This window comes from Pseudomonas citronellolis (assembly GCF_900112375.1).
Taxonomy (GTDB): domain Bacteria; phylum Pseudomonadota; class Gammaproteobacteria; order Pseudomonadales; family Pseudomonadaceae; genus Pseudomonas; species Pseudomonas citronellolis.
This window is the reverse complement of record NZ_FOLS01000028.1, coordinates 1-53,887: the sequence shown is the minus strand read 5'-3', so window position 1 is coordinate 53,887 and position 53,887 is coordinate 1. Positions and strand designations below refer to the sequence as shown.

Below are 53,887 nucleotides of genomic sequence, written 5' to 3'. Positions count from 1 at the left end.
GAGACCAGCGAGATGTCGGTGCCCGGCACGCGCTCGGCGATGTTCAGCGGCTCCAGGGTGCTGGAGACCACCGGCAGGTCGAACACCCGCCGCGACCAGAAGCTCACCGCGTCGGTGTTGGCCGCCAGCTCCGCGTAGAGCACCACCGAGGCGCACTCGATGATGCGCTGCGGCGGCTCCACCCGATGCTCGCGGAACATCTCCCCGGCCAGGGAAACGTCGAGGGAATCGGGGATCAGCCACTCCTGGTCGAGCAGCTCGTGCAGCGACCCGGCCGCGCGCAGCGGATGGCCCTTGCGCACCGCCAGGGTGGTGGGCTGGGCGTAGAGTTCCTGCCAGAGGAAGCCGTCGATGTTGCGCGAGGCCGGCTGCGAGGTCAGCGCCAGGTCCAGCTGGCCTTCGCGCAGGCCCTCCAGCAGCTTGGCCGGGCGCAGTTCGTTGATCTGCAATTGCACCTTGGGGAAACGCTTGCGGTAGCGCAGCAGGCAGTTGGCGAACTGCTGGCTGGGCGTGACCGGCGACACGCCGATGGCCACGCGGCCGTCCATGGCGCCCTTGAGCGTCTCGATCTCGTCGCGCGCGCGGCGCACCTCCTCCACCACCAGCCGCGCCCGGCGCACCAGGCGCTCGCCATATTCGGTGGCGGTGATGCCACGGTTGGAGCGCAGCAGCAGGGGCACGCCCAGCTCGGCTTCGAGTTCCTTGATGCTCTTGGACAGCGCCGGCTGCGAGATATGCAGCAGGCGCGAGGCTTCCTGGATGCTGCCACTCTCGCAGATGGCGACCATGGCGCGCAGTTGATGCAACTTCATGATGGGGCTACGACCGCTCTATTCGACTTGTACCGCGCAAGGTAAAGCAAAAATCGCGTGGGCAGGCAGCGGCCAATTGTAAAAAACGCCGGATTCCCGGGTGAGTGGTTGGTCATGGCTGGTGGGGTATTGGGTTGGGCGTGGGGGTCTGCCGGTGGGAAAAGTGTAAGGGTCTAGTCCGCTCCCTCTCCCTAACCCTCTCCCTGAAGGGAGAGGGGACCGTTCGGAGTGTTCGGGAGTTTCGGCATTAGCCGGCAAGCTCAGCGACATCCGGCTGAAACCATTTCCTATCTCGGCACGGACAAGCCCCCTCTCCCTTCAGGGAGAGGGCTGGGGAGAGGGTGCTCCCCCCCAACGTCCCCAATTCACCAGCAAACTCCCCCCCATAAATGCCCCCGAAAAAAAGGCGGCCATCCAGCCGCCCACAAAGAGAGCATCGATGGAGTTGCTCTGTCGACTCAACGAATCCCGGTAGCACGCAAGGCGCTGGGAGTGAAGTCATTGCTGGTGGACTCGAGGTCGAAGCGGTACGCGCCCTTCTCCTCGTTGCGCAGGCCCGACACCGTGTAGCGCCCGGACAGCACGTCGTAGTGGGTCTCGGCGGTCAGCCAGGTGAACTGCTGGTCGTAGAACGGCCGCGCGTGGCCCTCGGAAACGCGCCAGAGGTTGCCGCGGCCGTCGTAGGCGTCGGCCTCGGCGATCTGCCAGCTGTCTTCGTCGATGTACAGGTCGCGCTTGCTGTAGACATGGCGCTGGCCCGGCTTCAGGGTCGCCTCCACGTGCCACACGCGGTGCAGTTCGTAGCGGGTGTAGTCGGGGTTCAGGTGGCCCGGCTTGACGATATCGGCGTACTTCGCCTTGGGCGAGTCCAGGGCGAAGCTGTTGTAGGGGATGTACAGCTCCTGCTTGCCCAGCAGCTTCCAGTCGTAGCGGTCGGGCGAGCCGTTGAACATGTCGAAATCGTCGTAGGTGCGCATGCCTTCGGCGCCGGGGCTGTCGTAGGCCACCTGCGGGGCGCGGCGCACGCGGCGCTGGCCGGCGTTGTACATCCAGGCCATGCGCGGTTCCTTGACCTGGTTGATGGTCTCCAGCACCAGCATCACGCTGCCGGCGCGGCGCGGCGGCGAGAGGATCTCCTGGCGGAAGTAGTAGAGGATGTTGTCCATCTTCGCCGGGTCGTAGTCCTTCAGCCCGAAGGGGAAGGCGAACTGCTCCTTCATGTAGCTGATGGTGTAGTCGCCGTTGCTCTGCGGGTTCATCTGCGCGGTGGTGCGCAGCATGGTCTTGCCGCGGTAGCGGGTGACGTGGTTCCAGATCGCCTCCAGGCCGTTCTGCGGGATCGGGAAGGGAATCGAGACCTTGAAGTTCTCCAGGCCGTTGCCGCCCTCGGCGAGGTGGGTGGCGCCGGCGTTGGCCTTCACCGCGGCGAGCACCTCGGCCGGGTAGGCGGCGCTGCGGTGGCTGGGGTAGACCGGGATGCGGTAGCTGTCCGGGAAGCGCTTGAACATCGCCAGCTGGCCGGGGGTCAGCTTCGCCTTGTACTGCTCGGCGTTCTGCGCGGTGATGGTGAACAGCGGCTTCTCGCCGGCGTAGGGGTCGGCGAGGAAGCCCGCGGCGTCCAGGGCGCCGGCGTTGGTGGCGAGGCCGCCGGTCCAGGCCGGGATGCTGCCGTCGGCGTTGCCGGCCTTCTCGGCGCCCATCGGCGTCAGGTCGGCGCCCAGGCGCGCGACCTGGTCGGCGGAAACGGCGGCCATCGCCTGGCCGGCGAGCAGGCCGAGGCTGAGGCAGCCGGCCTTGAGCAGGAGCTTGTGCTGCATGGTGGGTCCTCCGGGGGGCGTCAGAAGCTGACGCCCAGGCTGACGGCGAGGAAGTCGCGGTCGGTGTTGGTGTTGTAGTCGCCGCCGAAGTAGTCGGTGTAGCTGATGCTGGCGGTGTATTTGCTCAGGTATTCGCCGTCCAGGCCGATGCTCAGGGCCTTCTCGCCTTCGCTGAAGGTCGGGCCGTAGCCCTGCACGTCGTGGGCGAACGACAGGTTCGGCTTGAGGGTCACGCCGCCGATCATGTCGTTGTATTCGAGCTGGCCGCGCAGGCGGTAGCCCCAGGAGTTGCCGGTGTAGAAGCCGTGGCTGTTGCACTCGCCGGGGTTGGCGGTGTTGACCACCCCGGTGCACAGCGCGTTGCCCGCAAGGCCCAGCAGCGAGGAACTGCCCGCCGCGCCCAGCTCGCCATTGCCATAGACGCTGCTGCGGCCGAAACGCAGGGCGCTGCCGTCGGTGGGGCCGAGGTCGCTGACGTGGGTGAAGCCGACCTCGCCGACCAGGGTCAGGCGGTCGGCGCGCACCAGCGGCAGGTTGTCGAAGGTGTTGGTCAGGGTGACCTGCGCCTGGGTCACCGGCTTGCGCTGGTAGCCCTGGATCAGCGAACCGTAGGCCGAGTCGGCCCAGCCGCTGGCGAAGATCGGCAGGCCGGCGTTGACCGCCGGGTTGGTCGATGCCGCGCCGAGGGTGGCGGCGGCGGAAATGTCGGTGCCGTTGAGCCCCAGCGGCATGTTCGGCCGGTAGCTGATTTCGCCGGAGAGCGCCGCGGTGCCCACCGTGGTGTTGAAGCTCAGGCCGTACAGGCGGATGTCTTCGGGGTAGGTCAGGAAGTAGCGCGCGGTGCTGCGCCCGCCCTGGCCGAACAGCCCGCCGACCGGGTCGGCCAGCGCGCCCTGGCCGACGATCCAGCTGCTGTAGGGCGTACGGCTGTGGTAGTTCATGGCGTAGAGGCCGAACTCGGTGTCGTTCAGCGACTCGGCCATCCAGTGCAGGGCCACGCCGAACTGGCCGCCGTCGCGGGCATCCTTGTCGCCCAGGCGCGGCACGTAGCCATAGCCGCCCCGCACGCCGGTGCCGTCGATGTCGCGGTCGAAGTCGCTGCCGTTGATCGCCATGCCCGTGTCGCAGCCCTGGGCGACGATATCGCTGCCGAAGAAGGTGCCGCAGTTGTCCACCACGGTCTTTTCCCATTTCAGCTGGTAGAAGGCTTCCAGCGACAGGTTCTCGACGATGCCCTGGTTGAAGTAGAACATCGGCACCGGGATCAGCGCTTCCTTGACCTCCGAGCCGGGCCGGCGCAGCGCCGAGACGTCCACCGGGTTGATGCTGTTGATGCCGTTCTGGATGAAGGTGCTCTCGCCCCAGCTCACCACCTGCTTGCCCAGGCGCACGCTGCCAGGCAGGTCGCGAAGGGTGTAGTTGTGATAGACGAAGGCGTCGAGCAGCTGGGCGCCGGAGGAGCGCGCGGCCTGGTCGCGGCCGCTGTCGTCGATGTCGTAGAGGTGCTGGTGGCCATCCTTGAGCTCGAAGTCGTACCAGTACTTGCCGCGCAGGAACACGCCGGTGTCCTGGTACTTCAGCTCGAGGTCGTGCACGCCCTTGAACAGCTTGGAGAAGGCCTCGCCCTTCTTGAAGTTCAGCCGGTTGTCGTCGGAGGTGGCGCTGGAGGCGCTGCCGCCATTGCGGCTGCCGATGAATTTCTTGTCCGGGTTGTCCATGGCCCAGCTGGCGCCGATGGACAGGCTGGAGTCGAAACGCCCCTCGATCTCCCCGATGTTGAAGGTTGCCGCGTGGGCCGGCAGCGCGCCGCCCAGGGCCATGCCGACCGCCAATGCCAGTTTCCGCGGCCGCAGGGACGCACCTTCGGTTCTTGTTCTTTTCATGCTGTTCTCCGCCAGGAACGTGCTTCAAGGGGGGAGCCCGGGGGCTTCCCGCACAGCCCGGCGCCATGAAGAACACGGCGACCCGGGAGGCGGTCGCATAGTAAGAGCCGCGTTGCACGGCTGGCCTCTGAAAAAAACTTATGCCCATAGCCAAAAGCGCCCCCACGGCGCCGATAACCAGCGGCTATCGGGATAAGCAGGATTCAGCCGGCACGCGGCGCGCCTTGCCCTATAGTCCGCGCCATCCAACCTGGCAGCCCATGGGGACGAGCATGAAGATTGCGTTGACCGGCGACAGCATCCTGCAGCGCCGCCTGAACAGCCTCGAGGACACGACATTGCGCCCGCTGTTCGACCTGATCCGCACGGCGGACGTCAGCTTCACCAACCTGGAAGTGCTGCCCAACGACTTCGCCGGCGACCCGGCCCTGGAAAGCGGCGGCTCGCACTTCGGCGCCCCGGCCTGGATTCTCGACGAGCTGGTGGCGGGCGGCTTCGACCTGTTCTCCACCGCCAACAACCACGCGCTGGACTACAGCATCGCCGGCCTGCACGCCATGCATCGGCAGCTGCGCCAGCGCGAACTGCTCTACGCCGGCACCGGGCGCAACCTGGAAGAGGCGCGGCGCCCGGTCTATTGCACGCGCCCGGAGGGCACAGTCGCCCTGCTCGCCTGCAGCGCCACCTTCGGCAAGGGCCAGGAAGCCAGCGACCAGGGCCGCGACATGCCCGGCCGCCCGGGCCTGAACCCACTGCGCTTCGACACCGTGCACGAAGTGAGCCCGGCGCAGATGGCCCAGGTGCGCGAGCTGATCGCCGGCCTCGGCCTGGACCGCCTGTACCAGGGCGCGGTGGACCTGGGTTTCGCCCACCCGCTGCCACACCCGTCGCTGGCGGTGTTCGGCCCCTTCACCCCGGTGCTGTTCCGCGAGGGCCAGCAGACGCGCCTGCGCACCGCGCCGCGGAAGAAGGACGTCGACGACATCCTGCGCTGGGTCGAGGAGGCGCGGCTGATGGCCGACGTGGTGGTGCTGAGCATCCACGCCCACGAGCTGGGCTACAACGCCGAGGGCGAATGGGACCTGGAAACCCCGGCGGAATTCCTCCAGCCGGTGGCGCGGCGGATGATCGACGCCGGCGTCGACATCGTGGTCGGCCATGGCCCGCACCTGCTGCGCGGCATGGAGATCTACAACGGCAAGCCGATCTTCTACAGCCTGGGCAACTTCATCGGCCAGAACGAGCTGGTGGAGCGCCTGCCGGTGGATAGCTACGAGCAGTTCCGCGTCGATCGCGAGCAGACGCCCTCCAAGGTCTTCCAGCAGCGCACCCGCAACGACACCCGCAGCTTCCCCGCGGACGCGCGCTTCTGGGAAACCCTGGTGCCGGTCTGCCGCTTCGACGGCGGCCGCCTGCAGGCCATCGAGCTGCACCCGGTCAGCCTGGGCCTGGGCGAGGCCATTCATCGCCGCGGGCGCCCGCGCCTGGCCGAAGGCGAGCATGGCCGCGCCATCCTCGAACGCTTCGCGCGGCTGTCGCAGCCCTACGGCACGCGGCTCAGCATCGAGGGCGGTATCGGCCTGCTCAGCCTGTAGGGCCGCAGTAGAACGACGACGCCGGACGGGTAGCCGGTGTCGGCGCGCCGGCCCGGACGCCGGCCGCCTGCCGGCGATCGACGGCCAGGGATTCCTGATAGAATTGCCGGCCGTCGCCCATGATCCTGATCCGTACCGCATGAGCGACGGTTCCATCCTTGCGTTTTCGCTTGCCAACGATCAGCCAGGCTGATCGGGTACCCGGTACCAGCGAAGCGTCAGGCACAAGCGAAAACGCCCCGAAACGCAGCGGAACACGATCCACCGAGATGCCTCCAGAATCGCCCACCAAACCAGCAATCGCGCGCCCCGAGCCCTCCCGCCGCTTCTCCGTGGCGCCCATGATGGACTGGACACACTTTTAGTTTTCAATGACTTAAAGTGACGTTAAATCGCCCTAGAAGCCAGTATTTATAAGGCTTCCACACGATTAGACATTTTCCCACTGTTACCACAGACTGTTACCAATGTTCGAGAGACACAGGGGTGGCAGATCTCATGGGAACGATCGTCAAGCGCGGGGAGAAGTGGCGTGCCGTCGTCAGAATGAAGGGGCATCCAACCTCGACGAAAACCTTCGCGAAGAGGGCCGAGGCTAAGGTGTGGATCGCCGAGATCGAGAACGCGATGCACAAGCGGGAGCTGGCGCACACGAAGGACGAGATCAGCGACCTCGTGCAGAAGTACGTCGACGAGATCCTCCCACTGCGGAAGAACCTCAAGCAGAGCCGGAACAACTACCTCACTCTGAAGAGGCTTACGAAGGGGCTTACCCTAGGAGACCTGAACGCTACCGATCTTCTGAAGTGGGTTCAGGAAAAGCGCTCTGCCGCGTCCAAAGCTACTCGCCTGATGGACCTTACGATGATCAATACGGTGCTCAAAGCTGCCGAAGCATTCTGGTCACTCGTGATCCCGTGGAAGGAATTCAAAAAGGCCCGTGTTGCGCTACGGAGCCTCGGGTTGGTCGGTAAGAGCAGAGAGCGAGACCGCCGGCCAGAGGGCGACGAGCTAGACCGAATAAAAGCCGAACTGAGCACCGTTCTCCCCCTGGATGACCTGATCGATTTCGCCATCGCCACAACCATGCGCTCTAGCGAAGTTACTCGACTGCGATGGGCGGACCTCAATGAGAAGAACCGCACCATCATCATTCGAGATCGAAAACACCCGAATGAAAAAGTGGGTAACGACCAGGTCGTGCCTCTGCTGAATGGGGCGTTCGAAATTGTAATGCGCCAGCCGCGGGCCGAGGGCCAAGAGTTGATCTTCCCCTATAAATCGAAATCCGTGGAAGCAGCCTTCCAACGGGCCCGGGGTCGAGCCGGCGTGATCGATCTTCGCTATCACGATCTTCGCCATCACGGCATCAGTCTGCTCTTCGAGATGGGCTTTGCAATCCAGGAGGTGGCGATTGTGTCCGGCCACAAGGACTGGAATCAGCTCCGCCGCTATACGAACTTGAAGCCGGAAAGCCTGCACGAAGGGCCGATTGCTTTCCGCATCTTGCGGGAGCGCGAGAAAGCGCTGGAGCAAGCTGAGGCAGCGAGGGCCGAAGCGGTAGCGGCGTGACGACTGACGACTTGCTATGCTGGCACTCCGCCGACACTGCTCAAGGAGCCGATGCATGAACGCCACAAGGACTTTCGCGGTACTCACCCTCACGGCCGCCCTCGCCGCCTGCGCAGCGCCCAAACCGCGAACCCTCGTCGACCTACCGCCCTTCCCCGCTGCGGAGTACGCATCGCTGCAGCAGAACGGTAGCGCCAGCGTCACCGGCCAGGTGTTCATGAAGACGGCCGGCGGGACCGTGCAACTGGGCGCCGGCAACGCCGTGATCCTGGAGCCCGCCACCAGCTACTCCAGCGCCTACTACGCAGCCTATGGGAACCGAGATCCTGAGCCGCCGCGCGACTTCTACGGACAGATCGAGCCGTTGCAGCCCTCCTTCGATCCGCGGCGTAACCAGTACGTGCGGCAGACGACGGCAGATGCCCAGGGCAACTTCGCGTTCAGCGGGCTGCCGGCGGGCCGCTATTTCGTGTCGTCGAAAGTCGTTTGGCTGGCCCCCGTCGGTGGGGGCGCCTGGCAGCAGGGAGGGACGGTGACGCAGGAGATCAGCGTGGCGGACGGCCAGGCTGTACGGGTGATGCTGACGCGCTGAGCCTACTTGCCGGTGCGCTTCCAGCCGCAGCGCTGCGCGCCAGTCTCGTTGTGCTCCTGGATCTGGCGGGCGGTGCCATCGGTGAACTGGTCTAGGCGGCTGACGTAGATCGGCTTGGCCCATGTGCAGCCGAGGTCAGTCCCTTGACCACTCGTTACGCAGCCGCTCAGCAGCAGCACCGTCAGGCTGGCGATCGACACGCATTTCAACATCGGAACGCTCCCGGGCGGCCTCGATCGTCCGCCGCTGAGTTTTCTGCTCGGTTGCCTTGCGCGCTGCACGGCCGCCCAAGGCGTAGGCGCCGAACAGCACCAGCACGACGGCCATGAGGGTTAACAGCGCCGCCTGGATACGGCCCCACAGCGTGGCGATCATTCCAGCCCCGCTTGGTGCTTCCGCACCTGGCTCCAGGCGATGAACACCGCCACGGCGATAGTCGCCACACCGAAGGCGATGCGGATCCATGAGCCAGAACTGATGTTGGCGTCCTGCTGGCTCATCGCATCGGCGACCTTCGGCATGACGTCACCCAGTTGTGCCAGGCCCAGGGCGCCGACGGAGGTTGCACCGACGGTCTCCTTGGTCACCGGGATCTTAGCCACCTGGGCGGCCGGTTGAATCACGCCCGCGCGGCGCAACCCCTCGTCGATCTGCGCCGGATCCCAGCGGTACGCCTTGCCGGTACGAGGATCGATGCCGGTCTCGTGGTTGGCTACGGCCTCGACCAGCGGGCGGGCATAGACGTACTGGTGGGTGTCGATCGGATCGTCGGCCCGCACACCTACCGCCTTGGCCACGGCCCGCACGTAGGCATCGGTGTTGTTCTCGTTGGACGGTGCCCAGCGGTTGATGATCTTGCGGATGGTGTCGGCGCCGTAGCGGTCGTGGTAGGTCTGCAGGAGCAGCTCCAGCGCCCGGAAGCCGTAGACCGGGGACTCGAACACCTCGAAGCGCGGCTCAGCGAGCTGGTCGGCATTGCGCTGGTCCATGGGGAGGATCCCGAGCCACTTGTTCGCCGGCACGTGGTCGATGTTCCCCGGGTTGTTGTTGCGCACGGAGCGCGGGGCCTTGGCGGTCATTTAGTCCACCCTCGCAGGGTTGCCGGGCTCGATGGTGACAGCCGGCGGTTGATGTCTTCGAGGGTGCTCCTCACCTCGCGAAAGTCCTCGCGGTTCTCCTTGCGGAGAGTCTCGGTCGCGACTCGAACCTCTTTTGCGGTATCAGCCTGGGCGGCGCTCACGCGGTCCACGTCAACGCGGAGCATCGAGATGTCGCGCTGCTGATTCGCGTCAGCGGCAGCCAGGTCGTTGTAGGTCTTCACCCCGAAGGTGACGACGCCAGCCATCATGGTGACCAGGGTAATGATGGTGGGAATGTTGATCGTCAGGTCCATCTGAACCCTGTGGCGCCCCTCCGGGGGGCGGGGGTGCTGCGGCGGCGTATCCAGGGCTCGAAGGTTGTCGGTCATTGGGCACCTTGCAGCGGATAATCAACATTTAGTTGAGAATAATAGCGGCGAGCCACCCCGAGAGCAATCTCTACGCCCATACCCTCCAGGGCGTTTCCGGCTCCGGCAGCTCCACGCCGGCCGGCCAGGTGATAGGCGCCTCCGATCTGACGTTGGCGTAGAAGCCGTCACGCGGCACCGGCTCCGCGCCCTCCTCTGCCGGTACGTCGTACCATGTGCCGATGATGTCGAGCGCGACGCCGGGCGCGGCCACCAGTTGGCCGTCCTCGATGGAGGCCGCGCCGGTATCCAGCAGGGCCTGCTCCAGCGCCTGGGCAGAGGCCACACGCAGGTAGTAGTCGATCATGCGGTGATCCTCTGCAGTTCGTTGTCGAACAGCCGGCGTGGCCAGTAGCGAACCCGACGAATGTGCCCGTTGAAGAACTGCGCACCGACCAGCGCGCCCAACTCCAGCTTGGTGATAGCTGGAACAGCACCACCAGGCGCCGTCCCGGTGCCAAGCACTCCCTTGGCGGCCATGCGGTAATCGGTAGCGCCGTACACCCCGGCCATCCTGATAGTGCCGGCCGTACCTATTGCAGCGGATGTGATCGACGCCATTGATACCCCGCTGGCAGTGACCAGGTACTCAGTGATACCAGTATTTGCCGCAAGGTCGAGCACGATCCGGTTCTGCTGGGTACCGTTGGTGAAAGCCGCAGCACGCTTTACCGGCCCAGCAACAGACAGCGGGGCTCCCTCAACGAACAGCGTCCCCTCGTCCGGATTGAACCAAGGGCTCAGTGTATTCACGCTCGCCACATCCGCAGCGCGGGTTACCTGGGCGCTGGTTGTAGGAGTGGTGCTGGTGGGGAAAGCGCCTGGCTCGAATTGCTGTCTCCACAAATAAGCGCCAGAAGCACCATCGCCAGCATAGGTAGGTATGGCCGATGCAACGGCACCGTCGCTTACCAACCAAATCGCCGGATTGCCTGATGTCGCACCTGCCGGGGAAGTCGCACTAACCCACAGGCGGTAAACGCCATTGCCGACATTGATCACGCCGGCAGCGATACCTGCCCAAGTATTCCCATTGTTGTAGGTTCTCAACAAAGTTCCGGTCTGGAGGTCGAAGGCCGCAACGGCGCACTGGCTACGAGATGAACCGATATTCAGGAAAACGTAGCGGCGTTCGCCCTGCTTCGCGTGCACCGAATAGCAATATGCTGTACCGCCCGTGATGGAGCATATCTGGTAGAGCGAGTGCAGATCGTTGGTGGTGCTGTCCACCAGCTTCTGCATAACTCCGCCAGCGGGGGAGACCACCGAGGATGACTCGACAGTGGCCAGTGACTTTGTCCATGATGAGACGCTGTAATCGTCCGACTGGATCAGTAGGTTTGTCCTCTGCTCCTCGATTAATAATCCGCCAGGCTGCAGCGCCACCGGATCGTAGTCGAAACGCGGCTGGTTGGAGGTCACCTGCTCCAGCACGCCGGAGGCGTTAAAGCGCCAGGCAGCGCTCGACCGGGTAAACGTGATCAGGTCGGCGAAGGCGACGCTGCTCATGCCGCCGGCGCCGTCGGACACCTTGTAGAGCTGGGCCAGGAAGTCCAGGTCCAGTGTGGGCAGCGCAGCCGGACTGCCCACGGCCAGGCGCTTGAGCAGGGGCTTCAGTGCGGCGCCCATGTCACACCGCCCCGGATGCGATGGCGTTGATGCCGGCAGCAGAGGCCTGCAGTTGCAGCGTCTCGCCACTGCCGATGTTCAGGCTGCGCAGGTCCAGGGTGTAGCTGCTCGATGCGGGGACCGAACTGGCGGGCAGGATCACCGCGCCGCCGGACAGCCGCAGTTGAACGTTGATGGCGTTGGCCGGATCGGTGTTCGCGACCAGGATCGAAGCCAGGATGGCGGCCTCACCGACGACGTCGGTCCAGGTGTTGTTCGTGTAGGCTGTCAACTTCCAGTTCTTCGGCGTCATGGTCAGAGCCCCATCCAGATCATCGTTTCCAGCGGCTGCAGCGCCGTCGCGACAGCCGCATTGGTTGGCAGTTCGGTAGGTCCCTCTCCCACGTTCGCCAGTGCCGCACTGCCGAGTTCATCCAGCGACAGCGTGGCTTGCTGCCAGTTCGCAGCACCGGTACTCGCATTGAGGCAAAGCCACATCTCGCCGGTCGTTGTGTTCACCCATCGGCTCAGCACGCTATAGCCCTGCACCTGGTCATCCGCCGCAGACGGGTTGGTTGTAGCGGTGAGGTTGTCCTTCCGCTTGGGCTCGTAGCGCACATCGGCGTCCGCCTGTGAAATACCCCCAGCAGACTTCTCGCTCCATGCTGTGCCGCTGTACTCGTACGTTTTCACCTGCCCGTAGGCATCCAACTCGCCAGAAATCTGTACGCGCCAGCCGGATTTAGGTACTAGGTATTCCCACTGGGCCGTGGTGGCCCCCGTCGCCCACCAGCGAGCGATCTTGTTGGCGTTGGTCCCAGTCCCGATGAAGAGATAGGCGTCCCCCTCCACCTGCCCGGTGGTTGGGAGAGCCGTCACGCGGCTTTTCACAACAGGCTGAAGCAGGAAGTCTTCCCAGCGCCACTTGGCCACCAGTTGCGCGTAATGCGCCTCGCCGGGAGCGCCGTTAATCAGGAGGCCTGTGTTAGGCCCAGTGGCCAGTGTCATGCTGCGACTCCTCCGAGATCCTCGCCTAGGTGGAAGCCCAGGCCGTGGCGATCAATTGTGATGTCGTGCCGCTGCCAGGACGCGAGGCCGTCACGCGAGCTGGCGAGCACTAGGCGTGGCGTCTGCAGCACACCGTCTGCGACCACGTCGGCCAGGGCATACGACCAAGAGGTACTGGTGATTCCCGTGTAGGTGCGCTTCAACGTGGTGCCGTCGAACACCTGCACGGTATAGGTCGTACCAACTTCCGGGCCGATGTTACCACTCGTGAACGGCATCAAATCAACCGTTTGTTGATTCCTATCGCGATGAGACCACGTCACGGCCAGGTCGCCGTACACCTTGGTTGGGAAGTAGGTGCTGTTCACCTTGACGTTGCCGGGCGGGTACGGACGGGACGCCCGGTTCGCCATCGTCACGCTGTAGGCGGGCGACGAGGCAAGAGGCAAGGTGCCTCGACCGGTACGCGTGAGCGGCTTGTAGTAGGCCACCTCGGCGCTGGTGCGCTGCGTTGGATCGTACACGTCAGCCTGGTCCATGAACCACGCCCTGGCGCCCTCGACGTGGAGCGCTGGCACGGTGTCGAGCACGGCACGCGTTGCAATGACGACACCGGTCGACGGGTTGATCGCTGTGACGCCGAAAGCCTCGTTGTCGATGTAGAAGTAGGTGCCGAGGTCGACCTCGTCGACATCGATCATGTTGCGCAGCGTGAACGTCACGGGGCCCGCGCTTATCGGCATATCGGCTGCGAGCGTGCCGCTGGCAACGAAGTCCCCCGCCGCCATGAACGAATAGGGGCCCGCGTTGGCAGGGGCCTCCCACAGATCGAAGCCATAGCTGTCTGCGGTCGGCTTCACCGCGAGTACCCCGCCGAATCCGAAGCCTGGTTCGAGATATGCGATATCCGCCGCGCTCATCTGGTGTACCAAGTCCCAATACGGAGCCTCGATTGCGCGAGCAGCAATGGCCGGTGCAGGCGGGTTCAACGGCTCAACCCATCCGGATGGCTGCTGGCCGGTGTAGGCGTTGCTGGGCAACCCGAAGATGTCTTCAAGAGCCTCGATCTCAATGCTATCCGGCAACGAGCCAGGACGAATCGCCGTGACGCGGAATGGCGCTCCATTGATACCCAGACGCGGCCAGGTCAGCTTGAACACCTTGCCAAGCATCCAGCGGCTGGCCACGCGGTTCACAGCCAGCGTGACCTTGGCTAAAGGGGAGGAGGCGATATTCAGGTCTCGCATGGCCGCACGCACAGCCAGATCGAACTCCCGAATGGCTGGGTAACTACGAGTCGTCGACACCACTGCCCCCTGCGCGGCGATGCTCGCTGGATCCTGAACGGCGACAGTCGCGTCGTTCTGATCACGATCGGTGTAGGTGACAACGATCTCGTTGGCGGTATCGCCCCAAGCGACGCGCTGGAACGAGTCCAGCGAAAGGATGTTAGAGGGGTTCAGCTCAGGGAGTGACGCCACATCGTAGTCGTCCCGAATAAGCACCAGGACGAATCGGCCGGTCTCCATATCCAATCCCTGGGCCGCGTTGATGTGGTTGACGAACAGTTGGACAACGTCCTCGATCGAGGACTGGTCCTCCCACACCCAGGAGAGCCCGAAGCCCTCGCTGTACAGCTTATCGGCTGCCGCTCGGAAGCTGGTGTCATCAATGTCGTCCGGCGAGTACCCCATCCCCCACTCCGTGTCGGTGAGGCACTGGTAGATGATGTGCGCCGGGTTCATGTCGCGCCCGATCTGCGCCTTCTCCGGATACCACGCCGAGCCACGGCTCCATCCTTTCAAGATCCTGCGAACACGCCACCAGGGCGCCTTGAAGTACGGGTTCATTGCCGACCAGTAGAACTGGCGGAACACCGTTGTGAGCAGCCCCACGTAACCCGGGACGATGCCATCGGTTTTGCTGACCAGATAGGGATTCGGCTCCTGGGTGTCTTCCCCCATGCAGATGTCGATAGTCCCGGCCCAACCGCCTTCTCTCGACGTACCGCCGAACAGCTCCTCTTGGTTGATGGTGATGCTGCCCGACGACGTCACGTTGCCCGTCCAGGCCGTGCGGTCACCTCCGATGAGTTCCAGCACTGCGTCTACAGGGCCGTGACATACGGCCAGCTGAACGCCCATGAAATACTTGTAGCCGACCGTCTGCGACTTGCTTCCGGAACTCATGCTTCACCTGCCTGGCGACGGCGCGCCTGCTCGACGACAGCGCGAGCCATCTCATCGTCGATGCGTTCGATCTGCTCGATGGGCAGTCCTTCCTCCTTGAAGGTCCACCAGTCCAGCCCATGCCGGCGGAAAAACTTCGCCGCACCGGGGCGGCAGTAGCCGAGCACCACAGCATCTTCGAGTAGGACCTTCACTTCTTGCCCCCCTTCGACTTGATTTTCGTGATCTTCGGATCGCCGTACCAAATGACGTTGGTGTTCTTCAGCAGGTTCTCCCCGAACACGACGGGCACGTTGCCCCCCTCCTCAGCCGTCGGGATATCCAGACTACCGGCCTCGGGCTTCATGCCCTGATTCATTGAAGAGGTCATGGCGTAGGAGATGACCATCATTGCCACGGCAATCGCCAGTTGAACCCACATGTCGATGGCTCCTCAGTAGATCGGCGTGCCGCCGAACGGGCTCTTTTTCGGGATATAGGGGCAGCCGCCGTAACGTCGCTCATTTGCGAACTTGGGGCAGCCCCCAGGGCCCAGCGTGTGATCGCAACCTGGGTACAGCGTCACCGACTGAAGGCCCGCCAGGGCAACCGGCAGCGATGCCAGCGTCAGCACGCCAGTTGCCCCCACGGAGGACCGCACCATCCGCTTCTCGACGTTGCCATTGAGATTGTTCTCCCAAGTGATGTAGCCGCCCGCATAGAAGTTGTCGGGCTTGCCAACAGCACTGAACACAGAGATCGAGAGCCCCGACATGCCGCTGACGGTGCTCACCTCCTTGAAGGCGTCGCGAGATACGCCGCAGCCGGCGCCGTAGAGAGCGTGCGGGCAGTTGCTCGAATAACGACGCCGCAGCCCCATCCGCTTCATCGACGTGAAGATGGTGTCGCTGGTCAGCTCGACGTAGGCGCCCTTCCACTCGGCGTTGACGATGCGGCCCTTCCACGCAACCACGAAACCGTCGTCCAGGTAGTGCTGACTCCAGACGGTCACGATTACCGGCTCGGACGGCGGCTGGATGCGAAATATCTCAGCGACTTCCACGTCACGTGCGAACGTGAAGGTGCCGGACGACTTGTTCGAATCGGAACTCGATTCGCGGTCAGGCACCTTCATCGGTACGGGCTTGAACGTGCGCCCGTCGAACACGATCTCCCGGTCTGCGCTGGTGTAGAACCAGAGGTTGCCGGTGTAGGAGACCTGGCACAGTTCGATAGGCCGACCGCTGTCGACGCTCTGCTCAATGCTGTCGAAGCTCATTCTTTCACCGTGATGAAAGGCGCGTTGACGACGGCGACCTTGCCCGACCGCCATGAGAGGGTGATCGAGTCAGCCGCGAGTCGGCTACGCATGAGGAGATGCACCGTCTTCACCTGGTTGACCTGGATCTCCCGGTTCAGCGGCGCGTCGATGGTCAGGATGGTGTAGGTGCCGTCAGTCGAGATGCCGACGATCTTGCGATAGAAGTTCGTGCCGTCCTTCAAGCGGATCATCACCCGATCGCGAGCGAGATCCGCGCCGACCATCTGGCGGAACTCGTTGTCCAGCACCGAGATCCCAACGTCTGCGGCGCCGATTGTCCGCATGACCACGAAATCGTCATGCCATGTCGGCACGTAGAGGGTTTTCGACTGTCCGCGCAGGCGGCCCAGCATCTGGCGGAATGCGAGGATCTGCTGACGGCCATTGAGCAGCCAGGGGTAAGTCCGCTGGATGCGCGGGAACTCCTCGGTTTGATCCCAACCGATGGCGCCAGTTAGCTGGTCAACCGTGTCGAACTGGTACTGGAAGTCGTTGCTCAATGTCTCGCCCCAGTTCGGTTGCCGCTGCAGCACCTCCAGCCCGTTGTACGTGACTGGCGCAGCGGCATCTGGAGTGAACGGATCCACCGACACCGGATCGCAGGTGAAGGTCAGCACACCTGTCACGGCCTGGCTGGAACGCCGAGCCAACGGGACGCTGGTTGGGAGGTGGCCGAGTACCACGGGCATGACGACAGTGCCTTTCGGCCAGTTGCCCTCCAGGGGGCGCTTCAGCACGAGATTGCCCGGGTTGACGGTGTCGATCTCCACTACCTCGATGCTGCTCGTGTCGGCGTAGAACGCGGCCAAGCCGCCGGCCGTGAAGCAGTAGGTGTCAGTGGGCAGGCTGATCACCGTGTCGCCCTGCGCCTGGTTGGAGTCCAGCTTCGACTTGTCGGTCCACACCGGCAGCGCGTAGACGCGGTTCTGCCAACCCCACAACAGGTTCTCGGCGCGGGCCGACTCATGCCTGGCGGTTTGGAACGTGTAGCTGAAACTCCGCCGTGCCTTGGTGCGAATCGAACGGCGCTGTTCGCTGCCGTCGAACGACCGCAAGATGTTGGTCAGCCACTCCAGGACCTCGGTGACCTCCGTGTTCCAGTTCGGGCCGAACGGCCACACGACAACACGGCGGCCCGTGACAGCAGCCGAATAGTCGATGGCATCTACGGTCCATACGTACTGCGCGTCGATGACAGCGGGGCCGTCCGTGGTGACGCTTAGGACATAGTTCAACTGCTCCAGCGGCCGCATCTGGTAGGGCGGCGTCACCGGCTCCGTCACGCTGACTCCAGCGTCATTGAGGCGCTGGAACCCTTGCAGCTCCTTCTGGACGAGGAAGCCGTTCCACACCGTGATGACACGCGTCTGGTTGCTGAGCAGATTGCCCATGTCCAGCTGCGACGGATCGATGAGGATTCGGTTGTAGAACGCGTCGTTGACCGCCGGCCAAATGCCTCCAGAGACCACGCGAGGTAGCTCCCCGACGAGACCATCGCCGTCTGCAGATACGCCGATGTGGCCGTCAGAGAGATGCGCAGTTCCCCCATTCGACGGAAGCGCAGTGTTGTAGGCATCCGGCGAGTGCGGGCCAGGCGTGTCGCTGATCAGTACCGACGGCCATATGGTGCTCATTTTCGGTAGGCAATCCCATAATTGGCGCTATTGATATAGGTCGTAGCGGGGCCGTTCTTTTGCGACACGGGAAACACCATCCAGTCGGTGTTGACCACTTCCTTTGGCTGCAGATTGGCGATATTGAGGAGACGGGCATTACCGACGTATCCCAACTGGTAGAACGGGCCCGTCATTCCGCTGGATGCCTGCACCAGGGCTATTGGAACGAGCGCGGCACGCCCATTCGCCGCATTGGGTGACGCGCTGATCAGGGGGCGTCCAACAGCGGATGCCATGCCCGTGTTGTAGGTGACAGTGCCCGTATTTCGCTCTATGGCGGACGTCGGTCCACTAACCGGCGTTCGCACGTGCCCACGGACTGAACCATAAACCGGAGACTCGCTGCCCACATTCACGGCGCCAAATGGAATGTAGTTGAAAAAGCTTGTCATATCGTTCAGGGACGAACCGCTAATCCCGTAAACACACAGGCCCGTGACGTACTGACCGCCTTCGTAATCGCCGTTCTTCTGAAGCTCGCCGAAATTAAAATGGGCGAAGACATTGGTGACGATCTCTACGGCCACGTTCACGCCACTGCCGTCGCTGAACATGTGGTAGCCGACATGGGGGCCAGCGAGATTATCGACGCGGCACCAACTGGCATGCACGTTGGCCCAGGACGCCGTGGAGCCTCCAGCGTAGGACGATGCCGTATTCATCCAGAGGTAGGTCGTCCCCGTGGTGGGTTGGGCGAATAGGTAATAGATGCCGTTTTTAACCAGCGACACGATATTGAAAGTACCGCTAGAACCGCTAACTCCCGTACCGGTGTACGTGCCAGTCGGGCCAAGGTCGAAACCGTTTGCATCTGCAAAAGTCAGCAGTGTCGTGATCAAGTCAGCGAGAGAACTGGTCACACCTGTTTGATAGGCCATAGAACTACTCCAAGAGGATCGCCGCGTAATCACTGGCCGTAGTGCGATAGCCACTCTGGACGACCAAGTAGGTCTTCCCTTCGATGAGCAGCGTGTTTTCGGATGCGTTGTTGTGGCCAGATATGTGGAACACGCCGTCAAGCTCCCCCCATACGTTGCCGCCCCCCGCAGTCGAATAGAGGACCACCGGTTGCAAGGCATAATCATTACTGGGAGACGTGCGGAACGCGATGAGTCCGCTATATGGGTAGGTCTTTCCAGGAGCCGCATTCGAATAGTAAATATTCTTGAAAACGTCTGCGGCCCCGTCTGTCCTGCGCAAATACAGGCCTCCAACTGAGGCGCTGTCGTACCCACCAGGATTCCAGAACGAACTATGGTTCTCAGTTTGGATTGACCAACGGGCATTGATCGCGCAGCTGGCTCCAGCGGCAATCGGGTATGGGATTTCAGACGGTAAGCCGTAGGGCAGGATGAAACCGCCATACAGACTGGCATAGGTCGTCGAGACCTTCGCGATGACGATGAAACGGCGTCCGTTGGCAATGAACCAGTACTTGATCTCTTGGTTCCACATTAGTGAAAAAGTGTTTGGGCCCGCTCCGGGTTGTTGACTCGACAACGCGTTTTCATTGTAGCCGGTCGTGTACCTCGACAGAACGTTATAAAAGTCACCTTGTGCGGAACTCGCAGTACGCATCGCCATATATATTTCATCAGAACCCGATAACCCAGGCCCCTTGATGTCGTACGTTTTATCCGCAACAACGGCCTGCATATCGGCGGCTGACGGATTCGCATAATCGGCGTACCCAAACGAACCTGTCATGTCGCTGTAATTTGCTGCGGGGATAATCGAAAAAGATGCGTCCCCGGGCTTCTTCCACCCCAACGACATACCGATCCCTGCGGTGCTGCCCGTGACGAACGTTACCTCGATGTCATGAAGTCCCGCCGTTAGAGTTACGGCGTTTCCAGTCTGAGCGAAACTGTTTGCCGCATTACTCGTATAAACCCCCGCAATTAGAACTCCATCAATCCGCAACTCCATCTGGTCCTTCGCGAGTAACGCGAATGCATAACTCCCGCTGGATGGTAGACTGATCTTCCCCACGAACCTGATCTTGATATTGCCGCTTGAATTTAACCCTGTAGGCACAGCATCCGGCATAGTCGTCGGGAATGAGTTTACTCCAGAGCCATTGTTGTAAAATGCAATACGGCCAGGCCAGGCCAAGGGCATCGGCATGTTGGAGTTGCGGAGAATTTCCCACTGCTGACCGGCAGCAACAAGATCCGCATTGGTCGACAAAAAGACCATCAGCTTATTCATCAGGTCGATATGACCTGTGGCGGTGCCGATCTCGACGGCCATGCTTATCTGCTCCCCATCAGGGCTTTGAGCTGCGACGAGTTCGCTCGCAGCACGTTCATGATCATTCGCTGGCCCGCCGGCTTCGCCAGGGCGGCGCCCATGAAGCTTTCGGCGTCGACGTAGTTGTTGACGGTCAGCGCCTGCATCGGATCGGCGCCACCCTGCCCCGCGCCCAGGCCGCCGTTCATGACGTTGCGCGGATCGTCACCGGTCAGTACCTCCTCGCCCTTCTGCAGGATTGCGGGATACTCGTCAGGAGCCAGACCGGATACCCCGCCGCTGTGGTAGCGAGGAGCTGCCGCGAACCAAGCAGGAGATACGGCGCGGGTGCGGTTCGGGGTGTCCACACCAACTACCCCGCCGGAGTGCCTAACCTGTCCTCCGGCCGCCTGAGCGGCGCCAGCGATGCCGCTGTAACCGTTCGCCCCGGCCCAGGCGAGCAGCGCATTAAGGATCATCTGCTTGATGATCGCGCGAGCGATGTCAAGGAGCAGTTGGGCGAAGAAGTTGACCGCAGCGCGGCCGGCATCACGGAGGGCGTCTCCCCAGGACTCCGTACCAGCGGCTGCCTGGCCGATGGCCTTGGCGGTATCCTCAATCGCCGTGACGCCATTGTTGGCAATCGAGTCGACGATCACCTTGTCCAGCTGGGTGAATGCGCCGGCAGTCTTCTGCGCGGCTGCCTGGATCGCCTGCATCTTCGCGAGGAAGGTTTCCAGCGCCCCAGGGTTGTTGAAGATTTCCTTGTGCGCGTTAGCCCAATCAATAGCCGCCTGGGCGGACGCCTGGATGTTGGGAACGATGCGTGCGTTGATAGCATCGATCTGCTTGACCGACTCCTCTTCGCTGATCAGGCCAGCCTGGCGCTGTGCCTCGACAGTAGCGATCAGCTGCTGCCGGAGTTCAATCTGGTCGTTGACCGCCTTCTCGTTCCGCGCCTGCTGCTCGGTGTTGAATTTGAGCGTCTCCTGGACCTTCAGCTGCTTCACGTAGCCGTCGAGCGTGGAGCGCATCTGCTTGGCCAAGTCGGCACCACCGGGCAGCTTGGACAGCTTGTCGATCTTCGTGTAGACCTTCTGGTACTCGGTGTCGATCGCCGCGAGGCGGCTCTCCAGGCTGAGCTTCTCGTTCTTCTGGATCTTCGCCTCGGCCGCGGCCAGGGCGTTCACCAGTTCGTTCGCCAAGGCCTCACGCTGCTTCACGAGCTTCTTGTAGGCCTTGTCGTCGCCTCCACCAGTGGCGCCTCCACCAGTGATCCCGGGGCTAGCCGTAGGCGACGCGGAAGCTGCTTGGGCCGCGGCAGCCTTGCTGTCCTTCGCAGCGTCCTGGAACATCTGGAACCCGATCTCGTCGATTTCCTTCAGGTCGGATGCCAGCTTGTCTTTCAGCTTGTCGATCTCGCCACGAACATCGGTGAGGCCACGTCGACTGCCATCGCTGATGAAGCCACTGATCTTGTCCGCCAGGCCCTCTTGTCCGAGTTGCCGAGCCAGGTCCGCGAACAGCTTGAGCGCGTCGTCCTTGAAGTCGGCGATGGTGTTCAATGCCTTGTTGAAGTTGTTCGTCGCGCTCTCGCTGACAGCCACCCACACGACTTCGGCGGCGAACTTCATCTGCGCAAACAGCTTCTCCAGACCAATCACCAACGCGACGCCGGCTTGGCGTACCACGGCGAACTGCTCGCTCAGGTAGGTGCCGATCTGCCAACCTGTCATGAAGGCGGCCAGTGCTGCGAAGGCGAGCTGAATCACCTTTGCAGAGGACACGCCCTCCTTACCCATGATGGTGAATTGCGTGGTGGCCAGCTTCAGGGCCGGCAGCAGCTTGGTGCTGATTGCCGTCGCCAACCCGGCCACCAGGGAAAGCGCCTTGAGCCCAAACGCCAGCTCGATAGCCAGCTTCACCTCATCCAGGTGGTCCAGCAGGTAGGTGAGTACGGTGACCACGGAGCTGAACGCCGTGCTGATGTCCTGGGCGAACTTCTTGCCGTCGTCGCTCTTCAGGAACGTCGTCAGCTTCTGCACCAGCTCGGCGTAGGTGTCGGCGAACCCCGACTCGGCGATCAGCACCTTGAAGTCGTAGACCGCGCTGTTCAGGCGGGCCTGTTCCGCCGAGAGCGACTTCATCGCATTCGGCAACTGGTCGGCCACGGTCTTCCGGTATTGCTCGGCGATGGCGACCAGTTGGGCACTGGTTACCTCGCCGTCCTTCATGGCCTTGTTCAGGTCCGGGTAAGTGTCCTTCAGCGCCTTGGCGGCGATCTCGAAAGCACCGAACAGGCGATCACCGAGCTGGCCACGCAGTTCCTCAGCCTGGATCTTCCCTTTGGAGTAGATCTGCTCCAGGGCCTTGAACACGCCGTCGATGTCGTCGGCCGAGAGGTTCGCCACGCGGCCCACCTCAAGGAACGTCTCGGCGACGTAGCGGATCTCCTGGTTGCTGCGGCCGGCGAGCGACGCGGCGGCCGCGAATTTGGCATAGCCTTTGGCCGCACCTTCGAAAGCCACCCCGATACGGTCAGCCTGCTCGCGGATGTAGGCATACTCCTCAGCAATGCGCTTCGGATCGTTGCCCACGGCCAGGGCCAGTTGGTTCTGCGTGCCCTGCTTGGTGTTGAAGGACTCCAGCGACTGCTGGCCCAGGTTGAGTGCGCCCTGCAGGCCGCCATAGGCCGCGGCGAGCGCCAGCACCTCACCCCGCAACCGCTGAACGAACGACAGCGTGGTGCGGCCGTTCGATTCGAAGAGGTTGAGATCCTCGGCCGAGGAGCGCGTCTCTTCGCCGTACTTCTCGACGGCCGCCCCGAGTTTCTGGACAGCCCCCGTAGCAGTCCTGGCGCTGGCCACCAGGCGCTGCTGCGCCGCAACCAGGTTGCTCGTGTCGACGCCAGCGGAACGAAGCCCCTCACGCAACTCTCGGGTGCGTGCCAACTGCTGTTGCAGCTGCTGTGCCGCCGACGCCAATGCGCCCTGCAGCTGCCGCTGGTGCGCCTGCATCTCGGCTGTCGGAGCATCTGCCTGGCGAATGGCCTGGGCGTACTGCAACACCGCGGCGCGGGCATCCGAGAAGCCAGCGCGGGCCGCCCGCAGAGACTCCACCTGCTTCTGGTAGGCATCAATGCCGGCGGCCTGGTTGACCAGGGCCTTCTGCGCGTCCGCGAGTTGCCGGAGCTGTTGGCTCGCGCCCTTCACCGGGCCGCTGATCTGGCTGATGGCGGCGTCGAGCGCCTTTACCTCTTCCTCAACCCCGCCAAGAGTCGTGCGTGCGGTGCCCGCTGGATCGATGATCGAGCGCAGGTTGCTGGCCAAGGCGCGACTGTTCTGCGTCAGCCGCTGGCTGGCATCACCGAGCGTCGTGTAGCCGCGGGCCGCAGCCACGGCCTTGTCTGCCATCTCGTTGAGCTGAGCAACGGCCGCAGCCTGGGCGGCGCGCTGATCAGCAGCGTTGAACAGCTGCGCGTACTCGTACTCGGCCTGCTGCTGACGGTTCCGCTGGGCGGCCTTGGTGGCTTCGGTGTTGAACGCCTCCGCAGCGGCTTTCTCCTTCGCCGCCTTCTCGGCCATCTGCACACTGATCTCGTTGAAGCGGCGCTCCTCCGCCTCGCGCTTGGCCAGCTCCTTCAGCCAGAACTGGCTGTACTCGCTTTCAGCGTTCCGCCGTGCAGCGGCCGCAGCCGCAGCCTCGAAGGCCTCCGTCTCGGCCAGATCCTTCGCCGCCTTCTGCGCTGAGCGCATGTTCGCCGCCAACTGCTCCGAGGTCTGTGCCTGGGAGGCGTTGGTATCGGCGAGCTGCCGGCCCACGGCCAGGAGTTCATCCTGGGCGCGGCTGAGGTCGCTCATCGCCAGGCCGGCAGCCTCACCCTGCTCCCGCAGAGTGGACAGGCGGACGCTTTGCGCAGCCACGGCCTGCTCGGCGCGCTCGACAGCCTTGAGCAACTTGGTCTGCGTGTTGGCTTGGCGCTGGGTGACCTTCTCGGCGGCTTCCATGGCAGCCTGGTGCTCGCGCAACTTCGTCGACGCAGCGCCGAGACGATCCTGTAGTTCCTTGAGACGAGCGCTCTGCGCCTCGAACTGTTTGATGATCGCCTGCTGCTGGAGCAGCGACTTCATCGCGTCTTCGAGACGCCGGTAGGTGGCATCCAGGTCCTTCAGCGAGCCCTGGCCGCGCTTGGACGCGTCGATCTGAGCATCGAGGGCCTTGTTGATGTCCTCGATCTCATTCCGGACATCCTGCAGCGTCTTCTTGCTGAGGTTCTTGGCCCGGATGACCAGCTCGACGTTGCGGCTCGTGTCAGTCACTGCGCTCGATCCTCTTCAGCAAAGAGGTCAGGTGACGGGCGCCCTTCTTGCCACCTATCGAAGCGCCGATAACGGCCTGCAGTACGGCGGCCTCCTGAAGCACAGCCTGGTTGTGACGCTGGCGGCAAATGCGGGCCTCCGACCACAGGAGAGCCAGCGGGTAGCGGCGAGCCTGCGCGTGCCCTTCGGCAAGGAGCAGGCTCACGTCCCGGCGGATCCCGTGGTAGTAGCGGAGGAAGCCGGAGTCTCCGGGCTGCTGCTTAGCGGCTTCGTCCGCAAGCTCGCGAGCAAGTTCATCAGAGACTCCATCCCCTTTTTTACGCCGCCAGCCTCCTCGAACGTGAGCTTGCCGATCTTGGTGATGGCGTCCACCTGCACGGTGAGCGGCAGGCGCTTGGCCTTGGCGATCAGTGCCGGCGAGACCTCCTCGCCCGATGCAATGGCGATGATGTTGGCCGCCAGGCCGGGGCCCTGCAGCGCGATACCCTGAGCAACACGGAACAGGTGATCGGAGAACGAGCCGCCGGCGGTTTCGCTATCCACGACGATGTTGAAAACGGATTCCAAGTCCGGCAGGTGCGTTTTGACGAGCACGGCCAGGGCCTCAAGCGAGATCCCCTCCACATGGAAAAGGACCTCGCCGTTGACCAGGACCGGCAGGCGCTCGGGTGTGTAATCCAGAAGCGACATGCCGCGGCCCCCTTACGAAGTGGTGCCGCGGTCGGTGATATACACCGCTTCGAGGTTGCCCTTCTTGAGGAATTCGATGTTGAAGGGGATCGACTGCCAGTCGTCACCGGACTTCAGATTGAAGTCGCCGTTGGGGCTCAGCTTCACGTACGGCCAGTAGTAGTCGAGCAGTTCGCCTTTCGGGTTGGTGGACTCGAAGTAGAGCGCGCCTACGATCTCGTCCGAGGAGCTGATGACCATGTTCTGGCTGTAGGCCTTCACGTCGAAGGTGAGGACCAGCTCCGCATCATCGACGATGTCGGTGGAGCCCGGTTCGATGTAGAGGCGGCCCAACGGGAGATCGACTTCGTAGTTGCCGGCGGCCGTCACGGCGGTGGAGCCGATCTTCGCCGAGAAATTGTCCAGGTGCCGGTAGCCGGCCGGATTCGAGTCCGAGGCACCGATCTGGTAGAAGCGACCTTGCTTCACCTTGATGGTCTGCGTCTGCGCGGTGAGCGAGGTCTGGACGGTGGTGGACTTCTCGCCGAGGTAGAACAGCGCGACGTTGTCCAGGTTGATGTTGTCGGTGGTGAAGCTGCCGGTGCGGGTATTGGACAGCGTGACACTGTCGTCCTTCACGTTCACGCCATTGTCGGAATCGAAGTGCTCCAGCTCCTCCGAGTCGGCGGTGGCGTTGAACTCGGGAGTGTTCCCGAAGTAGCGCTGGCCGGTGGTGTTCTGCGTGCCAGGCGCGAATTGGTCGAAGTACAGCTTACCCCGGCCAAGGGTGTAGTTCTTGCCATCGGGAGCGATCATGCCCAAGTCCTCGAAGTGGATGCCCAACTTTTAATCGAAATAATCAACTAAATATTGATTCATTGCGAACGATAAGGCTCTCCGATGCTCCGTGCAAGAGCCACGCGTACAGGCAGGTAGAAACAGGCCCGACTGGACGTCTTCTGGTCCAACGGGCGGACCACATGCGGGCCCACCTCGATACCGGCGATGAGCTTGCCCAGCAGGTAGTTAACCGCGTCGAGGGGGCGGCCAGAGCCGTCGTCGCGTGTCGCGGTGATCAGCGAGAGACGTTGCTCCACCGCCGCCGCCAGCCAGTAGGCCGGATCGGATGGGTTGAGCGCATCGTCTACCGCCCAGCCCTGGATCAGCAGCACCCACGCCTCACTGCGAACCTCCGCCTCCCCGGCGAACACACCATTAGCGGGCGTCGGCGATTCGAGGATAGAGACAGCCGGCAGCGGGGTGTCCGAACCGAATTCGATCCTGCCGCGGTACACCGATCCGGCAAGCACGTAGGGCTGGCCGTTCTGGTCAAGCGCGTCGATGCCCTCAAGTAGCGCTGTCAGGCGCTGCAACACCAGCAGGCGGTACGGGATCAAATCAGCCATTGCTCAGCCTCGCGAACTGACGGTAGAACTCGCTGACCGCATGATCTGCGACGGCCGGGGCGACATCGGCCGATACGGCGCGGAACACCTGGTCGACAGAGGGGCCGTAAAGCAACACGACATTCGGCCCCAACGACGTGGCGTAGACCTCGGCCGGCAACGTCTTGTTGATCAGCTTCTCGCCGGGCGCCAGGCGAATTGCGAGCCCTACGTTGAATGTCTGGCCATCCATCGTGCGGCCGGCGCGCAGCTTCACGATGAAGGCCTTCTTCATCATCTTCGAGTGGCCCTTGTGGACCTGCACCGTCACGCCGCGTTGCCCGGGTGTCGGGTTGGTTGCGAACCGCGCCAGTGACGTTGGCCGATCCCGGCCGGTGACCACTGCCTCCAGATCATTGTTCTTCGCGAACTTCGCCACGAATAGTCGATCGGAGCCGAGGTAGCCAGCCGGGAAGTTCACCTGGTCATACATCTCGTCCCGAGACAGGCTGATGGCGGGGCCTCTGGCGGTGTCGTTGATGGCCAGGCGAGCGGCCTCGGTAGTGACCTGCGGCAGCTCGTCGAAGTACCGCTCCAACTCGTCAAAGAGATCCGCCGTCACGCTGACGCTCATAGCTTCGACGCCGACCAGATTTCTTCGTATGGGCCGTCTGCCGGCTCCTGGGCACCCAGGGTTAGCTGCACACCACCAAGTGCCTGGATGGTGACGGTTCCGCCGGAGCGCACGCCCAGGGTGCGGGCCTCGGTAGCCTGGAAGATGACTCGATCAATGCCCTCGATGACCTCCGCATAACCGCTGCTCTCCAGATCGCCGAAGCGGTCGATCTTGGAATGCCAGCGCACGCGGACGGGCTCAGGGACACTCATCGAGTGATCCTGGTAAAGCCCCGGCACGCCGAGGGTCTCGTGGACCGTCTGGCGCACCAGGGCTTTTGCCGACGCGAAGTCGAAGGCCATTACAGGCCCTCGTCCTCCGCATCATCCGCCTTCAGCTTGGCGATGATGTCGTCCTTCTTGGCGGCCTCGCCCAGGTCGATTTCGCGCTTCGCGGCGAGTTCCTTGAGCTGCGGCACGGTCATCGCGCTGTAGTCGGTTTCCTCGGTGCCGCCGGAGGCATTCTCGGTTACGACAGCCGCCGCCGCGCTGACATTGGGGTCCTCGTTGATGATCTTGCGGAACAGGAGCTGCGGATTACCGCGGGCCTTCAGTTCCTGTTCCAGGGCGGAGATCTCGGCCACCTCCTCGCTGGTGAAGTCGAAGGGGCGGCCGATCTCCGGGGTGACGCGCTTGCCGTCGCGATGTACGACGATGGTGCTGAGCGGAATACGTTTGGGCATGTCAGTTCTCCGAAAAGGCACGCCGCCCGAAGGCGGCTGCCGCAGGGGTTAAGCGACGCGGATGCGGAAGGTGGCGTTGGGCTCGCCGGGGACCATGAGCGGAGCCGATTGGCTCAGCAGGTACTCGACGCTGGGATCCGGGCTCTCCCAGTTCTTCATGAACACATCGAGAGCCTGGTAGCCAGCACGAGCATCCTGGATAGCGCCGAAGCAGCGGACGCCATCGAGGTCACCTACGCCCACCACGTCGTAGGTGTGCATGTAGGCGACCTGGGCTCCGGTGTCATCGTCGTAGCTGCCGCTGTACACCCAGCACTCGATGCGGCCCTGGCCGTTCACGCCGGTCAGAGTGCCGGCGTATTCGGCGCCTTCGAAGCCGTCCAGCAGCCGGGACACGCTGGTCTCGCTGCCGCGGAAAGTGGTGTCCAGGAGGTTGCCCGATTGCGGGTTGTCGAACTCCATGCGAGTGGCGAACAGATCCCACGCGCCCTCGCCGAAGATCACCCGACGGATGCGCACCCCGGACAGATCCGCCGCCTTGCGGCGAACCCCCTTGATGTCGGCCATGGGCTTGGCAGTGGCCTGGTCCCACTTGGCGGCACCCGTCAGGACCACGGTCAGGGAGGGATCACGGCCGAAGTCGACGAACTTGGTCGGATAGTCCTCGCCCGAGATGGTCACCGAGCCGAAGATCACGGCGTTGGCGGCCAGCCACTCGTTGCGGTTGGTCAGCCGAGCCTTGTGGTCGCGAGTTTCCTCGGCGATCACCGCGTCGCGACGCTGCGCATTGCTGAGCGGTTGGTACGGCACTTCGCCGGGTTGACGGGCGATGACCTTGTTCGGGTCGATCACCGACTTCGGCTTGACGTAGGCCGGCGCATAGCGAGTCAGGCGCGAGCCCTGGCTGGAAATCACGCGGCCCTGGACGTTCGGGGCCACGAAGGGCGCCAGCTTGCGGTAGCGACGGTTGACGTTCTCGAAGTCGATGTACGGGGTCTCGAAGTTGATCTGGCGACCGAAGAAGTTCAGCCAGAAGACCGGCGCATCGTCGACACGGCGGCGAACCTGCAGCAGGGTCGCCAGGTCGTACAGTTCGAATTCCATAGTGGCGGCTCCCCCTTAGAGCACGGACGAAATGGCGATGGTCGCGGTGGTCGCGAACACCGCGCGGCGTTGAGCCAGCGTGGTGAGCGCAGCCGGCCATACCAGCGCTGCGTGGTTGAAATCGCCGCCGGTATAGAAACCGGACCACTGGCCGGCAACGCCGGTAGCGGTGGTGGTATCCACGGAGTTGGCGATGATCCCGGCAGCCACTTCGCTGCCGTCATCGCCTTCCGGATCGAACTTGACGATCTTGTCGGCGACGATGGCGATCACCTCGTACTGCTGGAACTTGAGGTTGTCGGCCACCTGCCGGCGGTTGGTAGTGACTTCCAGGCTGCCGGCGAACAGTTGCGGCGGCTGCGGGAAGTTCATGCGGTTGCTACCAGCGAGGAACTCGGTCATGGTGCGCCTCCTTACTTGGCGTCGTAGGTACGACCGGAGGCCGCGCCGTGGGCTTGGAGAATGCGGTCGGCCTTGGACATCTGCTCGTTACCACCGCCGTTGTCACCGCCCGCCCCGAGGTTCGGGTGCTTGTCAGCATCCATGGCCTGCTTGAAGGGGTTCTGCTCCACCTTCGGTTCCTCGACAGCCGGCTTCGCCGGGCCGGCGGCTGCCAGGGTTTTCTTGGCGTCGTCCACCGACATGCTGGTCTCGAATGCGAGGTGGTTGGCCAGGGCGGGATTGTTCTTGGCTTCCTCGCAGTTCAGGATGCCCTTGCAGCGCTCCTGTTCAGCCTTGCGCTCGGCAGTGGCATCCACTGCGCCAGCACTGGCGTTCTCCGGGGCTTTGCCTCCCGGCGCGGCGTTCTCGTCGGACATATCGTTCTCCTGGTTTTCGTCAGAGCCGGAAAGCTCGGTGAGTAGCGCGGCTACCGCCTGGGTGGGCGTTGCCACGGCGTCGATGAGGCCGAGCGCGAGCGCTTCGTCAGCGCGGTAGCACGCCGCTTCGGTGTCACGCACGACCTTCTCGTCGAGGCCCCGGTTACGAACAACCAGGGCCACGAAGTTATTGCGGGTCTTGTCCACCCCGCTTTGGATATCTGCACGCACGCTCTCGGGCAGATCCTGGAAAGGGTTCCCGTCGACCTTGTGTTCGCCCGAGTGGATCAGCTCGACCGAAACCCCGAATTTCTCCAGGGCCTTCTCGATGCTGATGTGCATGGCGTAAGCGCCGATGCTCCCGGCACCACCGCTCGGGATCACGACGACGCGGTGGGCGGAGCTGGCGATGGCGTAGCAGGCCGAGTAGCAGTTCGCGTCGACCACAGCAGTAAGCGGTTTCTTCTCGCGAGCCGCGTAGATCTCGTCGGCCAGTTCGAAGCACCCGACGACTTCGCCGCCGTAGCTGTTGCAGTCGAAGACGACCGCCTTCACCTCGTCATCGACCAGGGCTGCATTCAGCTGGGCACGGATGAAGTTGTACCCGGTGACATAGCCCCAGCTGGCGCCGAATCGGTTGATGAGGCTGCCGTGCACCGGGATGACGGCGATCCCGCCGGCAAACGCGAACGGCTTGCGCTGATCAGTGGTGCTGAACCCGTAGGCGTCCATGAGCTGCACACGGGCCTGTTCGGCCTTGGTCTGCTCGGTCTTCGGATCGGCGCTACTGAGCTGGAACAGGTCCGCGGCCATGCTGGCGGCGAACTGCCCGCTGAACAGCGACTCGCGCAGGTTCATCCGCGCAATCACCTGGCGCGCGATGGTCATGCTCATGCTGCAGCCTCTTCGTCTTTGATGTCGTCGTTCTGAGTACCGCTGTCGGGATCGTCCGAGAGAGTGCCCTGCGCGCTCGAACCGCTACGCTGCGCGTCCAGGGAGAAGGCCAGGCCGTATTTCTTGACCAGGCGCTCCTCACGGGCCCGCTGCGCGAACAGGTCGCGCCAATCGAGGCCGAGCTTCGCGGCTTCGATCTCATAAGTGGAAAGGCCAGACTTGATGCGCAGCAGCGCCGCCTGCGTTTCTTTCAGCTCATCGATCTGCCCACGGCTGGCACCGATCCAGCTGCAGGTACTGAGCGCGTCCTTGACCAGGGGCTCGTAGAACCAGGAGGCGGTCTTGCCCCGCGGCAGCGGGATGTTGCCGGCATTCACCTCTTCTTCCAGCCACAGTTGGTACACGAAGGTCGCGAAACGGTCGGCGACCGACTTCTTGCGCGACTGCATGAACTTCCAGGTCTCGGTCATGCTGGCGCGTGCCGAGCTGTAGTTGGTCTTCGTGTAGTCCCTGGTGAACTGCTCGTAGGACAGCCCCAAGCACGCGGCGATGTGACGGAGCAGCGACTGCTCGAATCCGTCCCCTACCCCGCCAGGCTGTCCCAGCGGCTGCATGTTCAGCTTGGTGCCCGGGAACAGATGCGGGATCTTCGCGCCGTCGACGGCGATGTTCTTCGAGCCGTCGAGGTAGCTGCCCAGGGCGTTCATGTAATTGTTGAGGTAGTTGTTCAGCGGATCGAAATTGGTCTCCCCGCCGCCCAGTTGCTCGAAAACCATGTTGCTGGGCAGCTCGGACTCGATCGAAGCCGCGTAGGTCGCGTTGACCACGGCGTTCTGCAGGACGATCTCCTGGAAGCGCTTGGTCATCCGCATCTGCTTCAGCACCGCCACCATGTCGGCGATGCCGCGACTTTGATCGGGAAGCCGCTGCTCGATGATGTGCAGCATCTGCTTCCGGCCCCACGGTTTCTCGGCGGGGATCAAGCGCCAGCGGTAGTCGTAGTTCCACGGATCGGTGGGGTAGCCCTCGCGGATCCAGTAGTTCGTAGGGCGACCACGGCTGTCGATGACCACGCCGCGACGCAGGTTCGCGTCATCAGAAACCCCGTCCGGATTGCACAGGCGGTCTGGCGAGATGGCCTGTACTGCGGTACTGCAGGGACGCCGGCTCTCGCGAATCCACTCCGCTGAAGCCACGTTCTCCCCCGTTGTAACGAACACGGCGACGGCTAGACGCACGAGCCCCGTCAGGGTGTTGCGGCGTGACGCATCCAGCCAGCAGTCCTGCGACTCGGCAAGCACGTTGAAGCGCGCCTCGACGACCTCCTGGAACTCCTCGGCCCACCCCTCAGTCGCACCCAGCGCCCGGTAATTCGGTTGGGCATTGAGGCGGTAGTGCGCGCCGACGATGTTGTCCTGGTTGAGCGCAACGGCACCCGAGGCGTAGCCGTCGTTCTGCACCATGTCCCGACCGCGGGCATCTGCCAGCGGCTTGGCACCGTTGATGGCCTGGTCGGGAGACCGCATCGACGGAATCCAGAGCGCCGTCTCGCGTTCGAGACGCTCCGCCCCTTCCAGGCCGCCGCCGATTGCCTTCTGCTCCACAACCGGCATGTCGGTGATCACCGGAAGCCGGCTGCTCATCGGAAGATGAACCCCATCGGACGGTTCGGGCGCGGTACGCCGGACGGGCACAGCTGCTGTTCTAGCTGCTGGACGTAGAGGTACAGGCGTGAAGCGCTGGCAGCGGTGAACTCCACGCGCTCACCGTTCTGGTCGACGATCACCCGAGGCTTGTTGCCCATGATCAGGTCTTGGTACGCAGTGCGCGCACGATTCAGATCGTCGATTGTCGGGGCGGCTCCGCAAGCCATGGCATCACCTTTCCGGGTGTTCTATTGGCGGCATAATCACAACTTCCACCATAATAATCAACTTTTTGTTGACTGTCAGGGCGTGACTAGGCCAGCTTCTCGGCGAGCCCGCGGAAGTCATAGGTCTTCTTGGGCTCAGTAAAGCGCGGCGGCGTATCCGGCTGACTGACTAAAGAGTTGGAATCCCACTCGGCCGCCCAAGACGGGGGGTTCGACCAGTCGATCTTCTCCACCAGGAGCAACGACGACACGCACATGCCGATGCAGTAGTACGAAAGGTCCCACGCCTCGTTTCGCGCGTGCGGGCGCTTCACCCAACCCTTGGGCGTGCGATCCTCGCTGCACATCTCCTGATACCACCAGTCCGGCAACCAGTTGGGGAAGCGGTACATGCCCTTGCCCGGTGCAATGCAATCAAGGCGGGCGTGCAGCGCGTCCTTCAGGACATTCGAGTTGAGCATCAGCACCGGGACATCGCCTCGCGCAGTGGCGTTCTTATCGCGCTGCGTCGCATCGGGGTGCGTGATGCGGGCACGGGGCGAACCTGGGTTGGGATCACCCTTGAGCAGATGGAACCGGCTATGCAGTCCCTCCTTCCGGAGTCGCCGGTAGAACGCATAGGCCATGCTGGTGACGGACTCCCCCTTATCCTTCGCATAGCCCCCCATGTCGCAACCGGTCATCTTGATCGCCATTCGCCGACCACTGCCATCTGCCAGAGGGTACGTCCGATTCATGACCTGCTCGATCAACAAATCCCAGTCCTCCAGGTAGGTCGCCGGCTTCACCCACAGGTGCTCATCATCGTCATCGACGCGGACTGACTTCTGGATGCGAAAGCGATCAATGAGGACCATATCGAACGGATACCCGGGAGCGATGCCGTGGACCTGGACCACGAACATGTTCTTCTGCACGTCGACGGTGCCCTGGAGGAAGCGAGTACCGAACGGCACAGTGGGCTCATCGCCGAGATCCTCCGCACGGATCTGCAGCGTCTCCGGAAGACGGTCACTATCGACGGCCTTCGGCAGGTACGGCTCCCCCAGGTCGGTGTTGTAGAACTTCTTGAGAGCCTCCTCGCTACCGGTTCGCTCGTACTCCTCCTCTGCCGTTAGATAGGTACGCACCAGTTCACCCCACGTGGTAAATGCGGCAGCGATACCGTTCAGCCAGAAGCTGGCGATCTTGGTCCTGCGGCCCTGACCGTAACGGCGGCCCTTGGCGTCGATGGCCTCCCCCTCCCTCACCCACATTCCCCACTGCTGCATCTCGTGGCGCTCATCAGGATGAATCGGGTGACCGCAGTGCGGGCACCGTAGGAACACGCTCTCCGAGGCCGTAAGCGGATCGAGCTTTACCGTCTTCGCGCCACGACCGTTCCACTCCAGCATGCTGAAGCGGCCCTCGAAGTACCCGTCGCAATGCGGGCATGGCCAATGCCATCGCCGCCGGTCACCGCGGTTGTACAGAGCCAGGATGCCCTCGGCCGGCGGTGCCTCGTGAGGCGTCGTCGGTATCCAACGTGTGTCGAGTATGGGCTTCGAGGGGGACGACTCGGCCAGTGTCATCTTGAAGCTGCCGAACGTGGTCCCCCGCTTAGCAGCAAGATCAAAGGCGTTGCCGTCGCCCCCCACGTCATCCTCAAAACGGTCATAGTCGGTAAGCGCCTGCCGCGGAATAGGCTTGCCAGCAAACTCGACAACAGACGGCCAGGACAGGTTAAGCATCATGCCGTTGGTGTAGTGCTTGTCGAACTTGTTGTCGGCGTCACGTTTCTTCAGCAGCAGCTCGCCGACCGCGGGGCTGTGGATATTCAGACGATCGATCCTGCGTACCGAGAAGTCCCGAGCGGCCGCCGTCGATGGGTTGTAGATGATCATGTCCATCGGATCGCACTTCACGTTGAAGAGCGTCCAGTTCAAAACCAAAGAATCCGTTTTGCTGCTCTGAGCGGGCCCCACAAACACCACCGCGTCGTATTCGCGGGAATCCAGAGTATCCATCGGCTCGCACATGTAGGGAGCCTTGTCGTTGCGCCAATCGCCGACGTAGGAGCCAACGTTCTTCAGCTTCCGGTATTTCGCTGCCGCCTGGGACACCGTGAGGCGCTCCGGCGGCTTGAACATGTCAGCCACGCCCAGGGCGATCTCCTCGATGCTGTTATAGACCGTGGTCGTCAGCCGGAGCCGCTCGCGAGCCGCATTGCTTAACAACTGCTGCATGCAGGTCCTCAAGGATGCCGTCGATGATCTCGCTGAGGATCTGGTGTTGCCTCGGCGTCAGTTCGACCTGGTTGTTGATGGTGTCCCGAGCGAGCACCAGGGGCATGCGAACCGTCTTTGCCAGGTCGCCGAACACCTCGATCACCCGCTCCGTCGGCCAAAGGTCGCCGGCCTTCTCCTCGTAGCGCTGCTTGTTCGTCATCGCCTGCCAGAACTCTTTCGTGAGCATTCGCGGCAGGCGGGAGGGATCAAGTTGCTGGACATAGGCCGCGACCTTCTCCAGGTCGTCCAACGAGATGTCCTGCTCGACGAGGAAAGGGGCTGCGTCCTTCACCGAGTAGATCGGGTGGCCTGCCCGCTTCCCGTTCGGCTGCAGCTTCGTTCCGAGCTTCGCCGTCACGGTACGGTTATCCATACCGAACAGGCGCCCAAGCTGAGAGATGGACGCCCCCTCGTACAGGAGCCCTTTCGTCTCGTCATCCATGACCTTGCTGTCAGGCTTTCTACCGACCATGTGTGGCTAGCCTTCGGCGTCATCGAAGGCATCGTCGAACGGGACCAGCTCGTTGCCCTGGACGAGAAAATCAGCGATCTCATCCTCCTGCCCCTCCCGATGAATGTAGATTTGGACCTTCCCTTCCATGGTGCGCGATACGCCTACGCGATACGCCGCGCACCCGTCTTGCATCCCGCGTTCGAACAGTTCTTCAAGAGTCATGTCTTTCTCCTGCCAGTATCGGGCAGCACTAACAATCAACTTTAAGCGATAAAAATCGCATTAGATCAACTAAATGTTGATTCATCAGGAACGAGAACGCGAGGCCCTCAATTGCTTGAGGCCCTCCTCTTCCTTGAGCCTGAAGAACTCCTCGTGCACTGCCCTGGCGATCACGTGCACTTTGCCCACCTTGTAGGTCGGAACCGCGAAGGTCTTGTTCGCGATTTTGTTCTTGGCAGTCGGGAAGGTCACGCCGTACATGTGGCAGACCTCCTCTACTGCAACCCACGGTTGCTCAGTCATAGAAGGCTCCGAAAGCCCGGAACACCGGCAAAGGTTGCTCAGCAACCCGGTATTCCCCGTTGGCGTATTCGACGTCAAGGACAAGACCAGACGCAACTGGGCGCTTGTGCTTGCCGATCACATCGTGAGGGAGAACAACGACATCATGATCATCGAGGGCGCGATAGAAAACCGCGACGCATTTCACCCCGATGTACCCGGTAGGAATCGTCACCTCATACTTCCCGGGTTCGACTGCTCGGGCCAGCGCCACGTTGAGTGCGAATTGCGTACCGCGGCTAATGGCATAGAGGTCAACGCCATTCGCCTGTTTGATGCCGGCGGCGGGAAACGCGCACTCGTGCCCATCCAGCATGATCAGTCCGGCAACGAGCTGGATTGCGCCGCTCTCATTGATGACGCGGGATATCTTCTCTTCGACAGTAGCGACCGGCGGCTCAACGCCTAATGCCAGCCATGCGTCATCGCAGCCAAGATAGGACGCCAGTTTCTTCATGGTCTTCGGGCGCGGCATGGCGCTCCCTTCGAACCATCGGCGCACCGCCTCCTGGCTGACTTCCATGGCTTTGGCGATGTCGACGCCCCGCCCTGCGAACTTCGGCGGCACATGAGATGCCCTGTCGCAGGCGAGCACAAGTCGATCTTTAAATTCTGTGGCCATAACGGTATCCGCGAAGCCCCTTGGCTAATCGTAACTTGCGGTAATTTTAAACAACCCAAGTTGATTTTCAAGTAGACAAAGCAATTTTTTGTTGATTCATTTTGCGCAAGCGCTTCAACAGCCGGAACAGCGCGTCCTGCGCATCCCGCTTCTGCAGCAAGCAATCCAGCACCACCTCGTCGATGGTGCCCTGGGCGACCAGGTGGTGAACGTACACGACCTTCTGCTGCCCCTGGCGCGCCAGGCGGCCTATCAGCTGCAGGTAGAGTTCGAGCGACCATGGTAGGTCGAAGAACACGACGTGACGACCACCGTGCTGCAGATTGAGGCCGTGACCGGCGCTCTGCGGGTGAACGAGCAGCATCTTGATCTTGCCGCTGTTCCACTGCTTCACGACCTTGCCTTCACGATCCATTACGACGGCTTCGGGGAACGCCTTCTGCAGCCGCTCCAGCGACGACTTGAAGTGGTAAGCCACGAGGAGCGATTCGCCGCCAACCTCCTCCTGGAGTTCCTGTAGGGCGTCGATCTTGTGATCATGGACATGGTGTACCGTCTTGACCTTCTCGAACTCCTCGGTGATCGGATCCTGTACGAGCTGGGTATCGTAGAGAACCCCTGATGCCAGCTGTAGCAGTTTCGATGAGAGAGCTGCGGCGGTCTCAGCCTCAATCTCGACACCGTTCAGCTCAACGATGGAGTCTCGCTCCATCGTCGTATACAAGTCCTGCTCCCGCTCAGACAGCCTGACGTTCCGCACCAACATCACCGGCTTCTCCAGGGACAGGTAGTCCTCCGCCTTCATTGTCAGGCAGATGTCCGCGATCTTCGCTGCGATCGCCTCCTCCGCACCCGGCAGTAATTTGTAGCTGTAGTCGTACTTGTTGTGCTTGAAGTAGGTATCGGTGAACCCGGTGAAACTCTTACCGAGGCGCTCACCGCGGTCGAGCAAATAGATCTGGCCGAACAGGTGCAGGTAGGTCTCGGCGGCCGGCGTAGCGGTGAGTTGGTGCATACGCCGCATGAATGGGCGGACTTTATTCAGGGCCTTCCAGCGCTTGGTGCGATGGTCCTTCAGGCTGCTTGATTCGTCGATGAAGACGGTGTCGTAGGGCCAGTCGCGCCCCCAGGCATCCACGAGGAATTCGACCTGTTCACGGTTGATGATGTAGATCGAGGCTGGGTTCCTGGCCTTCTGTTCTCTCACGGCCTCCGCTGCCGCTCGGCGTCGGCAGTCCTGCACGAAGAGTTTTCGCTCCGCTGCGCTGACTGGATCTGCCATCGCTGCATCAATGTGCTTCTCGCCGTAACGCCGAATATCCGGGCCGCCGTAGCCCAGCTTCTTGGCCTTCCGGCGAAGCTCCAGCGTGCGGTGCCGGCGAATGAATACCTGGACGTCCTCGGCCTCGGTGCCGAACCGTTTGAGCAGTTCCCGCGCCTCAGCGCCAGCCTCGTTCACCCGCTCAACCAGCTCCTCATCACGGATACGGTGGGCGGACAGTGCGGCTGTATGGCGCCATTGCCCGATCTCGGTTGGCCAGGTCTCATTGGCCACTCGGAGCGGCGCGATGACCAGGGCGCAGTCCGTCTCGAACTCGCGCACCAGGTCGAGGATCGTGGTCAGCGAGATAACGCTCTTCCCCAGGCCCAGGTCAACGAACAAGGCGCTGAACGGATTGAGCTTGAGGAACTCGACCGCACTCTCCTGGTATTCATGCATTGCATCCCGGTCACGCAGGCAGCCGGTGAAGGCGGCCTGGATCCATGCATCCCAGCTACCGGAGCAGTTCATAGGCCAGTTCCAGGTTGTCGCAGACATGGACAGGAATACCGTGCTTGCGGATCTCACGATGCCGTTTGCGCTGCTGTGGCGTGGGCTCTTCGCCGGGACGCTTGAACTCGATGTACATCGTGTAGCCGCGGCGATGGAATATCCGATCGGGCATGGCCTTCTTGTTCGAGCTGGCGATCTTCGCTTCGAACCACCCTCTGCGTTCGGCATACTCGCAGGCTGGACGCTCGATCTCGATTTCGCGTGTCACAGGTCGTTCTCCCAAGGATGCTGCAACGCCCACTCGATTCGCCTGGCGATCCAGCGCACCACCGGAACGGCCTTCGAGTTCCCAATGGCTTTGTAACGCGGACCATCGGGGCATTCCTCGGCTGGCTTCCCGCGCCAGGGGATCAGCGTGTAGTCGTCGGGAAACCCTTGCAGTCGCTCGCACTCACGCGGGGTGAGACGTCGCACAGCCGATGTCACTACAAGACTGTCAGCCTGGGTTAACGGGTTGCTGTGGCTGCGAAAGTTCCCGGACCGCAGCGTTGGCGCCACATCGCTTGCGAAGGTACAAGGTGGCTGCCTTGACGCCGTCAGTGTATGGCACAGACCAAGAGCGGGCTGGCTACGGTTGGCCGCGCTGGTGATTTGATTCGGATCGAAGACCGCGTTCTCTTGACCACTGTTTCTGCCGAGTGCATGGGCACACCCCCGAGCAACAATTGGGTCTTGTGTGCCATGAACGACGAAGGTTTCGGATTCGAAGTCGAGTCGACCACTGGCACTGGCACTGGCATTACGTGCTGTAGCCACATCAATCGGGCCGCTCTGGTTGTTTCCGCCAAAAGCGACAAGGTGGCTATGCCCGTGGTTCAGGTCCTGTCCGCTGCATCCGCGGAGCCGACCAAAGCTCGCATCAAGAGCGCTGGTAACACCTTGCCCCTCGCCTCGGCGCGGCGGATGATCCCGACGCACGCCTTCTCGCTCAAAAAGTACCTGTGCGGGATGGAACCCTGTTCGAGCACTTGCGACAACGAACAAACGACGGCGTCGTTGGGCCACTCCGAAGTATTGGGCATCAAGGACTCGCCAGGCGATTGCCCTTTTTGGTCCATAGACACAACCAGACTTTGGCCATCGCTTCCCTGGCGGCTGCAGTTCGCAACCTGCTCCGGAAAGCGAACCGAGAAAGCGTCCAAATGCGTTGTCTCTGCTGCTGAGCACGCCGGGAACGTTTTCCCACACGTCAATTGTTGGGGGGGGCATTGTTTTCACTCCTCTCTTTGTCGACATCGTCGATCAACTTCACATACTCAAGAGTCAGTTGCCCGCGCTCATCCGCTAGCCCTCCCCGCTCACCGGCCACGGAGAATGCTTGGCATGGTGTACCGGCAATCAGCACATCCGGCGCAGCCTCATCGCCGATTCGAACCTGGGCACCAACGTGCGTCATGTCCCCCAGGTTCGGCACATCCGGGTAGTGGTGTGCCAGCACGGCGCTAGGAAACGGTTCGATTTCTGCGAACCAAACGGCCTTCCAACCGAGCGGTTCTACCGCTACCGACGCCGATTCAATTCCGCTACACAAGGTTCCGTAGGTAAGATCCATGGTCAGTCCTTCATGTAGAACGGCCCGCACCATCCCGCGGCGCCGAGAGGAAGGTCGGGGCACCAGGCGAGTTGGCGAGTCATGCAGGTCTTGAGCAATTCGAGGGTGTGCACCTGGTCATCCAGGCGCTGCTGCGTGATGATCTCGTCGTGCACGTGCCCGACGATGTAGAACCCCGCTCGGTGTGCGGCCAGCAGCCCCTCTTTGAGGATGTCCCGGGCGATGGCCTGGACGAAATTCTCCACTAGCTTTCCGCCGTGGCTGGTGATGCGAACCCATTTGTTGGTGCCCTGCGGCTGGGCCATGTAGCTGAAGTTCTTCTTCGGCTCGCCGCCCCACGGCGGAACCCGCATCACGATCTTCGGCTTGAAGTAGCGCATGGGACGGCCCGACGGCAGCCAGACCGTCAGGTACGGGCCGTCCTTCTCGAAGCGGAGCACACCGCACTTCTGCGGCGCCCCTGTGCGCAGGCATTGCTCGACAGCTCGCTCCAACGCGAACCACAGCTTCGGGATCTCGTGGTAGGTGCTGCGGAAGAGTTGCGTCGCCTCGTGCGACTGCTCGCGGGTGAGATCGACGCCCATGTTCTCGGCATATCCCCACAACCCGGTGCGCTTGCCCTCCTTCATGTCACCGCCGCCCAGGCGATAGCCGGAACCAAGCACTGCTGGCTTGCTGTCACCCCGTTCCTTCTTGGTGACCTCGTCGTAGGGCTTGCTGAAGAGCACCGTGGCGAAGTCCTTGTAGGGATCCTTGCCGCTACGGATGACTTCGAGCAGACGCACGCAACCTGCCAGCCAGGCGATCACGCAGGTCTCGATGGACGACAAGTCGCATACCCGCAGCTCGTATCCTTCCGGTGCGCGAATTGCCGAGCGAATGCAGCCGGCCAGTGCCTCCATGGGCTCGCCGATCATCATGCCCAAGCCATCGTAGTCGCCCTGGCGGATCAGCTCCGTGGTGAACGCCAGCTTGTGGAGGTCGCCGCCATCAGGCTCGATTGCCTTGGGCGTGCGCGTGAGGTTCTGCGGCTGAAAGCGGCGACCTGACCACCGGTTCGTGCGGCTAGCGCCGCCAAACTGAAACGTGAAGCGCATCCGCGACTTCGGACCTGCGGCCGCCTTCAGCGCCGTGTATTTCGCAGTGCTGGTGCGGCTCGCGCTCTGCCGAAGTCGGAGACATGCAACGGCCTCTTGGTCCAGGAACTGGCCATCCATTTCATCGTCTGCAGCTGCTGCGTTCTCCCGCAGCACCTTCTTCACGGTGTCCTTGCCCAAGTCGCCGAATGGGTATCCACGGTCCTGAAGCCAGGGGAGCAATTGTGCAGGCGAGTTCGGATTGCGCAGGCCGGTGAGTGTCGCCATCTCATCAAGCAGCTCGGCTTTCCGCCTGGCGGCCATCCAAATGGCGTGCTCAACGAAGTCGAGATCAACAGGCAAACCTCGGTCGTTGATGAGCTGATCCAGCTCGTACAGATCCCACTCGGAATCCAAGCCAGCGAAGGGCGTCAGCGTGTCGTCGATCGCCCCCTCGGTGACCACGTCCTGACAGTTGTACGTGCCGAACAAAGCCCAATCGTCCGGATCTGTCTCCCAACTGCGCCAGCGATGCGGCTGGTTCTTTGTCACCTTCTGCGGCATGGAGAAGCGCTTGATCAGCCGATCGCCTTCCTTCATTTTCAGCAGGTGGTCCGGCAATCCCATCTGGTGGCCAATGTCGCCCAAGCCACCGACGAACGAGTGCGCGTAGGCGAGTGCCATGGTGCACCGCCACCCCCTGTAAGGCACCTTGAGCCGCAACACCCGCCTGGCGATGACGCGTTCGAACTGTGCGTTGAACGCCTTCTTGACGACGTGCGGATCCTCCAGCGCCTCAGCCAGTTCGGAAGGGATTCGATCCGTGTCCGCGGTATCCCAATGCCGTACCGCCTCGTCATCGAACTGGTAGGCACCCATCAGCACCCGGGTGGACGGGTGTGCGGAATACACGTCGAGGCCGCATTTCTTCAGGTCGACCTCGCTGGCGGTTTCCCAGTCCAGGCGTAGAACAGTCATACGGAGCCCCGATGAAAAGGCCGGCGAGCGCCGGCCTGGTGGTCTACAACCGGCGATCAGAGATCGTCGTCACTTTCGCCGAAGTCGTAACCGTCATCGGCGTCATCATCGAGTTCGTCCCACACGTCTTCATCGTCGATCGGGCCCTCGCCGAAGCGTTCGCCATCACGAACGAACTGCACGGCGATGAGGTTCGCGTTGATCTTCTTGCCGTGCTGGTTGTTCTGCGCCCAGGGGCGCAGCAGGATGTTCACCCAGCAGCCGGGGTAGATGACCTCGGCCACCTCGTCAGGAGTGAGCTGAGTGCCCTTGCGGTTGCGGCAGGAGGGGCGGCGGTCGGCGTTCTCGCTGGCCTTGATCACCCACATGCCCTCGCATTCGTCTTTGCCGGCGTTGTCACCATCGCGGACGAACTTGTGCTCGGCAGCCAGCTTGCCGATCTTGCTGGAAGTCAACAATTTATTGATTTCCTCGACGAGCAGCTTCTTCGCTTCTTCGTGCGTTTCCTTCGGGGCCAGGCCCGTGATGCTGAACTTCGCCCGATCCGATTCGTTCTTGGCCCACGCCTTGTCCAGATGCGGGTAGGACGCGCGGACACCATCGATGCGGATGCAGCCGTCGGAGTAGAGGACGGCGTTTTTGACTTTCTTGACGATTTCACGAGCCATGCGATTCACCTTTTCACTGAGTTGTCGAGCTACAAGTTGTCGTCCGCGTCGAGGTCATCGAACACGTCATCGACGTTGGTTGAAAGCTCCGGCCGCTTGTCGTGGGCCGGGGCCATGACGGGCTTACCCCGCGGCTTCACCGCCAGGTCGCCCAATAGGGCTGGGAGCTGAGCGCGTTTGTAGCCGCCCTTCTTCACCAGAATCTCTTCGGCCTGCGCAGGGGTGCAGACCTTATGTTCAACAAACTCCCCCTCGGGCACTCCCGTGAGCATTTCCAGGGTGCTCGGCACATTGGTGGCGTTGGGGAAGATGCGATTAGATCGGCCTTCCACGAGCTTGAATCCCGGCACCACGCCGCCTGCCTGAAGAATCTTCTCCAAGTCATCCTCAATGCTCTTCAGCCAGTTCTCGATGCCACGGCGGGACCGAATGATCCGGGCCCGTTGTGCAACGGTGAGTTCTCTCGGCGGTTTCATGTGGAAAACCTCGGTCTCGAACTCGTCGTCCAGGCGATCAACCAGGCGAATCACGTCTTCATCGGTGACGGTGTCGTCCAAGTCGTCGAAGACGCCGTCGAGCATCTTCTCGACGTAGGCCGCCCTGGCGGCGCAATCGCGGCGAACCTTGCACCACTGGCATTGCTTCTCGCCGGGGGTGCGTGGGGCGTTTGGCTGCCAGGCTGCATGCGCTCGCTCCTTCGCGAACTCCGCAAACTGGAGTAGCTCATCACGCGTGATCTCCCACACGTCGAAGTGCTCCAGCCTGGGCTGAGCGATGCGAATGACGACGCGCTGGAAGTCGTATTCCCAATCCCACCGGAAGAACGCACCAAGGGCGTAAAGTCGAGCCTGCGTATTGCCAGTGGCGAAGACCTGCACCCCCTTCCCCATCTTGAGGTCGGTGATGGTCAGCACACCCGGCTCCAACGCGATGTGGTCAGCAGTCCCGCCCTGGTTGGGGATCGGCGTGAGGCAGGAGAAATCGACTCGTTGCTCCACGAGCAGGGAGCCCGGCAGGTAGGCACACCAATCGATGTACTCCTGGACGAAGTCCAGCATCACTTCATCGATCTCGATCTCGAACTTAGCGTGGCCCTCGTCGACAACCTCGACCTCGCCGACCAGGTCGGACGGGCGCAACCCCATCTTCAACCAGCGTTCGGCGACGCCGTGTGCCACGGTGCCATAGGCAGCATCCTCGCCAGCGTCGTCGTCGGCCAGAAGACTCGGTAGCAAGCTGCCCGAGCAGTACAACCAGGTCGACGAGTAGGAAGGGGCGAACACAGAGTGCCCGCCCAGCTTCCGCTGAATGGCGTCGAGATCGAATCCGTGATCGGCCATGGTGGCGCCTTACAGCTCTTCGCCCTGTTCGGCTTCGGCCTTCAGCTCTTCCAGGCGAGCGACCGCAGCATCGTAGATACCGTCGAAATCTTTCTCCTGGATGTCCGCCATCTTGGCGTAGCCGAAGGCCTTGTAGACGGCGACGGCTTCTTCCTTGCTGCTCTGGTCCTTCAGGGTGATCAGGGCCTTGTCGACTTCGGCACGATCGTGTTTCGGTTTGGCCTGAGCGGCAGGCTTGTCCTTGGCGCTGCTCTTGCTGGCTTTATCAGCAGTGGCGGTGCCAGTCGAAGCACCGGGTTTGCTACCCTTGACGTGCATCTCGATCGCTTCCAGCGAGTTCGCGATGCGGGAAACGTGCTTGATCAGGTCCGAGCCGAAGGTGTTGAGGTCCATGGGTATCTCCAGGGGGCTGTGAATGCCGGAATCCGGCGGTAAAAATCAACTTTCAATTCATTGAATCAACATTTTGTACTGGCAGTCAACACGATTTTGCCGCAGAATCCAAAAATCATCCGTACCAACCAACAAAAGGTTGATTTTATGCAGCTCCCCATCTGGATCAATGACCCCACGCTCAGCGACGAAGAGAAGCGCCAGCGCCTGCTCGGGTTCCGGGTGCGCATGGCAGCGCTCTATCACAACCCGAAAGGCGCAGTTAATGAGCTGAGCATGGCTGTCGGCCTGCACGCGAAGCAGCTCTATATCGAGATCGAGCGCGGGCAGATGTCACGTCGGACGGAGCTGGCCATCCGAGGCCTTGTAGGCCCGGAGGCGTTCCCCGAGGAGCAGGCCCTCCTGTCCAACCAGTAGATGTGAGGTTGCAATGGAGCACGCGAATGGCCGAGAGGTCATCGGCGGGTACTTGCGACAACACGGCAAGAACCTGATCGACAACGGCTACAACATCATTTCGATTGCCCCTGGAAAGAAATCCCCCGGCTTCGACGGTTGGGAGAAAACCAGGGCAACCCATGCGCAACTCAAACGGTGGATCGACAACGGCCGCGGCGACCATGGCGTTGGCATCATCACCGCGCACACGCCCGCCGTGGACATCGACGTTCTCGACGACGAGCTGGCTGGAAAGCTGGAAGCCTGGTGCCTGGAAAACCTGGGCCCAGCGCCGATCCGCGTCGGCCTGGCGCCGAAACGCCTGCTGCTCTACCGGACGAATGAGCCTTTCCGCAAGCTGACATCACGGACCTTCCTGAATGAGTGGCAGGAACGCTGCCGCATCGAGGTGCTCGGTGATGGCCAGCAGTTCGTCGCGTTCCACAAACACCCCGACACCCACCGGCCCTATCGCTGGACCACGGATCAAACGCCGCTCAACACCCCGACCGACGACCTGACAGCGATCACGCTGGAGCAGCTGCAGGGCCTCATCGAGTTGTTCGAGCGCGAGGCTGAATCGCGAGGTTGGAAGGTAGCGAAAGGCTCGCGGTTGAACAGCAGCCGCGCCCCCTCGAACATTGACTACGACGATCCCTTCATCGCCGATTCCCAGCCGGTAAACCTCTCCCAACCGGAGCTGCAGCAGCGACTGATGCTGGTTCCAGGCGCCGAGGACTACGACGTCTGGTTGCAGATCGGGATGGCGCTATATCACCAGTTCGACGGTGAAGAGATCGGCCGGGAGATGTGGCACGAGTGGTCGGAGTCCGCCGACAACTACGACGCCGATGCCCTGGACCGGAAGTGGGACACCTTCGACATCAGCGACAAAGGGCGAGCCCCGGTCACCGCCAGACTGATCCTGCGGCTGGCCAAGGAGGCCGCCGAAACGCAGGCGCTGACCACGGCTGCAGATCTGCGCGACCGGTTCGCCCAAGCGAAAGACCGCGCCGAGTGGAACGAGATCGCCAAACTCGCCAGGCGGGCGGAGATCGACCACATCTCTCGCGCCAGCCTGGCGGAGGTGGCTCGTGATCGCCTGGTAGCGCTGACCGGCGGGAAGGTTCCGCTGCCCGAAGTGAAGAAGGTCCTCGCCTACGAGATCAACACCAAGGAGACGCCGCGGTGGTGCCGCGACTGGGTGTACGACGTGAGCGACGACCGCTTCTTCAATACTGCCGGGAAATTCGCCGTGACCATGCAGGGCTTCAACGCCATGAATGACCGGCACTCCATGACCAAGAAGGACCTGCTGGACGGCAAAAGCCAGCCGATGCACTCAGCGGCCCACCTAGCCCTGAACGTCTACAAGATCCCGGCCGTCGACGGTCGCCGGTACGCTCCCGGGCGTGATCCGGTGTTCATTCACGCCGACCAGCAGTGGGCGAACACCTACCCGGAAAACCAGATTCCGCCCAAGCCGAAGTCCATTCGACCCATCGACAAGGCGAACATCAAGCGGATCCGCCGGCACATCGCCCATCTGCTGGTGGATGAGACGGAGCAGCGCTATCTGCTCGACTGGCTCAGCTATATCGTGCAGAACCCGGGCAAGCGCGTGAACCACGCCATCCTGCTCCAGGGTGTCCAGGGGGACGGAAAATCCTTCTTCGCTTTCCTGCTCGCGGCGGTGATGGGCACCCCGAACGTGCGGATGGCAAACGCGCACATCCTGGAGGGCGACTTCACCGGCTGGGCCGAGGGGCAGTGCGTTGTGGCCATCGAAGAGGCGCGGATGATCGGCCACAACAGGCACGACACCCTCAACCGCCTCAAACCGTTGGTGACCAACGACGTGATCGAGATTCACCCGAAGGGGCGTAACCCCTACAACGTCAACAACACGTCGAGCTATTTCATCACCACCAACTACCGGGATGCGCTGCCACTCTCTCCCAACGAGCGGCGTTATCTGGTGCTGTTCAGCCGGTGGCAGAACGCCGAGGCCCTGCTCGCATTCAAGGAGGAAAACCCGGACTACTACACGGAGTTGTACGCAGCCTTGGATGACTCGGCGCCGGCTATCCGGCAGTGGCTGCTGTCGCTGGACCAACGCGACGACTTCAACCCACGAGGCGACGCACCGCGTACTCCGGCGTTCTGGCACATGACCAATGCCGCACAACCCGCAGAGATTCGGCTGATTAATGAGATCATTGATGCCAACGAATTCCCTGACATCAGCGACGCGTTGCTGAACATCACACGACTGCACAGCCTAGTGATGAATGGGGACTACGATGTGGATCTCCCCCCGGCGAAAACGCTGGAGAAGTCGTTGGAGCTGGCCGGCTACTGGTCACTCGGGAGGATAAAACTCGACGGTGAAACCTGTCGCTTCTACTCGAAAACGCCGGATATGTTCGGCGCCGATGTCAAGGGGACCTGCAACGCGCACAGCGTCCGCACCTATATAAAGAAGAGGCAGGACGAAATCGACGCGTCGAATGACCACGGTTTGTGAGGATGTCGCTATCCCTCTAAACCCGCCAATTGGCGGGTTTTCTTTTGCCTGGGCGCCGGAAGTGCCGGATAAGACGGTTAAATCACGCTCCGGCATAATTTTTTGGAGTCCCCCGCTCAATCGGCCAGGGGCAGGGGTATTTTTCCCTCTCCCACCTATCCATTTGATTTAATTGAATTTACCTATTTTTACTGATGAGTCAGGTGCCGGAAGTGCCGGATAGAACAATAAATCCACGTAAGGGAACAATATGAATTCTATCCAATAGTAAAAACGTCTCTCTATCCGGCACTTCCGGCACCTCGGTCTTTGCCAGCCCTGGCCGCCGGGTGAAAATCCGCTCTGCCCTTGGTCGATGCGACCGCATTTCCGCACAACGCCCGCCTGCAATTCAGTGAACACTCGTTTACTCAACGGTGGGCTTGGCAAAAATGCGATAAAACGCGAGAACGCGGCTCAGCGTCCCCGCCTACGCGCTAAGCGGACGCAGAGGGACCCGGACTAGCCGAACGTGCTTAGTTAACGGGCTTAGCCGACCGCCTAGCAGGCCGACGAACGGTCGCTCTTATTGAACGAATTAACAGTTATGACTGAGCGAACGGACTAACGGGGCTGCTTAATAAGCGGATCAGGCAAACGCGATAACAAGACGGGCTTAGCTAACGGACTAACAGAACGCGCTAACAGAACGTAGTAACGCCAATGCCGTGGAACAGCCACGCATTCCCACGAAAGGCCGCTAGGCCACCTATCCTTTCGCCTGTCACACGCAGCAGCCCCCACGCCAATGCCCTAGGCCTACCTACATGCATTTCGTGCACCCATGGCCGCGGCAGACGGCCTGCCGCTCATACGGTGCCCTATGGTCACCCTGTCCTAGGGCATTGGCGTGGGGGCTTGGCGAGAAAGAAAACGCCCCTATACTGTATGTGCATCCAGTACCACGGAGGAGGCGTTACGATGGAAGCGAGGCAGCAGGGCCAGGAACTGGCGATCCCCACCGACACCCAGGATAGGGACACCCTTATTCGCGAGCTGTGGGACTTGATCGTTAAGCAGGATGAAGCGCTAGACAGGCTGGAACGCCTGTTGGGCATGGAAGCGGAGGACTAGCTGGCGGGGGCGCCAGGCGCGAAAAGGAAAACCCGCCGAGGCGGGTTTAAAGGGGATCGGTTACCGGGCGTCGCGGGTGCGCGATTCGATCGATTCTGACAGGGCTTACCCGGACGGCCGCCAGGCGGCTGGATCGATTGCCCGACCACTACGGGGCTTGTTGCCACTTCGGCGAGGCCGATACGCTGCACCCGTCAATGCCCATCGCTTCCACTCCTATTCAGCACAAAATGTTGATTCATCAGGCAGCGCAAAGCTGCACCTGGCCCAGGGCCTCACGGCCATAGGGGAAGGACTCGACACCCTGGCAACCGTCCACCACGGTCGGCGCCTTGGCCGCTACCGCCCGCACCTCTGCATGGAAAGCCTGCAGCGCCGACAGCACGTCGTCGGTGATGTCGCGGTCTGCCCCATCGAAGAATTCCAGCCCCCTCCCCTGGCGAGCGACCACGACCAGCGACAGCCGGCCAGTGCGTTTGGCACGCACCACGGCATGGCCGATGCCCAGGGCCCGACGCTCGGGGCTGTAGGAGTGGCGGACAGCACGCACCACGGCAGCCTTGACGCGAGCCAGGAACACCGGGGACTTGAGAGCGGTTCTGTTCAGCATGGCGGCGGGCCTCAATTAGGCGTTGAGCTGCGCGAGAAGGCGCGGGATTTTGCCAACGGAGCCGGCGCACTTGCGGGCGTTTACCATGCAGGCAACGCGCGTGCCAAGCGCTGCGGCGGCATGTTGGACGTGACCGTGTTTCAGCATGCGGATGCGAACGTGGTTTGCGTCACGTGCTTCAGCCACTTCCAGGCGCATGGCTGTGTCGCGGCGGTCAAGTTCGTTGAGGATTTCGGCGCGAGCTTTTTCCGCGCCGTCCAGCTCGGCGGCGAATTCGAGGTCGTGCAGTTCGTAGGTGGTCCAGTTCTCAAGCGAAAACATCTCGTTCCGCTCAATTGCGCGGATCATGTTCTTTTGAAGTGCGTCTTTATTGACTCGGCTTTTCATGGCGGCTGTCCTCAATTGGGGGCGAAGGCGATAAGGCGGATGAACTGGCGGCCGTCACGCGGCCACAGGAGCAGGTCTACGCGGTTACCCTGGGCGAGATGCCAAGCGCGTTCTTCCAGCAGCCAGGCGATATAGGCACGGGCGTAAAACGGGCGACCAGTGATGCAGATCTCTTTCACGTCGACGATCTGCAGCCTTTCTGCACATTTAGTTGATTCGGCAGGCGCAGCAGTGTCCAGGATGTCAGCGACTGAGAAGGCCTCGCCGGTATCGCCGTTGACTACGCGGAGGTCGCCGTGGGCCACGTCCGGATTCGCGATAACCGCGGCGCGGGCAGCCTGTTCGGCGTTATCCCATTCGACGCCGTGGTGCTTTTTGTCGCCGACCAGCAGCGCGCCAAGCACGGGGACGAACGTCCCGGCAAAAGTCTTAGCTTCGATAGTGAACATGGCGGGGCCTCCCGTAGGCCGTTTTCCTTGTCTACAGGCACAGGTTAATAACACCTTAAACAGGTGTCAATATTATTTTTCATGCTTGTCCGGGTAGAGCCCTGCCAGGCCGCCCAGGGCGAATGCCACGGCACCGGCAGCCAGCCAGGCATGACCGCCGGCAGCCCAGCGCCACGCCAGCCAGGCGCACGCCCCTACCAGCAGGACGGCCACCAGACCACGCATGGACGGCCACCAGACCGGCGGGTCGTCGATATCAGGTCGTCGCGTCATCGTCGGTTCGCCCCCTTCCGTGCACAGCGGCGCCAGTAGAGCGACTCGCCTTTGCACGCGTAGCCCTGCCCTTCGCCTGGCGGTATTGCCGTTCCAACAGCGAGCGCGCCAGCTCGGCCATTCGTACGGCGGCCTCTCCGGTGATGCGCAGGTCGCCGTAGTTCGTCTGCACGGTGAACCCGCCTTCCATGTCGGGTATTTGCCTGGCCAGGGCGTAGCCCAGCTCCTCAATCGTCGCCATGGCTTAGACCTCGAAAATGTGATTGCGCACCACGGCGAACAGCTCGCCCTTGGAGCGCCATTCCTGGAGCGTGCGGAAATTGTCGTCCCGTCGTGCGTCGACGTTAGCGAACGAAAGCCTAGTATCCGCCTCCCGGATGCTGGAGCTAATGGCCGGGTAGGACTCGCCAGCATGCGGACCTGCCACATAGCGCGCGGCATGCGGACAGTCGCCGGAGCGGTCCAGCTTGTAGCCGATGCTCGCCAGGCGGGCGGCCAAGCCCTGGAGCGTTAAAGGGCGCAGGCCGATAGCCGCGCGGCGTTCCAGTTCGCGAGTAAGGTCATCCATGGTCAATCCTCCCGGCAGTGGATAACGCTGTAATTGATCCGGTTCGCCTGGGGCCTGCTGCCGTGCATCAGCCGCGCGCACCAATGGACGTAGTGATCAGGTACGGCAAGTGGGATTCGACCGCCGTTCGAATCCGCCAAGCGAGCGAGGTCGCCCATCGGTCCCCGGTTTTTCGGTTGCTGCGCCATTCTCAAGCCCTCCCCTTAGTCGCCAGGTCCAACCAGTAGCGGGCATCTTCCATCGCCTCGCGAGAAACACGCCGGCTTGCATCCCGCATGGCCGCGCTCTGCAATTGCCAGCTATCCCGGCGGCACTCGCGAGCCAGACGAATCGATAACGCCAGTTTCTGGAGTGCTCGCGTTTGCCCATGCTTGTGCGCACCGGCCAGCAGCCAGGCGCCAGCCTCCCGGCCTGCCGCCCCTATCCATTCGCCGCAGAACCGCGCCACGAATTGCGGCTTGGGCTTGCCGGTGAATTCCGGTTTGACCGTGTAGCGGCGGTCGGTCGTGCCGTCTTGATGGGTGATACGCATTGTCGGAATCCTCAACAAAAAGTTGATCCTAGAAACGAACGGACGGTTCGCGTTCCACTTCGCAGGTCAGCCGGACGTGCGCGCTCTTCACCTTGCGCATCTCCGGGGCGCTGGCGCCCAGGGCCTCACGACACTCCCGGCGGGCGTCCTCCCCGTGCCAGCTGTCCATTACGTAAACCTGGCAATCGTCCATCGCGGCGCTGGTGCAGAGCCAGAGGACAAGGGCGGCGGTCATGTTCATGCTGCGGTCTCCAGGTAGACGCCATGAGGGGCGGCGCAGTCTTTCGCCAGGGCGGAACCCAGGCGCACGATGAAAACAAGGACTTTTCCGTCCTTGCGTGCCGTGACTCGCGCCATCCGGCCCGGATCAAGCTGCACAACGATTCGGTTCGACGACACGTCGTAGCGGTAGCGCGGCCGGACGTATTCGTTGCCATCGAACAGTTTTTCTACGTCCGTCTCTTCGCGGACCTCGAAGTAAAAGCTATCGCCCATAACGCGGCTCTCCTGTGCAAAAAGTTGATTCGCTAGACGCAATTCTGCTCGGCCCGTTTCAGAGCCTGGCAGACGCGCTCTTCCCCCTGGCGCCTAATAACGTCGATCAGGACCAGTTTGCCGGCGTCACGATAGTCGCCGCGGCAGGCAGCGAGCGTGCTTTGCGGAATGTCCGCTATCCACTTGCCGCTAACCCGATGGGTGACTGCAGGCCGTCCTCCGTGCAACCGCGTAACGACAAAGCGGAATTGCACGGCCTGCAGGTAGTGGGTGAACGTGGCGAGCTGTTCGGCTTCGACGAAAACGCCGTCTGCCGTGCGGACCTTGAAGTAAAAGACATCGCCCATAACGTGGTTCTCCCGTGCAAAATGTTGATTATCTGGATGTGGTTAATTCGGGTAATCCTCCGGAGACCAGAAGAGCCCGGCAGCCTCGATATCGCGGCGCATTTCGGCCAGCATGCCGGGGAGGCGAGCCAACAGCGCGGCCTCAAGTTCGGCACGCGGCGCGCACAGCTGTTCGTCGGTCGCTGTCGAAGGTAACGCGGTTGTGTTTATTCATCTGTTGCACCTCTGCACAAAAAGTTGATTCAGGAGACGAACCGGTCAAGCTGCCCGCCCCGTTGATTCGCATATTAAGACACCTAATCAAGGTGTCAATAGTCAATTCATTCGGCGCCCTTCTCTATCTCTCCTCCGCTCTACCCCCGGCCGTACTAGGCCGGCAGCCCCTGGGCGCCCCGCCCTCCTCGACCACCGACCTACCCGCATCACCAAAGCCCGCACCTAGCCCAGTCCACGGTGTTTACCACCTCACCGCCAGCCGGCCACCGCGTACTCCAGGATCCCCGCCGTTCCAGAATTTCCTTACTTCAGAACCCTAGCCAGACTCCTGGGCTTCCGGCCCCGCCGCAGCGCCGGCTTACTTCAGGAACCTGGCCGGATTCCCGTACTTTGGAACCTCAGCCGGATCCCCGGCACTTTCAACACCCCATCAAAGTGTTCTATATTCCCGGCGACCAACTGCCCGGGAGAACCCGATGTCCGACGAGATCAAGAAGCGCGGCCGCCCCGCGGATCCCGACAGCGTGATGAGCCAGCTGTCGAACCTGCAGGTCGGCGAGACCTACGCCAGCGCCGTGCGCCTGGATGGCGAGAACTCTCCACCCGCCTGGTCCGCCGTCCAGGCGGAGAAGCAGCGCATCCGCAACACCTTGAACGGCCAGATCCGCGTCGCACGTCAGCGCACCAGCGCCGAGTACAAAAGCAGCATCGGCGAGTTCCGAGCTGACGATGGGGACATCATCATCGCTGCCGTCGTCACCCGTACGGGATGACGGTAGTAAACTTTTAGGCAAATAATCAACTTTTTGTTGACTGCACTCACCTCAGTGCTATTAGATAGGAGTCGTTCCATGAAGCACCCCACCGCTCCCGGTGGCTTGGAAAGCAACACAAGGGCCCTGGTCTACCAGGCTCGCCAACACACGATCGATGCGCTGCTGCAGCTTGGGATCCTCCACCAGGACGTCTCGCTTTGCCTGGAGAATCAACAGGATGTACAGGCGCCAACAGGAAACGAGGAACCTACGTCATGAAGACTTCGCAATCGCTCGAACTGCTTACCACCCTGGAGAGCCGCCAGCAGGAGCAATTCACCCAGGCGACCATCCTGGCCATCGGCATCGTCATGAAGAAGCTCGGCGTCGACTCCGTGTCGGTCGGCCAGGAGGACTTCGAGGCGCTGCAGGCCGGCGAGAAGGTGCAGGTCATCCCCAACATCGGCGGCTTCACCTACAACCTGGTGAACACTCGTTCACTGGAAGAGGACGCGTCGCAGGACGAGCCCGAGCAGTGGGTTGGCAGCCCGTCGGCCGCCCAGGTCCTCGTGCTCCTGGCAGACGCGACCGGCCCGCTCAGCTTCGAGGAGCTGGAGCGGCGAGTCACCCGCCCCCTGTCCAAGGCCGCTCTCGACCGCATGCAGCGCGAGCACCTCATCGACCGTCGGGACACCGAAACCGGTTACCGCTGGATGCCGACCAGCTTCGGCCTCCGCCATATCGCTGCGGCCCGCGAGTACCTCGAACACACGGCTTAGGTGGCTGCCACGTAGTGGTGTCGTTAGGGGGCGGACCTCATCACCGCCTGCCGGAGCCCAAGGCACTCCGGCAACCGCGCCCACTTCAAGCCACCACGGCAGGGGCCTAGCCCCCTCAGGGTCAGCCGCCGCACTGATGCCGGAAATGCGGCCCGATGCAACACAGAACACCGGTTGCATCGGTGTGGGGGTTGGCGGCCTCGGCACCACCGAGGAACCCCAGCCCCGTCAGCCCTCACACCGATGCAACCAACCGATGGGAGATACCGATGTGAACGAGAAAACCTACAACGCAACCGAACTCGCCGAGATTCTCGAAAAGCACCGCTTGTGGCTGGACGATGAGGAAGGTGGCGAGCGCGCGAACCTCGACGGCGCGTACCTCCGCGGCGCGAACCTCGACGGCGCGAACCTCGACGGCGCGAACCTCGACGGCGCG

63 protein-coding genes (1 of these 63 cut by a window edge) are annotated in these 53,887 nt (G+C 62.3%); 11 read left to right on the top strand and 52 right to left on the bottom strand.

Translation table 11 applies throughout. The annotated features are described in order from the left end of the window. The 3 genes from BM060_RS23770 to BM060_RS23760 form a co-directional block, all read right to left on the bottom strand. Positions 1-812 carry the 5' portion of a LysR substrate-binding domain-containing protein gene (locus BM060_RS23770; RefSeq protein WP_074983600.1) on the bottom strand. It extends 97 nt beyond the left edge of the window, so only the first 812 of its 909 coding nucleotides appear in the window; its start codon is at positions 810-812; its stop codon lies beyond the left edge, outside the window. Between the two features lie 458 nt (positions 813-1,270). Then, the gene (locus BM060_RS23765; RefSeq protein ID WP_074983597.1) at positions 1,271-2,629 is read right to left on the bottom strand and encodes a DUF1329 domain-containing protein; all 1,359 of its coding nucleotides are present in this window, start codon (positions 2,627-2,629) and stop codon (positions 1,271-1,273) included. A gap of 20 nt (positions 2,630-2,649) precedes the next feature. Then, on the bottom strand, positions 2,650-4,512 hold the full coding sequence (locus BM060_RS23760) for a DUF1302 domain-containing protein (RefSeq protein WP_074983595.1): 1,863 nt from the start codon (positions 4,510-4,512) through the stop codon (positions 2,650-2,652). 272 nt (positions 4,513-4,784) lie between these two features. On the opposite strand from BM060_RS23760, the gene BM060_RS23755 reads away from it, so the two are divergent. The 3 genes from BM060_RS23755 (at position 4,785) to BM060_RS23745 (ending at position 8,271) form a co-directional block, all read left to right on the top strand. After that, entirely contained in the window at positions 4,785-6,107 is a 1,323-nt protein-coding gene (locus BM060_RS23755; protein ID WP_074983592.1) for a CapA family protein, read from the top strand. A gap of 498 nt (positions 6,108-6,605) precedes the next feature. Next, positions 6,606-7,679: a site-specific integrase gene (locus BM060_RS23750; protein ID WP_084302097.1), complete on the top strand. Its 1,074-nt coding sequence runs from the start codon at positions 6,606-6,608 to the stop codon at positions 7,677-7,679. 55 nt (positions 7,680-7,734) lie between these two features. After that, the gene (locus BM060_RS23745) at positions 7,735-8,271 is read left to right on the top strand and encodes a hypothetical protein (protein WP_074983587.1); all 537 of its coding nucleotides are present in this window, start codon (positions 7,735-7,737) and stop codon (positions 8,269-8,271) included. A gap of 135 nt (positions 8,272-8,406) precedes the next feature. On the opposite strand, the gene BM060_RS33035 is transcribed toward BM060_RS23745, so the two are convergent. From BM060_RS33035 to BM060_RS23555, 40 genes are all read right to left on the bottom strand, one after another. Next, positions 8,407-8,646, bottom strand: a complete 240-nt coding sequence (locus BM060_RS33035) for a hypothetical protein (RefSeq protein ID WP_074983723.1) — start codon at positions 8,644-8,646, stop codon at positions 8,407-8,409. After that, positions 8,643-9,350 carry a hypothetical protein gene (locus BM060_RS23730; protein WP_074983583.1) on the bottom strand — a complete coding sequence of 236 codons (708 nt, stop codon included), beginning with the start codon at positions 9,348-9,350 and terminating at the stop codon, positions 8,643-8,645. Before BM060_RS23730 ends, BM060_RS33035 begins: the two co-directional genes overlap by 4 nt. Continuing rightward, entirely contained in the window at positions 9,347-9,739 is a 393-nt protein-coding gene (locus BM060_RS23725; protein ID WP_074983581.1) for a hypothetical protein, read from the bottom strand. Before BM060_RS23725 ends, BM060_RS23730 begins: the two co-directional genes overlap by 4 nt. A gap of 70 nt (positions 9,740-9,809) precedes the next feature. Continuing rightward, positions 9,810-10,085, bottom strand: coding sequence for a hypothetical protein (locus tag BM060_RS23720; RefSeq protein ID WP_074983578.1), 276 nt, complete (start codon positions 10,083-10,085; stop codon positions 9,810-9,812). Further along, positions 10,082-11,407: a phage head spike fiber domain-containing protein gene (locus BM060_RS23715; protein WP_074983576.1), complete on the bottom strand. Its 1,326-nt coding sequence runs from the start codon at positions 11,405-11,407 to the stop codon at positions 10,082-10,084. The genes BM060_RS23720 and BM060_RS23715 overlap by 4 nt, the downstream gene beginning before the upstream one ends. Position 11,408: 1 nt before the next feature. Next, positions 11,409-11,699 (bottom strand): hypothetical protein, encoded by a 291-nt coding sequence (locus tag BM060_RS23710; protein ID WP_074983574.1) that lies wholly within the window; start codon positions 11,697-11,699, stop codon positions 11,409-11,411. A 2-nt stretch (positions 11,700-11,701) separates the two neighbouring features. Continuing rightward, positions 11,702-12,394: a DUF2793 domain-containing protein gene (locus BM060_RS23705; RefSeq protein ID WP_074983572.1), complete on the bottom strand. Its 693-nt coding sequence runs from the start codon at positions 12,392-12,394 to the stop codon at positions 11,702-11,704. After that, positions 12,391-14,583, bottom strand: a complete 2,193-nt coding sequence (locus BM060_RS23700) for a phage tail protein (RefSeq protein ID WP_074983570.1) — start codon at positions 14,581-14,583, stop codon at positions 12,391-12,393. Before BM060_RS23700 ends, BM060_RS23705 begins: the two co-directional genes overlap by 4 nt. Next, positions 14,580-14,777, bottom strand: a complete 198-nt coding sequence (locus tag BM060_RS23695) for a hypothetical protein (RefSeq protein WP_074983569.1) — start codon at positions 14,775-14,777, stop codon at positions 14,580-14,582. The genes BM060_RS23700 and BM060_RS23695 overlap by 4 nt, the downstream gene beginning before the upstream one ends. After that, positions 14,774-15,004: a hypothetical protein gene (locus BM060_RS23690; RefSeq protein WP_074983567.1), complete on the bottom strand. Its 231-nt coding sequence runs from the start codon at positions 15,002-15,004 to the stop codon at positions 14,774-14,776. Before BM060_RS23690 ends, BM060_RS23695 begins: the two co-directional genes overlap by 4 nt. A 12-nt stretch (positions 15,005-15,016) precedes the next feature. Beyond that, positions 15,017-15,841 carry a phage BR0599 family protein gene (locus tag BM060_RS23685; protein WP_074983565.1) on the bottom strand — a complete coding sequence of 275 codons (825 nt, stop codon included), beginning with the start codon at positions 15,839-15,841 and terminating at the stop codon, positions 15,017-15,019. After that, a complete protein-coding gene (locus tag BM060_RS23680) occupies positions 15,838-17,517 on the bottom strand; it encodes a hypothetical protein (protein WP_135499789.1) in 1,680 nt (559 codons plus the stop codon). Before BM060_RS23680 ends, BM060_RS23685 begins: the two co-directional genes overlap by 4 nt. Continuing rightward, a complete protein-coding gene (locus tag BM060_RS32610; protein ID WP_135499788.1) occupies positions 17,514-18,437 on the bottom strand; it encodes a hypothetical protein in 924 nt (307 codons plus the stop codon). The genes BM060_RS23680 and BM060_RS32610 overlap by 4 nt, the downstream gene beginning before the upstream one ends. 4 nt (positions 18,438-18,441) lie before the next feature. Continuing rightward, positions 18,442-19,812, bottom strand: coding sequence for a PA14 domain-containing protein (locus BM060_RS23675; protein WP_074983560.1), 1,371 nt, complete (start codon positions 19,810-19,812; stop codon positions 18,442-18,444). Between the two features lie 2 nt (positions 19,813-19,814). Continuing rightward, on the bottom strand, positions 19,815-24,110 hold the full coding sequence (locus tag BM060_RS23670; protein WP_074983558.1) for a tape measure protein: 4,296 nt from the start codon (positions 24,108-24,110) through the stop codon (positions 19,815-19,817). Further along, positions 24,103-24,315: a hypothetical protein gene (locus tag BM060_RS23665; RefSeq protein ID WP_083426827.1), complete on the bottom strand. Its 213-nt coding sequence runs from the start codon at positions 24,313-24,315 to the stop codon at positions 24,103-24,105. Before BM060_RS23665 ends, BM060_RS23670 begins: the two co-directional genes overlap by 8 nt. Continuing rightward, complete coding sequence (locus tag BM060_RS23660) at positions 24,312-24,800, bottom strand: phage pre-tape measure protein (RefSeq protein ID WP_074983556.1); 489 nt, start codon at positions 24,798-24,800, stop codon at positions 24,312-24,314. The genes BM060_RS23665 and BM060_RS23660 overlap by 4 nt, the downstream gene beginning before the upstream one ends. Before the next feature lie 12 nt (positions 24,801-24,812). Continuing rightward, positions 24,813-25,595, bottom strand: coding sequence for a phage tail tube protein (locus BM060_RS23655; RefSeq protein WP_074983718.1), 783 nt, complete (start codon positions 25,593-25,595; stop codon positions 24,813-24,815). 59 nt (positions 25,596-25,654) lie between these two features. Beyond that, positions 25,655-26,185: a hypothetical protein gene (locus BM060_RS23650; protein WP_074983552.1), complete on the bottom strand. Its 531-nt coding sequence runs from the start codon at positions 26,183-26,185 to the stop codon at positions 25,655-25,657. Further along, on the bottom strand, positions 26,178-26,798 hold the full coding sequence (locus tag BM060_RS23645) for a hypothetical protein (protein ID WP_074983550.1): 621 nt from the start codon (positions 26,796-26,798) through the stop codon (positions 26,178-26,180). Before BM060_RS23645 ends, BM060_RS23650 begins: the two co-directional genes overlap by 8 nt. Beyond that, complete coding sequence (locus BM060_RS23640; RefSeq protein ID WP_074983548.1) at positions 26,795-27,142, bottom strand: hypothetical protein; 348 nt, start codon at positions 27,140-27,142, stop codon at positions 26,795-26,797. Before BM060_RS23640 ends, BM060_RS23645 begins: the two co-directional genes overlap by 4 nt. Then, positions 27,142-27,522: a DUF7443 domain-containing protein gene (locus tag BM060_RS23635; RefSeq protein ID WP_074983546.1), complete on the bottom strand. Its 381-nt coding sequence runs from the start codon at positions 27,520-27,522 to the stop codon at positions 27,142-27,144. Before BM060_RS23635 ends, BM060_RS23640 begins: the two co-directional genes overlap by 1 nt. A 48-nt stretch (positions 27,523-27,570) precedes the next feature. Continuing rightward, the gene (locus tag BM060_RS23630) at positions 27,571-28,626 is read right to left on the bottom strand and encodes a major capsid protein (RefSeq protein WP_074983544.1); all 1,056 of its coding nucleotides are present in this window, start codon (positions 28,624-28,626) and stop codon (positions 27,571-27,573) included. Between the two features lie 15 nt (positions 28,627-28,641). Next, complete coding sequence (locus BM060_RS23625; RefSeq protein ID WP_074983542.1) at positions 28,642-29,028, bottom strand: head decoration protein; 387 nt, start codon at positions 29,026-29,028, stop codon at positions 28,642-28,644. Between the two features lie 11 nt (positions 29,029-29,039). Next, a complete protein-coding gene (locus tag BM060_RS23620) occupies positions 29,040-30,338 on the bottom strand; it encodes a S49 family peptidase (RefSeq protein ID WP_074983540.1) in 1,299 nt (432 codons plus the stop codon). After that, entirely contained in the window at positions 30,335-31,981 is a 1,647-nt protein-coding gene (locus BM060_RS23615) for a phage portal protein (RefSeq protein ID WP_210147029.1), read from the bottom strand. Before BM060_RS23615 ends, BM060_RS23620 begins: the two co-directional genes overlap by 4 nt. Then, positions 31,978-32,211 carry a gpW family head-tail joining protein gene (gene gpW / locus BM060_RS23610; RefSeq protein ID WP_074983538.1) on the bottom strand — a complete coding sequence of 78 codons (234 nt, stop codon included), beginning with the start codon at positions 32,209-32,211 and terminating at the stop codon, positions 31,978-31,980. Before gpW ends, BM060_RS23615 begins: the two co-directional genes overlap by 4 nt. A gap of 86 nt (positions 32,212-32,297) precedes the next feature. Beyond that, entirely contained in the window at positions 32,298-34,436 is a 2,139-nt protein-coding gene (locus BM060_RS23605; RefSeq protein WP_083426825.1) for a phage terminase large subunit family protein, read from the bottom strand. Next, positions 34,375-34,920 carry a DUF1441 family protein gene (locus tag BM060_RS23600; protein WP_159458837.1) on the bottom strand — a complete coding sequence of 182 codons (546 nt, stop codon included), beginning with the start codon at positions 34,918-34,920 and terminating at the stop codon, positions 34,375-34,377. Before BM060_RS23600 ends, BM060_RS23605 begins: the two co-directional genes overlap by 62 nt. A gap of 36 nt (positions 34,921-34,956) precedes the next feature. Further along, on the bottom strand, positions 34,957-35,154 hold the full coding sequence (locus tag BM060_RS23595; RefSeq protein WP_074983533.1) for a hypothetical protein: 198 nt from the start codon (positions 35,152-35,154) through the stop codon (positions 34,957-34,959). Between the two features lie 84 nt (positions 35,155-35,238). Continuing rightward, positions 35,239-35,457 carry a hypothetical protein gene (locus BM060_RS32605; protein WP_135499787.1) on the bottom strand — a complete coding sequence of 73 codons (219 nt, stop codon included), beginning with the start codon at positions 35,455-35,457 and terminating at the stop codon, positions 35,239-35,241. Further along, positions 35,450-36,118 (bottom strand): helix-turn-helix domain-containing protein, encoded by a 669-nt coding sequence (locus BM060_RS23590; protein ID WP_083426824.1) that lies wholly within the window; start codon positions 36,116-36,118, stop codon positions 35,450-35,452. Before BM060_RS23590 ends, BM060_RS32605 begins: the two co-directional genes overlap by 8 nt. 67 nt (positions 36,119-36,185) lie before the next feature. After that, positions 36,186-37,910 carry a DEAD/DEAH box helicase gene (locus BM060_RS23585; protein ID WP_074983529.1) on the bottom strand — a complete coding sequence of 575 codons (1,725 nt, stop codon included), beginning with the start codon at positions 37,908-37,910 and terminating at the stop codon, positions 36,186-36,188. After that, the gene (locus BM060_RS23580) at positions 37,894-38,160 is read right to left on the bottom strand and encodes a VRR-NUC domain-containing protein (protein WP_159458836.1); all 267 of its coding nucleotides are present in this window, start codon (positions 38,158-38,160) and stop codon (positions 37,894-37,896) included. Before BM060_RS23580 ends, BM060_RS23585 begins: the two co-directional genes overlap by 17 nt. Next, positions 38,157-39,161 (bottom strand): DNA cytosine methyltransferase, encoded by a 1,005-nt coding sequence (locus tag BM060_RS23575; RefSeq protein ID WP_425352183.1) that lies wholly within the window; start codon positions 39,159-39,161, stop codon positions 38,157-38,159. Before BM060_RS23575 ends, BM060_RS23580 begins: the two co-directional genes overlap by 4 nt. Then, positions 39,142-39,504, bottom strand: a complete 363-nt coding sequence (locus BM060_RS33765; protein WP_425352182.1) for a DNA cytosine methyltransferase — start codon at positions 39,502-39,504, stop codon at positions 39,142-39,144. The genes BM060_RS23575 and BM060_RS33765 overlap by 20 nt, the downstream gene beginning before the upstream one ends. A 2-nt stretch (positions 39,505-39,506) precedes the next feature. Beyond that, complete coding sequence (locus BM060_RS23570; protein ID WP_074983524.1) at positions 39,507-41,558, bottom strand: DNA polymerase family A protein; 2,052 nt, start codon at positions 41,556-41,558, stop codon at positions 39,507-39,509. Positions 41,559-41,614: 56 nt separating this feature from the next. After that, positions 41,615-42,226 (bottom strand): ssDNA-binding protein, encoded by a 612-nt coding sequence (locus tag BM060_RS23565; RefSeq protein ID WP_074983522.1) that lies wholly within the window; start codon positions 42,224-42,226, stop codon positions 41,615-41,617. 29 nt (positions 42,227-42,255) lie between these two features. Then, positions 42,256-43,566 (bottom strand): DUF2800 domain-containing protein, encoded by a 1,311-nt coding sequence (locus BM060_RS23560; protein WP_074983520.1) that lies wholly within the window; start codon positions 43,564-43,566, stop codon positions 42,256-42,258. A gap of 9 nt (positions 43,567-43,575) precedes the next feature. Continuing rightward, a complete protein-coding gene (locus tag BM060_RS23555) occupies positions 43,576-43,959 on the bottom strand; it encodes a hypothetical protein (RefSeq protein ID WP_074983518.1) in 384 nt (127 codons plus the stop codon). Positions 43,960-44,106: 147 nt separating this feature from the next. Between BM060_RS23555 and BM060_RS23550 the strand changes: the two genes are divergently transcribed. The 3 genes from BM060_RS23550 to BM060_RS33030 all read left to right on the top strand — a co-directional run bounded on the left by BM060_RS23550 (position 44,107) and on the right by BM060_RS33030 (position 48,037). Further along, positions 44,107-44,376, top strand: coding sequence for a hypothetical protein (locus tag BM060_RS23550; protein ID WP_074983516.1), 270 nt, complete (start codon positions 44,107-44,109; stop codon positions 44,374-44,376). A 13-nt stretch (positions 44,377-44,389) separates the two neighbouring features. Beyond that, the gene (locus BM060_RS23545; RefSeq protein ID WP_074983513.1) at positions 44,390-46,924 is read left to right on the top strand and encodes a DUF5906 domain-containing protein; all 2,535 of its coding nucleotides are present in this window, start codon (positions 44,390-44,392) and stop codon (positions 46,922-46,924) included. Between the two features lie 960 nt (positions 46,925-47,884). Further along, positions 47,885-48,037, top strand: a complete 153-nt coding sequence (locus BM060_RS33030) for a hypothetical protein (protein WP_159458835.1) — start codon at positions 47,885-47,887, stop codon at positions 48,035-48,037. A 241-nt stretch (positions 48,038-48,278) separates the two neighbouring features. Here the strand turns inward: BM060_RS33030 and BM060_RS23540 are convergent, their stop codons facing one another. The 9 genes from BM060_RS23540 to BM060_RS23505 form a co-directional block, all read right to left on the bottom strand. Next, entirely contained in the window at positions 48,279-48,647 is a 369-nt protein-coding gene (locus tag BM060_RS23540; RefSeq protein WP_074983512.1) for a hypothetical protein, read from the bottom strand. Between the two features lie 15 nt (positions 48,648-48,662). After that, positions 48,663-49,034: a hypothetical protein gene (locus BM060_RS23535; RefSeq protein ID WP_135499786.1), complete on the bottom strand. Its 372-nt coding sequence runs from the start codon at positions 49,032-49,034 to the stop codon at positions 48,663-48,665. 11 nt (positions 49,035-49,045) lie between these two features. After that, positions 49,046-49,483: a hypothetical protein gene (locus BM060_RS23530; RefSeq protein WP_074983508.1), complete on the bottom strand. Its 438-nt coding sequence runs from the start codon at positions 49,481-49,483 to the stop codon at positions 49,046-49,048. A 72-nt stretch (positions 49,484-49,555) separates the two neighbouring features. Continuing rightward, positions 49,556-49,708: a hypothetical protein gene (locus BM060_RS33025; RefSeq protein ID WP_159458834.1), complete on the bottom strand. Its 153-nt coding sequence runs from the start codon at positions 49,706-49,708 to the stop codon at positions 49,556-49,558. Positions 49,709-49,739: 31 nt separating this feature from the next. After that, a complete protein-coding gene (locus BM060_RS23525) occupies positions 49,740-49,997 on the bottom strand; it encodes a hypothetical protein (RefSeq protein ID WP_074983506.1) in 258 nt (85 codons plus the stop codon). Between the two features lie 3 nt (positions 49,998-50,000). Beyond that, complete coding sequence (locus BM060_RS23520; RefSeq protein ID WP_074983504.1) at positions 50,001-50,324, bottom strand: hypothetical protein; 324 nt, start codon at positions 50,322-50,324, stop codon at positions 50,001-50,003. A 190-nt stretch (positions 50,325-50,514) separates the two neighbouring features. After that, on the bottom strand, positions 50,515-50,856 hold the full coding sequence (locus BM060_RS23515; protein ID WP_074983502.1) for a hypothetical protein: 342 nt from the start codon (positions 50,854-50,856) through the stop codon (positions 50,515-50,517). Between the two features lie 28 nt (positions 50,857-50,884). Beyond that, positions 50,885-51,097 (bottom strand): hypothetical protein, encoded by a 213-nt coding sequence (locus tag BM060_RS23510; protein ID WP_074983500.1) that lies wholly within the window; start codon positions 51,095-51,097, stop codon positions 50,885-50,887. After that, positions 51,094-51,351 carry a hypothetical protein gene (locus BM060_RS23505; RefSeq protein WP_074983498.1) on the bottom strand — a complete coding sequence of 86 codons (258 nt, stop codon included), beginning with the start codon at positions 51,349-51,351 and terminating at the stop codon, positions 51,094-51,096. Before BM060_RS23505 ends, BM060_RS23510 begins: the two co-directional genes overlap by 4 nt. A 14-nt stretch (positions 51,352-51,365) precedes the next feature. Here BM060_RS23505 and BM060_RS32600 point away from each other — a divergent pair, with 14 nt between their 5' ends. From BM060_RS32600 to BM060_RS33615, 5 genes are all read left to right on the top strand, one after another. Continuing rightward, complete coding sequence (locus BM060_RS32600; protein WP_135499785.1) at positions 51,366-51,893, top strand: hypothetical protein; 528 nt, start codon at positions 51,366-51,368, stop codon at positions 51,891-51,893. A 497-nt stretch (positions 51,894-52,390) separates the two neighbouring features. Beyond that, positions 52,391-52,687 (top strand): DUF7609 family protein, encoded by a 297-nt coding sequence (locus BM060_RS23495; protein WP_074983492.1) that lies wholly within the window; start codon positions 52,391-52,393, stop codon positions 52,685-52,687. Positions 52,688-52,765: 78 nt separating this feature from the next. Then, on the top strand, positions 52,766-52,948 hold the full coding sequence (locus tag BM060_RS23490) for a hypothetical protein (RefSeq protein ID WP_074983489.1): 183 nt from the start codon (positions 52,766-52,768) through the stop codon (positions 52,946-52,948). After that, positions 52,945-53,448 (top strand): hypothetical protein, encoded by a 504-nt coding sequence (locus BM060_RS23485; RefSeq protein ID WP_074983487.1) that lies wholly within the window; start codon positions 52,945-52,947, stop codon positions 53,446-53,448. Before BM060_RS23490 ends, BM060_RS23485 begins: the two co-directional genes overlap by 4 nt. Positions 53,449-53,584: 136 nt before the next feature. Continuing rightward, positions 53,585-53,887, top strand: a 303-nt coding sequence (locus BM060_RS33615; RefSeq protein ID WP_218161395.1) for a pentapeptide repeat-containing protein, incomplete at its 3' end; no start/stop codon positions are given.

What these genes read in the sequence shown, in the direction of transcription:
- BM060_RS23765 (WP_074983597.1), bottom strand. Translation starts at nt 2,629, where the DNA reads ATGCAGCACAAGCTCCTGCTCAAGGCCGGCTGCCTCAGCCTCGGCCTG.
- BM060_RS23760 (WP_074983595.1), bottom strand. Translation starts at nt 4,512, where the DNA reads ATGAAAAGAACAAGAACCGAAGGTGCGTCCCTGCGGCCGCGGAAACTG.
- BM060_RS23755 (WP_074983592.1), top strand. Translation starts at nt 4,785, where the DNA reads ATGAAGATTGCGTTGACCGGCGACAGCATCCTGCAGCGCCGCCTGAAC.
- BM060_RS23750 (WP_084302097.1), top strand. Translation starts at nt 6,606, where the DNA reads ATGGGAACGATCGTCAAGCGCGGGGAGAAGTGGCGTGCCGTCGTCAGA.
- BM060_RS23745 (WP_074983587.1), top strand. Translation starts at nt 7,735, where the DNA reads ATGAACGCCACAAGGACTTTCGCGGTACTCACCCTCACGGCCGCCCTC.
- BM060_RS33035 (WP_074983723.1), bottom strand. Translation starts at nt 8,646, where the DNA reads ATGATCGCCACGCTGTGGGGCCGTATCCAGGCGGCGCTGTTAACCCTC.
- BM060_RS23730 (WP_074983583.1), bottom strand. Translation starts at nt 9,350, where the DNA reads ATGACCGCCAAGGCCCCGCGCTCCGTGCGCAACAACAACCCGGGGAAC.
- BM060_RS23725 (WP_074983581.1), bottom strand. Translation starts at nt 9,739, where the DNA reads ATGACCGACAACCTTCGAGCCCTGGATACGCCGCCGCAGCACCCCCGC.
- BM060_RS23720 (WP_074983578.1), bottom strand. Translation starts at nt 10,085, where the DNA reads ATGATCGACTACTACCTGCGTGTGGCCTCTGCCCAGGCGCTGGAGCAG.
- BM060_RS23715 (WP_074983576.1), bottom strand. Translation starts at nt 11,407, where the DNA reads ATGGGCGCCGCACTGAAGCCCCTGCTCAAGCGCCTGGCCGTGGGCAGT.
- BM060_RS23710 (WP_074983574.1), bottom strand. Translation starts at nt 11,699, where the DNA reads ATGACGCCGAAGAACTGGAAGTTGACAGCCTACACGAACAACACCTGG.
- BM060_RS23705 (WP_074983572.1), bottom strand. Translation starts at nt 12,394, where the DNA reads ATGACACTGGCCACTGGGCCTAACACAGGCCTCCTGATTAACGGCGCT.
- BM060_RS23700 (WP_074983570.1), bottom strand. Translation starts at nt 14,583, where the DNA reads ATGAGTTCCGGAAGCAAGTCGCAGACGGTCGGCTACAAGTATTTCATG.
- BM060_RS23690 (WP_074983567.1), bottom strand. Translation starts at nt 15,004, where the DNA reads ATGTGGGTTCAACTGGCGATTGCCGTGGCAATGATGGTCATCTCCTAC.
- BM060_RS23685 (WP_074983565.1), bottom strand. Translation starts at nt 15,841, where the DNA reads ATGAGCTTCGACAGCATTGAGCAGAGCGTCGACAGCGGTCGGCCTATC.
- BM060_RS23680 (WP_135499789.1), bottom strand. Translation starts at nt 17,517, where the DNA reads ATGAGCACCATATGGCCGTCGGTACTGATCAGCGACACGCCTGGCCCG.
- BM060_RS32610 (WP_135499788.1), bottom strand. Translation starts at nt 18,437, where the DNA reads ATGGCCTATCAAACAGGTGTGACCAGTTCTCTCGCTGACTTGATCACG.
- BM060_RS23675 (WP_074983560.1), bottom strand. Translation starts at nt 19,812, where the DNA reads ATGGCCGTCGAGATCGGCACCGCCACAGGTCATATCGACCTGATGAAT.
- BM060_RS23660 (WP_074983556.1), bottom strand. Translation starts at nt 24,800, where the DNA reads ATGTCGCTTCTGGATTACACACCCGAGCGCCTGCCGGTCCTGGTCAAC.
- BM060_RS23655 (WP_074983718.1), bottom strand. Translation starts at nt 25,595, where the DNA reads ATGATCGCTCCCGATGGCAAGAACTACACCCTTGGCCGGGGTAAGCTG.
- BM060_RS23650 (WP_074983552.1), bottom strand. Translation starts at nt 26,185, where the DNA reads ATGGCTGATTTGATCCCGTACCGCCTGCTGGTGTTGCAGCGCCTGACA.
- BM060_RS23645 (WP_074983550.1), bottom strand. Translation starts at nt 26,798, where the DNA reads ATGAGCGTCAGCGTGACGGCGGATCTCTTTGACGAGTTGGAGCGGTAC.
- BM060_RS23640 (WP_074983548.1), bottom strand. Translation starts at nt 27,142, where the DNA reads ATGGCCTTCGACTTCGCGTCGGCAAAAGCCCTGGTGCGCCAGACGGTC.
- BM060_RS23635 (WP_074983546.1), bottom strand. Translation starts at nt 27,522, where the DNA reads ATGCCCAAACGTATTCCGCTCAGCACCATCGTCGTACATCGCGACGGC.
- BM060_RS23630 (WP_074983544.1), bottom strand. Translation starts at nt 28,626, where the DNA reads ATGGAATTCGAACTGTACGACCTGGCGACCCTGCTGCAGGTTCGCCGC.
- BM060_RS23625 (WP_074983542.1), bottom strand. Translation starts at nt 29,028, where the DNA reads ATGACCGAGTTCCTCGCTGGTAGCAACCGCATGAACTTCCCGCAGCCG.
- BM060_RS23620 (WP_074983540.1), bottom strand. Translation starts at nt 30,338, where the DNA reads ATGAGCATGACCATCGCGCGCCAGGTGATTGCGCGGATGAACCTGCGC.
- BM060_RS23615 (WP_210147029.1), bottom strand. Translation starts at nt 31,981, where the DNA reads ATGAGCAGCCGGCTTCCGGTGATCACCGACATGCCGGTTGTGGAGCAG.
- gpW (WP_074983538.1), bottom strand. Translation starts at nt 32,211, where the DNA reads ATGGCTTGCGGAGCCGCCCCGACAATCGACGATCTGAATCGTGCGCGC.
- BM060_RS23605 (WP_083426825.1), bottom strand. Translation starts at nt 34,436, where the DNA reads ATGCAGCAGTTGTTAAGCAATGCGGCTCGCGAGCGGCTCCGGCTGACG.
- BM060_RS23600 (WP_159458837.1), bottom strand. Translation starts at nt 34,920, where the DNA reads ATGGATGACGAGACGAAAGGGCTCCTGTACGAGGGGGCGTCCATCTCT.
- BM060_RS23595 (WP_074983533.1), bottom strand. Translation starts at nt 35,154, where the DNA reads ATGACTCTTGAAGAACTGTTCGAACGCGGGATGCAAGACGGGTGCGCG.
- BM060_RS32605 (WP_135499787.1), bottom strand. Translation starts at nt 35,457, where the DNA reads ATGACTGAGCAACCGTGGGTTGCAGTAGAGGAGGTCTGCCACATGTAC.
- BM060_RS23590 (WP_083426824.1), bottom strand. Translation starts at nt 36,118, where the DNA reads ATGGCCACAGAATTTAAAGATCGACTTGTGCTCGCCTGCGACAGGGCA.
- BM060_RS23585 (WP_074983529.1), bottom strand. Translation starts at nt 37,910, where the DNA reads ATGAACTGCTCCGGTAGCTGGGATGCATGGATCCAGGCCGCCTTCACC.
- BM060_RS23575 (WP_425352183.1), bottom strand. Translation starts at nt 39,161, where the DNA reads ATGCCCCCCCCAACAATTGACGTGTGGGAAAACGTTCCCGGCGTGCTC.
- BM060_RS33765 (WP_425352182.1), bottom strand. Translation starts at nt 39,504, where the DNA reads ATGGATCTTACCTACGGAACCTTGTGTAGCGGAATTGAATCGGCGTCG.
- BM060_RS23570 (WP_074983524.1), bottom strand. Translation starts at nt 41,558, where the DNA reads ATGACTGTTCTACGCCTGGACTGGGAAACCGCCAGCGAGGTCGACCTG.
- BM060_RS23565 (WP_074983522.1), bottom strand. Translation starts at nt 42,226, where the DNA reads ATGGCTCGTGAAATCGTCAAGAAAGTCAAAAACGCCGTCCTCTACTCC.
- BM060_RS23560 (WP_074983520.1), bottom strand. Translation starts at nt 43,566, where the DNA reads ATGGCCGATCACGGATTCGATCTCGACGCCATTCAGCGGAAGCTGGGC.
- BM060_RS23555 (WP_074983518.1), bottom strand. Translation starts at nt 43,959, where the DNA reads ATGGACCTCAACACCTTCGGCTCGGACCTGATCAAGCACGTTTCCCGC.
- BM060_RS23550 (WP_074983516.1), top strand. Translation starts at nt 44,107, where the DNA reads ATGCAGCTCCCCATCTGGATCAATGACCCCACGCTCAGCGACGAAGAG.
- BM060_RS23545 (WP_074983513.1), top strand. Translation starts at nt 44,390, where the DNA reads ATGGAGCACGCGAATGGCCGAGAGGTCATCGGCGGGTACTTGCGACAA.
- BM060_RS33030 (WP_159458835.1), top strand. Translation starts at nt 47,885, where the DNA reads ATGGAAGCGAGGCAGCAGGGCCAGGAACTGGCGATCCCCACCGACACC.
- BM060_RS23540 (WP_074983512.1), bottom strand. Translation starts at nt 48,647, where the DNA reads ATGCTGAACAGAACCGCTCTCAAGTCCCCGGTGTTCCTGGCTCGCGTC.
- BM060_RS23535 (WP_135499786.1), bottom strand. Translation starts at nt 49,034, where the DNA reads ATGAAAAGCCGAGTCAATAAAGACGCACTTCAAAAGAACATGATCCGC.
- BM060_RS23530 (WP_074983508.1), bottom strand. Translation starts at nt 49,483, where the DNA reads ATGTTCACTATCGAAGCTAAGACTTTTGCCGGGACGTTCGTCCCCGTG.
- BM060_RS33025 (WP_159458834.1), bottom strand. Translation starts at nt 49,708, where the DNA reads ATGCGTGGTCTGGTGGCCGTCCTGCTGGTAGGGGCGTGCGCCTGGCTG.
- BM060_RS23525 (WP_074983506.1), bottom strand. Translation starts at nt 49,997, where the DNA reads ATGGCGACGATTGAGGAGCTGGGCTACGCCCTGGCCAGGCAAATACCC.
- BM060_RS23520 (WP_074983504.1), bottom strand. Translation starts at nt 50,324, where the DNA reads ATGGATGACCTTACTCGCGAACTGGAACGCCGCGCGGCTATCGGCCTG.
- BM060_RS23515 (WP_074983502.1), bottom strand. Translation starts at nt 50,856, where the DNA reads ATGCGTATCACCCATCAAGACGGCACGACCGACCGCCGCTACACGGTC.
- BM060_RS23510 (WP_074983500.1), bottom strand. Translation starts at nt 51,097, where the DNA reads ATGAACATGACCGCCGCCCTTGTCCTCTGGCTCTGCACCAGCGCCGCG.
- BM060_RS23505 (WP_074983498.1), bottom strand. Translation starts at nt 51,351, where the DNA reads ATGGGCGATAGCTTTTACTTCGAGGTCCGCGAAGAGACGGACGTAGAA.
- BM060_RS23495 (WP_074983492.1), top strand. Translation starts at nt 52,391, where the DNA reads ATGTCCGACGAGATCAAGAAGCGCGGCCGCCCCGCGGATCCCGACAGC.
- BM060_RS23490 (WP_074983489.1), top strand. Translation starts at nt 52,766, where the DNA reads ATGAAGCACCCCACCGCTCCCGGTGGCTTGGAAAGCAACACAAGGGCC.
- BM060_RS23485 (WP_074983487.1), top strand. Translation starts at nt 52,945, where the DNA reads ATGAAGACTTCGCAATCGCTCGAACTGCTTACCACCCTGGAGAGCCGC.